This is a genomic window from Rothia sp. LK2588, assembly GCF_040946465.1.
In the GTDB taxonomy this organism is placed as follows: Bacteria; Actinomycetota; Actinomycetes; order Actinomycetales; family Micrococcaceae; genus Rothia.
This window is the reverse complement of record NZ_JAYWLS010000001.1, coordinates 805,292-862,962: the sequence shown is the minus strand read 5'-3', so window position 1 is coordinate 862,962 and position 57,671 is coordinate 805,292. Positions and strand designations below refer to the sequence as shown.

The following is a 57,671-nucleotide window of genomic DNA, read 5'->3' as shown; positions in this document are numbered from 1 at the left end:
TGGGGGCGCAGGTCATCCAGGCCCACCGTTCGGATGTTCTGCTACGCAAGTCAGACCCGGAGGTGTCGGCCCGATTCGCTGAAGAGGCCGCTCGACAGTGGGACCTGCGGATGAATCACAGCGTCACCGGTATTTCGGAGAACAGCGACGGCTCACTACGCGTGGCCATGGATCACGAGGGTACGGCAGTCACCGCGGACGTCGACGTCGTGTTGCTGGCCATCGGGCGGCGTCCTAATACCGACACCGTCAACGCCGCGCCGTTCTTCGACGTGGACGACTCCTCGCAGCTGTTGGCCGTTGACGAGTTCCAACGCGTGCTGCATCAGCGACAGCCTGTCACGGGCATCTATGCCCTGGGCGACGTCAGCTCGCCGCATCAGCTCAAGCACGTGGCCAACGCCGAGATGCGCACCGTGGCACACAACCTGGTACACGCAGAAGACCTGCACACCACCGACCACCGGTATGTGCCGTCGGCGGTCTTCACCCACCCGCAGATCGCCCAGGTGGGGCTTACCGAACCGCAGGCTCGTGAGCGCGCGGCGCAGGAGGGCTTCGAGCTGGCCGTCAAGGTGCAGAACGTGGGGGACGTCGCCTACGGATGGGCGATGGAAGATCAGGTCGGCTTCCTCAAGGTTCTGGCGAACCGGGAAACCGGTGAACTGTTGGGGGCCCACATGATCGGCGAAGAGGCCTCGAACATCATTCAGCCGCTGATCCAGGCGATGAGCTTTGGTCAGACGGCCCTGGAGGTCGCGCGGGGTCAATACTGGATCCACCCCGCCCTCAGCGAGGTCGTCGAGAACGCGCTGTTAGGGCTTCAGACCGAGAAGTAAACCTATTCGTCGTGGGCCTTCTTGGCGTGGCGGTCGCTGAGCTGGTGTAGCTTCTCGACCTTCTCCGCCTTGAAGGCCTGATACTGCTGGTTCTTTTCCGCCTTAAACGCCTGGAACTTCTCGCTGGATTCGTTGACCGAATCCTTGGTGCGGTTATACATCTCCTCGATATAGGAGCTGAAGTCCTTCATCACCTGAGAGCGTCGAATCTTCTGTGAGGGGGTTAGGTGACCGGCCTCCTCGGTGAAGTCCTTGGGAGCGATACGGAATTCCCGGATCGCTTCGGCGCGGGAGACTAAAGCGTTCGCTTCGTCAACGAGTTTCTGAATGGCTTCGCGAACCTTCGGGTTCACGGAGGCATCGGAGATGCTCATGTCGCGGGGCAGACCGAGGTGCTCCAGCTCGTCGGGGAGGGTATCGGGGTCCAGGGTCACCAGGGCCGCGATGAAGGGTTTCTCGTCGCCGACGAGCATGGCGTTGGAGACCATGGGCGAGGTGCGCAGACGGTCTTCTGCCGCGCCCGGCACCACGTTCTTGCCGCCGGCGGTGACGATGATTTCTTTCTTGCGGCCCACGATGTGGATGAAGCCGCGTTCGTCGATGCGGGCGAGATCGCCGGTGCGTAGCCAGCCGTCCTCGGTGAACGCCACCGCGTTCTCTTCAGGGTTGTTGTAGTAGCTCTTCATGACGCCGACGCCGGTCACTTCCAGCTCGCCGTCCTCGGCGATGCGCGCCGAAGCCCCGGGAAGCAGGGGGCCGACGTTGCCGATGTCGAAGCGTTTGACGCGACCCACCGAGATAGAACCGGTGGTCTCGGTCATGCCGTAACCCTCGATGACTTTCACACCGACCGCGTGGAAGAAATGACCCAGCCGCGGGGCCAACGAGCCACCGCCAGAGACGGCGTAACGCAGGCGTCCACCCAGGGCTTCCCGCAACTTCGCGTACACCATCTTGTCATAGAACTTGTACTGTAACTGCAAGGTGCGCGGCACATTGCCGTCGATGGACGCCTTGGACCAGGCATTGGCCACCTTCACCGAGCGCTTGAACAGGCCGGCGTTGAGCTTGCCACCCTTTTCCGCCTTGCGGATGGACGCCTCGTAGACCTTCTCGAAGACTCGCGGCACAACCAGCAACACGCTGGGTTTGAATGAGCTCAAATCGGCGGTCAAATTCTTGATGTCGGGGGAGTGGCCGACCACCAGACCGGAATTGATGGCCAAGATCTGCACCTCTCGCGCCAGGACGTGGGCGAGGGGGAGGAAGATGATGGTGGAGTTACTCGGGGAGGCGACGTCCGGCTCGCCGACGCTGACCTGGTTGGCCAAACCGAGGAAGTTACCGTGGGTGAGCATGCACCCCTTCGGGCGGCCCGTGGTGCCCGAGGTATAGACGATGGTCGCGGTGCTCTCGCCGGTGGCGATGTTCCGGCGGGCCTCAAGCTCCTCGTCGGTGACGTGTTCACCCGCCCGTTTGAGGTCTGCCAGCGCGTTGTTGTCGAAGACGTAGACCTCGTCGAGTTTCAGAGGCTCAATGTCACCCGCCTGCTCGATGACTTGAGCCAATCGGTCGTTTTCAACGAACGCTGCCTTGGCCTCGGAATGCGACAGAGCCCAAGCGGCCTGGGCCGGTGAAGAGGTCTCGTAGACCGGCACCGAGATCGCTCCGGCATACCAGATCGCAAAATCGACCAGCGTCCATTCATACCGGGTGCGGCTCATGATGCCCACGACGTCCCCAGCTTCGATCCCCGAAGCCATGAGGCCCTTGGCGATGGCCGCAACCTCGGCTTTGAACTGGCTTGCGCGAACGGGAACCCAGTTACCGGGGGTTTTCTGTACCCGATACAGCACCGGGTCGGAGCTGTCACGAAGACGGCGTTCGAGAATATCGGTGAGATTTTGACTCGGGTCTGAAACTACAGCTTCTGGCACAGAGACGAATTTCATGCTGAACCTTCCAGGCGTGATTCGAGAGATTGGACGAAGTCCAGAGTGCGCTGACAGATGAGGGGCGCGTCGTAATCGAGGGTGGCCACATGGTAACTGTGCGGAAGCGGCACAAACTCAACCGGGCACGACGCTATCTTTTGAAAGTATAGATGAGAAGCGTCGGAAACCACGTGATCGGTGGCGGAGCGGAAGTACAGCACCGGAGTCTGCAACGCCGGCAACATCGGGCGTGTTTCTTTACCCAACAGGTAGAGCTGAGCGGCGGCCGCCAGGGGCACACGATGGTAACCGCCCTCATCCACATCGGGCATCGCGATATCCGAGGTGATGCCGGTGGTCGTGAAAGCCACCTTCGACAACAAACGCGAGAACCGCAACGCCGGAGTCGGGTCGACCACAAAGGGATTGATCACCGCGGTACCGAGCACGGGCCGGCGCACCGATTCCCGCAACGCCAGCATGCCTCCCATCGACAATCCGATCACCACTACTTCGTGCCCCGCGGTACGCAACCGCCAATAGGCGTCGTCCACGGCCGCCAACCAATCGTGGCGGCTGATCGGAACCATGTCTTTCCAATGGGTGCCGTGGCCGGGCAGGAGCGGCATCTCCACCGCATAACCGCGGTCAGCAAAGAACTCAGTCACCGGTCGCATACTCCACGTAGAACCTGTAAAACCGTGCAACACCAAGACCCCGATGCGTCGCGAACCGGGTTGAGAAATCGGATCGTGAATGATCTCTTTCATGGGTGAGCTGACTCCTTAGCGCAGGGTGACGAAGGGGATTCCATTGTGTCATTTTTGAAGCACTTCGGGGGCAATCAACGCTCTCATCTCCTGGGCAAGAATTGCGTATCGTCATGAAAAACCGATTCAATAGGAGCCAACGCGGCCTCAGAGTAGACTTGATGGCTGAAGACCAGAGTCCGAGGTTGTCGGCCACCACCAGGAGATCCACATGCTGTATATGACCCTCAAGAAGACCGTTGTCGGTCCGCTCATGCGCGCCCTGTACGACCACGAAGTGATTGGAGTCGACAACCTGCCGACCGGTGGCGCCATCATCGCCAGCAATCACCTGGCCTTCTGCGACTCGGTGTTTATCCCGCTGGCAGTGCCGCGTCAGGTATTCTTCCTCGCCAAGTCCGACTACTTTACGGGCAAGGGCCCTTACGGTGCGGCGGTGCGATGGTTTTTCAATGCGGTCGGACAGTTGCCGATGGACCGCTCCGGCGGCCGCAAGTCCCAGGCCTCGTTGGACGCCGGAACCGAGAAGTTGCGCGAGGGCGGTTTGATCGGCATCTACCCGGAGGGCACCCGTAGCCCTGACGGCAAGGCTTACCGAGTAAAGGTGGGCGTGGCTCGTCTCGCGCTCAGCGCTCGCGTGCCGGTGGTTCCCGTGGGCCAGATCGGCACGGACGACGCCCAGCCCTCCGGTTCCAACGCGGTGAAGCTGCGTAAGGACGGGAAGAAGATCAAGGTCACCACGATCATCGGTGAGCCCCTGGATTTCTCCGAATACTATGACCGCGCCCACGATCGTCAGGTGCAGCGCGAGGTGGCCGACCGCATTGGCGCCGCCATTCGCGAGCTCTCTCAGCAGGAATACGTGCCGGTGTATGCCTCGGCCGTGAAAGACCTGATGAAAGAACGCAATATCTCAGCCGAGGAGGCTCAGGCCATCCTCCTGTCACAACAGCCCTCTAAGGAAGTGTGAATCTTATGAGCAATATGAACGTAGATCAGCTGCAGACCAACCCGTCTGACCATGGGCTCGATGAATGGCGTGAGCTGAAAGCAGACCAGCAACCCAACTGGTCCGAACACCCGGATTTCCAGAGCGTCATTTCGGATCTGAACTCATTACCTCCCTTGGTTTTCGCCGGCGAGGTAGATCGGATGCGGTCCCGTCTGGCGGAGGTGGCAGAGGGCCGCGCGTTCCTCTTGCAGGGTGGGGACTGCGCCGAAACCTTCGCAGACGCAACCGCCGATAAGATCTCCGGACGCATCAAGACCCTGTTGCAAATGGCTGTGGTGCTCACCTACGGCGCCTCGATGCCCGTGGTGAAAATGGGACGTATGGCCGGCCAGTTCTCCAAACCTCGTTCCTCGAATATGGAGAAACGCGACGGCGTGGAATTGCCGTCCTTCCGTGGCGAGATGGTCAACGGCTTCGAGTTCACCGAAGCTTCCCGCGCCCACGACCCCAACCGCATGGTCAAGGGCTACCACACCTCAGCCTCCACTTTGAACTTGGCCCGCTCTTTCACCACCGGTGGTTTCGCCGATCTGCGTTCGGTCAATCAATGGAATCGCGGTTTCACTCAGAACCCGGCGCATAGCCGCTACGAGTCGCTGGCCAACGATATCGACCGCGCCCTGAAGTTCATGGAGGCTTGCGGAGCTGATTTCGATGCACTCAAGACCACTGAACTCTACGTTGGTCACGAAGGCCTGCTCCTGGACTACGAGCGCGCGCTGACCCGCATCGACTCGCGCACCAACCTGCCCTACGACACCTCCGGACACTTCATCTGGATCGGCGAGCGTACGCGCGGACTTGAGGATGCCCACGTGAACTTCCTTTCCAAGGTGCGTAACCCGATTGGCGTGAAGCTGGGGCCGACCACCACGGTGGACGAAGCTCTGACGCTGATCGACAAGCTGGACCCGCAACGCGAACCGGGACGTCTGACGTTCATCACCCGCATGGGCGCAGAAAAGATCCGCGATAATCTGCCGGCCCTGGTGGAGGGCGTACAGTCCTCGGGCGCGAAGGTGGTGTGGGTGACCGATCCGATGCACGGAAATACGATCTCGGTGCCCTCGGGCTTCAAGACCCGCCGATTCAACGACGTGATCGATGAGGTGCGCGGATTCTTCGAGGTGCACGAGTCGCTGGGATCTTTCCCCGGTGGCCTGCACGTGGAGATGACCGGTGACGACGTGGCCGAGTGCCTGGGCGGATCAGATCCGATCAACGAAGAGGCCTTCGCCGATCACTACGAATCGCTGTGCGACCCGCGCCTGAACCACCGTCAATCGCTGGAGATCGCGTTCATGGTGGCCGAATACCTGCAACGGCGGTAGACAGTCGCCGTTGAGGCCCAAGACGAGGAAGCAGACTCTAGGGGCCAAAGAATTGTTGCCAGCTGGCGAACCATCCGGAATTGATCACTGAGTTCGCCAGCTGCCAGCCCACAAACCCGGCAGCCACGAAGCCGAGTAGCAAAAGTAGCACGGTCAACAGCACGGAGACGAGGGTGGGCGGCTCCTGCCAGCGGATGCTGGGGTGATGCGCCGGGACATCCTCGAGATCTGCGGCGTACTGATCGGAATCGTCACGGTAGCCGAGTTCTGCCGATAACTCATCGTCGGCGTCCACTTCGTCGGCTGGCCGATAGTGTGCGGTGATCGAGCGGGTCTCCGGAGCCGGAGGCTCTCTCTCGGCATCCGCGGGCTTGGGTTGTGGACCAACCCCGGAGATAGCGGTGGGGTAGTACACATCGGCAGCCGATGCGTCCGCGGCCTCGCCAACCGTCGCCGGATCGTGGTCGATCCCGCCGTCCTCGGGGTCTGCCAGTATCTCGGGCGCTTCCCCGTATCCGGAGATCGAACGACGCTGCACCGCCGTGTCGCAACCCGTCCGCTCGGCTACTGCGGCCACGGCGGCCCAGAGCTCATCAGACTCGGAAGTGCGTGGGGCGCTCTCTTCATCCGGCAGCGAGGCCGCGATATCTTTGAGCACCAGAAAAGCTTCGGCGCCGTCCGCCGGGCGATCCTTAGCGTGCTTGCGCGTGCACCACTTGATGAAACCGGCGATGTCGGCACCGGCGTCCGGTGCAAACTGGGTGACCGAGGGGAACTCGGTATTGACGTTGTGATAGATCACTTGCTGGTCGTCCCCGGCACCGCGGAATGGCAGGCGGCCAGCGATCATGCGGAATGCCATGACGCCGAGTGCAAAAATATCGACGCCGGGGCCCACGGTGCTGCCGGGGGTCACGATCTCGGGGGCCACGTAGGAGGGAGTGCCCATGAGCTCGCCGGTCCAGTTCTGATCGGTGCGGCGCGTCAGACCGAAATCGGTGAGTTTGACCGAGCGCTCGGTGGCCGAGAGCAACACGTTCGAGGGCTTGATATCCCGGTGGATCAGTTGGTGTGCGTGTACCTCCGCGAGGCCTTCGGTGACCGGCAAAAGCACCTGAAGCGCCTGCCCCACACTCATCACGGGCATCTCGGCGAAAAGCTGTTGAAGGGTACACCCGTGCACATAATCCAAGACGATGTACATCAGCTGATAGGGGCCAACCTTTTGGGTGCCCGAACCCACCACGCCCACTACGTGGTCGTGGTTGATCTGCCTCAGCGAGCGTTCCTCGCGGAAGAACTTCTGCTGTTGGGAGGGGTCAGCTGAGAGCTGTGGGAAGAGTACTTTGATGGCGACCGGGTTGTTCGACCAGAGATCCACGCCGTGGTAGACCTCGGCCATACCGCCGCGGGCGATGAGCTCGCCCACCTCGAAATGACCGTCAAAAATTTCACCCGTGAGCCAGGGCTGGTTCGGTGGTAGGGGTGTAGTGCGCATACAGCTTTAGATCTTAGGGGAGTAGCCTGGAAAAACGGTGAAAAAATCCCCGAGACCCGAAGAGATGTAGAGCAAGCAAAGTCGCGCGGTTTCTGGCACACTCGTAGTGTGAATGCACAAAATTCTGTTTCGAACGATCCACATACCGTCGAAGCCTTTCAGCTTGTTGATGAATGGCTGACGATCCCCGATGTCGCCGAGTCCTTTGACCTGAAGGTGACTCGCGTCCATAACTTGATCTCTGAGCGGGCGCTGTTGGCCCTGCGTCACCCCGAGACCCAGGTACGTATGATCCCCGCGCTTTTCGTACGTGAGGATCACCCGCTGGAACCCTTGAAGGGAACCCTCAACGTCTTGGCTGACGCCGGCTTTTCCGATGCCGAGGCCATCGTCTGGCTGTATACCGATGATGAGACTCTGCCCGGCTGCCCGATCGACGCTCTGATCGACGGGCGGAAAACCGAGATCCGTCGGCGCGCTCAGGCGCTGGCCTGGTAGCAGCACTTCCGCTCTTACCGTCTCACGAAAAAGGGGCATCCCACGCGGTGGGGTGCCCCTTGCTCTTTTCGCTCGCCCGTAGGGAGGAGCTGTCAAAAGGTATCAGGAGGTGCGGTGCAGGGCTTTGCCGACGATGCGTTCGAGGGCTAGGCGCACCGTGTCGTCCACGGGGAGTTGCTCCAGTCGCTGGGAGACGGTGTTTTCTTTCTCAGCAATGGACGCCTCGACCTGCTCGCGCGCGCCGGAGTCGGTAATGATCTGTTGCAGTTCGGCGATATCTACGGGTGAAATCCCTTGATCGCCGAGCCCCTCGTCGATCCGCTGCCACTGCTCGGCTGAGGCCAGCTGGTGGGTGAGGGCGATGAGGACGGTGCGCTTACCTTCCTTGAGGTCGTCGCCGGCGGGTTTACCGGTTTCTTGCGGGGAACCGAAGACACCGAGTAGGTCGTCGCGCAACTGGAAACCCTCGCCGAGGGGAAGCGCGAACTCCCGATAGGCGTGCAAGAGCGAATGATCATGCGAGGCCTGCGTGCCCAAGGCTAGGGCACCCCCGAGAGCCAGGGGGTGTTCGCAGGAATACTTCGCCGACTTATACCGAATAACGTGCTGTGCGCGTTGAAGTGCGACGCTGTCACCGGCATCGGTGACTTCTCCCAGTACATCGAGGTATTGACCGGACATCACCTCGGTGCGCATGAGATCGAAGATGCGGCGCGCTTCGGTGCCCAGCGCCACCTTTTCTCCGATGGAGGCGAAGACCTGTTCAGACCACGACAGGCAAAGGTCGCCAACGATGATCGCAGCAGAGACTCCAAAGGAGGCGGCATCGGCACGCCAGCTCTGCGTGCGATGCATGGACTCGAATTGTTTGTGTACCGCCGGGGCACCTCGGCGAGTATCGGAATTGTCGATGATGTCGTCGTGGATCAGCGCCGATGATTGGAAAAGCTCTAGCGCGGCACCCGCGGTCACTACCTCGGGGGCATGCACCGCCCCGCCCGCGCCGCGCCAACCCCAATAGCAGAGGAGGGCGCGTAGGCGCTTGCCGCCGGTCGATAATGAGCGAATTGACTCTAGAAGCGGCAGGGACTCCTCGGAGATATCGGCCAATAACCGCTCTTGGGCTTCGAAGAAACGGGCCAACTCGCTTTCGAGGAGTTCAAGGTAGGTGCGCTCTTCGGCCTCGATAAGCTGGGTCAGTTCTGACCGTGCGGCGTGCTGCTGCGGCATGTGCGTTCCTTGCAGTCTGGGGATGGTCATTTCCTCCTAGCTTAAGCCTTGGCCTGCGTCCACCGCCAACGGTGGGGAGATGACCTTGAGCCAAGCAGGTAGCTACCCTAGACTAATATCGAATATGTATTCGATCGCGGTCTGGTGGTTGCGGTCGATCAAAACCGCGCAGGGGAGGGGGCGTATGGGAGACACGCAGCCATGTGGTTCGCGCCCAGCCGACCGCCCCACCCGCGTCATCATGCATTTGGACATGGACGCCTTCTACGTCAATGTTGAGCTACTGACCCGCCCCGAACTCCGAGGGCAGAAAATTATCGTCGCCAGGGAGTCCGAACGGTCTGTAGTTCTCTCGGCCTCCTACGAGGCGCGCGTCTTTGGGGTGCGTTCGGCGATGCCACTGGCTCGCGCCAAACAGCTCTGCCCAGACGCAATTATTGTGGAACCCCACGCGCGCTACCGTGACTATTCACAACGGGTAATGGAAATTCTGCGGGATCTTACCGATCGGGTTGAACAGGTCAGCGTTGATGAGGCGTTTGTGGACCTGACCCCCACCCTGAGGCGGCTGGGGAATCCGGTGACGACAGCCGAGGCCGTGCGGTGGCGAATACGCGAGGAACTGAACCTGCCTGCCTCGGCGGGGATATCCTCCACGAAGTTTGTTGCCAAAATGGCTTCTGCCGGAAGTAAACCGGACGGCCTGTGGGTGGTGCCTCCCGACCGCGTACAGGAATTTTTGGACCCCCTTCCGGTGGGTAAACTGTGGGGCGTGGGGCCGAAAAGCGTGAAGGCGCTGAATAACTGGGGAATCCATACCGTGGCCCAGCTGAGGGAATACGATCTTGATTTTCTCACCCACCACTGGGGGCAGGCGTCCGGCACTCACCTGTACAGGCTTGCTCGCGGCATCGATCCCCGTGAGGTCGTCAGTGAACGGGTCGAGAAATCTATCGGTGCAGAACATACTTTCGCCCACGACTCCCTCGATGCTCAAGAGATCCGACGCGAGTTATTCCGGATGAGTCTGACCCTCGGCCAGAGACTGCGAGCCGGAGGAAAAATGGCCCGCACCCTCAGCCTCAAAATCCGGTATGAGAACTTCGAGACCCTCACTCGTTCGTGCCCACTCTCGGAGCCGATGGATTCGGGGCAGGCTATCTTCCGGGCGGTACTGTCCCGGTTGGATCAGCTGCAGGTGCTGACCCTTGATCAGCAAGTGCCCCGGGCCGTCCGGTTGATCGGCGTTCGGGCCGAAAAATTTGAACACCGCAGTGATGGGGTGCAGGTCGCCTTGCTGGGTCAAGATCTCGTATCCGGTGGTGTGCACGATCCTGAACAGTGGCACGAGGCTGAATCGGTGATGGATCAAATACAAGGGCGTTTTGGAACGTCTGGCATCACCCCGGCCAACCTCTTGCCGCCCACCGCCACAAACCCCCAGCGTCCCCACGGCCCCGGTCGGGGCGGCTCCTAATACATCTTCGCCGTCACCCATCCGCCAAAAACGTGACCGGCGCCCCAGTAGATCTGTATGATTGAGGCATCGTGGACCGTCTTGCCCTCGGTGCACCTGTGCACTCACTACCCCGGGAGTCTTAATGCCGTTATCAGAGCATGAACAGAGACTGCTAGATCAGCTCGAAAAACAGCTTAACGCCGATGATCCTCAGTTCGCGCAGAATGTGGGGTCGCACGCCAGCACCCCCACCTCGTCGGTGACCGTGCGCAACCTGGTGCTTGGGGTGTTGCTGGGGCTTGTCGGCCTGGGCGTAGTGGTGGCCGGAGTTGCCACCAAGATCATCCTGCTGGGAGTGCTCGGGTTCCTGATTGCCGCGGCCGGAGCGTATTTGGCTACAAAGAAGACGGTGGGCGCTCCACAACGCACCACCCCTCACCCCCGCACAAACAATCAGAAGAAGACGAGCGGGTTTATGCAGAACCTCGAACAACGCTGGGATGAACGTCGCGACCGAGGTTATTAGAACCCCATGACTTGATATCTCAGACTTGAGATCAGAATTGGCGAAAAGGCACCCTCCATCGGGAGGGTGCCTTTTTTGAGGGTGGTAGCCATGAAGCATTCACCGATCACGACCTGTACTTCCATGATCAATCCACGTGTGAAAAGCCTGAAAATGGGTGAAATGGGGGTGCCGCGCGTTGACGGTGGGGTGTTGTGGAGTAAAGTGGAGGAAAGAAGAACCACATGGTTGTAGTTAGCGTCCGACCGCGACAATTAGATGAGGTGAGGCCTGATGTTCTTGGGCACCTATTCACCTCGTCTCGATGACAAAGGACGGATCATCCTTCCCGCCAAGTTCCGCGAGGAGCTGGCGGAAGGGCTGGTAATTACCCGAGGCCAAGAACGGTGCCTTTACGTCTTTAGCATGGCTGAGTTTCAACGCATTCATGAGCAGCTACGGAGCGCGCCCATCTCATCCAAACAGTCACGCGACTACATCCGTGTGTTCCTCTCGGGGGCTTCAGATGAAACCCCCGACAAACAAGGCAGAATTACGATTCCCCCTATGTTGCGTAAGTATGCCGGGTTAGATAAAGAACTTGCCGTCATCGGCGCCGGTTCTCGTGCTGAGATCTGGGATATGGCTACCTGGGAGTCGTATCTGCAGGAGAAAGAGACCGAGTTTTCGGAGACGGATGAAGACGAGCTTCAAGGATTCATGCTCTAGGTAGAGCCCCCCTAAAGACCAAGACCGCTACCACCGCACCGCAGGAGCTACAGTGACCGAGAGAGTAGATCTCGAGGCCAAGCAGGCCCAAGACAGGCACGTGCCTGTCATGCTCGACCGTTGCCTCGAACTGCTGGCCCCGGGTATCGCACGCCCCGGTGCCATTGCTATCGACGGTACTCTGGGCATGGGCGGCCACACCGAAGCCATGCTCACCCGATTCCCCGACCTCACCGTGATCGGCATCGATCGAGACCAGATGGCACATCGCCTGGCAGGGGAGCGCCTCGCCCGTTTTGAGGATCGCTTCGTTCCGGTGCACGCGGTCTACGACGAGATCCCGCAGATCCTCGCCGATCGCAACATCGAGTCGGTCGACGGCGTCCTCTTCGACCTCGGTGTCTCCTCGATGCAACTCGACGAGCGCCAACGCGGATTCGCCTACTCCTACGACGCCCCCTTGGACATGCGTATGGACGACACCGACGAGCTCACCGCCGCGGTCGTCGTCAACGAATACGATGAGGCAGACCTGCGTCGCATTATCCGCACCTGGGGTGAAGAGAAATTCGCCGGTCGCATTGCCGCCGGTATTATCGCAGCCCGAAAAACCGCGCCCCTGACCACCACCGGCGAGTTGGTGAAGATCATTCAGCAGACCGTGCCGGTCGGCGCCCAACGCAAGGGCGGACACCCCGCCAAGCGCACTTTCCAGGCTCTCCGCATTGAGGTGAACCACGAACTGGACGCGCTCGAACGCGCAGTTCCCGCCGCCATTGACGCTTTGAACGTCGGCGGTCGCCTGGTCGCCATGAGCTACCACAGCCTCGAAGACAAACTGGTCAAGCGAGCCATCACCGAGCGCTCGCGCTCCAGCGCGCCCAAAGGATTTCCCGTTGAATTGGAAGAACACCAACCCGAGTTGAAGGTCATTACTCGGGGAGCGGAACCTCCCACTGAATCTGAGATTGACGAGAATCCCCGGGCCGCCAGCGCGAAATTGCGTGCGGCCGAGAAGATCAAGAAGACGAAGGTGGCAGCATGAGCGCAGAACCCCGATTCCCGGCGCCCGAACCGGCCGCACCGCAACGTCACTTGCGTCTGATTGACGGGGGCGGTCGCTCGACGCCGTCCCGTGAACCCCGCCGTGACACCGCCGCTCAGCGGGCGCTCGTTCCCGAAGCGGCCCCGCGGGGCTCCCGCCATCTGTTCATCGCGCTAGCGCTGAGCGTTTTGGTCATCCTGGGTTTGGTGCTGTGGACCAACATCCTCACCGCGCAACGCCAGTACGAACTGGTCGACCTGCGTGCCCAGGAGCAGAGTCTTTCACAGCAGAACGAGTCGCTGAACCAGGAAATTGAATACCATCAGGCGCCGCAGGATCTGGCGGAGCGGGCTTCTCAGCTCGGTATGGTGCCGGCTACGGTATCGGGGTCTTTAGATATGCAATCGGGCAAGATTGAAGGCACCCCCACCGCCGTCACCAAGAACGAAAAGGATCCTAAGAATCTGATTCCGGCGCCGTCGCTGAACGACACCACGGCTTCGGCCGAGGCAAGCAAACGGGCTGCCGACTTTAAGAAGCAAGAAGAGGAACGCAAGAAGAAAGAAGAAGAGTCCAAGAAGCAAGAGGAAGACAAGGCGAAGAAGCAGGAGGAGAACAAGCCTGCGACCGATAGCTCGGCGTCGGCGGCTCCCACCGGTCAGCCCTCGCCTTCGGCTTCTGCCGGTCAGTAACCTACTTGTTCTCCCACGGTGCCCGGGTGTTCCCCGGGCACTTGTCCGTCGCTAACCCTCGATCTCCTTACGAAAGGTCGGTCCGTGAAGAAAAACTCCTCAGAGTCCACGATCCCGTTGCGTCAGCGTGAGCTGGGCCGGCGTGGCTTCTTGGTGAGCGCGGCCGCCACCGTGGGAATGGGCGTTCTAGGGTCCCGACTGTTGTATTTGCAGGGGTTCGACCCCAACGGTTTGGCCGAACAGGCCCTGGCGAAGCGAACTCGTAAGCAGGTCATGCCGGCTCTACGGGGGCAAATTCGAGATATTAATGGTCACGTTCTGGCGCGATCGGTGCAACGGTATAACATCACGGTCGATCAGACAGCCGTGCAGGAATTCCAGCGGTACACAGGTAAGGGTAATGAGACCGAGACGGTGACCCCTACCCGGTTGGTCTACGAGCTGGCGGACATCTTGAAGATGAAGGATACCGAGGTCAAGGCAGCGCTGGACGGGAAAAAGCGCTATTCGGTGATCAAGGAAAATGTCACCCCGGAGGTCTACCGCAAGATCAGCGACATCGGTGCGACCTTTATCTATGGTGATGTGGTCTCGGAGCGTCTGTACCCCAACGGATCCGTGGCCGGTTCCGTCGTGGGCAAATACAATGTGCAAACCGTGCCGATCGAAGGCACTGACCAGACCCAAGAGGCCAACAACTCGGTGGGTGTCGAGCGCGTGATGGGAGAGGCGCTGGCCGGTTCCGACGGCGAACGTAGCTTCGAGATCAGCGCTGACGGCGTGCGCATTCCCGTGGCCGATGAAGACACCAAGCCGGTAGTCAACGGTAAGACGGTACGGCTGACGATCCACCAAGATATCCAGTACTTTGCGCAACAGATCATCGCCGCCCGCGTGCAAGAAATGAAGGCCGAGTGGGGCACCGTCGTGGTGATGGACGTCCGTAACGGCAACATCTTAGCTTTAGCTGATTCTTCGACCATGGACCCGGGAGCGAAGAACATCAAGCCCGAGGACATGACCCCGCGCGCCATCTCTCAGGCGGTGCAACCGGGTTCGACCGAGAAGATGCTGACGGCCTGCGCGGTCATGGACGAAGGGCTCGTCGAGCCGACTACCGTCTTTACCGTTCCGCCGCAATTGGAGATCGATGGACAGACGATCGTCGACCCTTTCGAGCACCCCGAGGAGAAACGTACTTTCTCGGGCATTATCACGGACTCCATGAACACCGGGACCGTGCTGGCCGGCAAGAAACTGTCACCGGAACAGCGTTATCAGTGGATCAAGAAGTTCGGGATGGGGGAGTTCACAGGCATCAAGCTCACCGGTGAGTCTCAGGGGTTGTTGACTCATTACCAGGATTGGGACACCCGCCAGCAGTACACGGTGCTCTTCGGCCAGGGCGTCTCGCAGACTCCGTTGCAGACATCGCTCATCTTTCAGACGATTGCCAACAAGGGCATCAAGCATAAACCGCGCATCGTGGACGCCGTCATCGACCCCGACGGTCAAGAAGAGGTGCAACCGGCGTCCGAGGGAGAACGCATCATCTCGGAAAAAACCGCGCAGCAGGCTCTGTACCTGATGGAAAACGTGGTGGAGCAGAACGCGAAGGCCGCGAAAGTCGCCGGGTACCGCGTGGGTGGTAAGACCGGTACCGCCCAGGCTCCCAGCGAGAAGAAGGCCGGTTTCGACGGGTACACCACCTCGTTCGTGGGTGTTGCCCCGCTCGAAGATCCGCAGTATTTGGTGTCCGTGACCATGCAGCGCCCTGAGGCGACTGCGGCCACCGTAGGTACCGCCGGAACAACCGCAGAGTTCTCTAAGATCATGGAGAAGGTCTTACAGACATTCAATGTGCCATTTTCCACAACGGAACCGCACCTGATCGATAAGTTTGCCAAGGGCAACAACCCCTCTGACAAGCCGTAGCCCTCACCGACGAATAATCCCACGCAGTTACCGATCAGTACACTGAGTATTCGATACCCTATAAAATACTTTTGATGATGAAAGCAGAGGAAAGCATGAGCTCCGAAGAACAGACCGCGCAAACCATGCGGCCCTCGACTGTAACCGGATGTTCGGCTCAGGACGTCCACACCTGGATCCAGACGTGGGGGCACGCCGCGCGGCTGATTCGCTCCGGTTCACGGATCACCGGCATCACGATGGACTCCCGCGAGGTGCAGCCCGGCGACCTCTACGTTGCCCTCCCCGGTGCAAAGAGCCACGGTGCCCAGTTCGCTCATGCCGCAATTTCTGCGGGTGCGGCCGCGATTCTGACCGATGACGCCGGCGAAGGCTTGATCGGCGAGGCACCGCACGAGCTGGGTTTGGTTCTCACCGAGGACCTCCGCGCGGTCGTCGGACCGCTTTCTGCAAAAATTTACGATTCCCAGCGGCGCGACGGAACCGACCCCACGCTCTTCGCCGTGACCGGAACGAACGGCAAGACGACCACCACCTACATGCTCAACTCGATCATGGCTGCGCTGGGGCACCGCACGGGCCTCATCGGAACCATCGAGATTTTGGCGGGCAATGAGTCTATTCCCTCGAAGCTGACCACGCCAGAGTCACCCCATGTGCATTCCCTGATTTCCCTCATGCGGGAGCGGGGCATCACCTCCATGTCGATGGAGGTCTCCTCTCACGCACTGGATTACCGGCGCGTCGACGGCGTGCAATACAACGTCGCCGGGTTTACTAACCTCACCCAGGATCACCTGGATCTGCACGGCAGCATGGAGGCCTATTGCGCCTCAAAGGCCGCCTTGTTCACTACCGATCGTGCTCGTCGTGCTGTCATCACCACCGATGACGCTTGGGGTGAGCAGATGCTCGGAGCGGCCATCGGTGCCATGGGCATCGAAAACGTGGTGGCCCTGTTCACCAACCGCGGCGCAGGATTCGATCAGGTGCCGGCTGATCTGGCCGACCAAGACTGGGTGCTGACCGAGGTCGAACGCGAGGGAATCGGGCACCGCTTCGCGGTGGTACGCGGCGACGGCGTCCGCCTGGAATCATCGACCGCGCTGCCCGCGGACTTCAACGTCTCCAACGCCGCCTTGGCCGCGGTCATGGCATGCGAATCTGGAATCGAACCCGGGGAACTGAACGGTGTGTTGCGGAACTCGCAGACGCTAACCCCGGTGGTGCCCGGACGCATGCAGCTGATCGGGATGCACCCGACGGCCATCGTTGACTTCGCCCATAACCCCGACGCTCTCGAGCGTGCCCTGCAGGCTGTCGATCCGGCCGAGCAAGACGGAAAGGTCATCATCGTTTTCGGTGCGACCGGAGAACGAGATCAGCTTAAGCGCCCGCTGATGGGAGCTATCGCCGCGCAGCACGCCGATATCGTGATCATCACCGACGACGATCCCCACGATGAAGACCCCACACCCATCAGGGAAGCAGTCGAAGCCGGTGCGCAAGAAGCGCAAGCGCAGGGAGCCCGCGTGCAGACCCTGCTCAATGTCGCACCCCGCGCCACCGCCATCGACAAAGCCGTTGAACTGGCCGGTCCGATGGATTCAATTCTAGTTGCCGGACGCGGCCACGAAGTCGCTCAGGAAGTTGCCGGTGTGGACTTAGATCTCGATGATCGCGTTGAGGTCGCCCGCGCGCTGGCAGCCCATGGATTCGATGTACTACCCGCCTATCGCGACGATGCCGAGGAGGCCCGCTCATGATTACTTTGACTGCTGCTGAGGTTGCCGAAGCAACCGCTGGGCGGTTAGCCGTCCTCGACGCAGAGGCCGCCGCGTCCCTCACCGTCACCTTCGCCACCACCGACTCTCGCGAAGTCATCCCCGGCACGCTGTTCCTGGCGAAGCCGGGCGAGCAGACCGACGGACACAACTTCGTGCCTGCCGCCTTTGCCGCAGGCGCCCGATTGGCGCTAACCGAACGAGAGGTGCGCGATGACGACGGCCATAGCTTCGCCCAGGTCATCGTCCCCGATGTCGTGCTGGCCATGGGTGCGCTCGCCAAGTACTGCGTGCAGCGCATGCGGGAGCTCAACGACGTCACGGTCGTGGGAATCACCGGTTCGGCGGGAAAGACCACCACGAAAGACCTGTTGGCAGACATCTTCGCCACTGCAGGGCAGACCGTCGCGCCTGTGGGCTCCTACAACGGTGAAGTGGGCGTGCCACTGACCATCTTCCGCGCCGATGAATCGACCCGCTATCTTGTGGTCGAAATGGGCGCCGACCACGTGGGTAACATCGAGTATCTTGCCGATATCGTCCGCCCCGATCACGGGGTGATCCTCAAGGTTGGTACCGCGCACGCCGGTGAGTTCGGCGGCGTGGACAACATCGAAAAGACCAAGGGCGAGCTGGCCGAGGGATCGACGGTTTCGTTGAGTCTCAACGATGACGACTTCCGGGTGCGGCGCATGATCAGCCGCTCCTCGGTACCCACCCTGTACTTCGGCGTGGGGCCGGCGAATCACGACGGTGGTGATCAGCCCCGCATCTCAGCCATAGATCTGACGACCAACGAGAACGGTTGCCCCGAGTTTACCCTGGTGTTTTCCCAGGGTCAGAGCTTCGCGGTGTCCTCGAAGCTGATCGGCGAGCACCACGTCTACAATTTGCTGGCCGCCGCGGCGATTGCGTTCCAGGCGGGTATTTCTCCCGACGTTATCGCCGAACAGCTCAACCGCTCCGTGGCAGTTTCGCGGTGGCGCATGCAGCGCACCGATCGTACCGACGGCGTGACTGTCATCAACGACGCCTATAATGCCAACCCCGAGTCCATGGCGGCGGCGTTGCGTTCCATGGCTCAGCTGGGCCGTAATACCGGACGCCGCACGTGGGCCGTTCTCGGCGCCATGCTCGAGCTCGGGGATGCCTCGGTGGAGGAACACGACCGGATCGGTCGCCTCGCGGTACGGATGAACATCGAAAAGCTCGTGGTGGTGGGCGAGGAAGCTAAGCCCATCTACAACGCCGCCCACCTGGAAGGGTCCTGGGGTAACGAGGCCACCTGGGTGCCGACCACCGATGATGCCTTCGAGGTGCTGCGCCAAGAACTGCTCCCCGGTGATCTCGTGCTGTTCAAGTCGTCCAACGGTTCTAAATTGGGAGTGCTTGGCGAGAAGGTCGCCACGGTCGAACAGTTATTGAACCAGAGCGACGAGCACGGCTCGGCGCGGTGGCTCAGCGCCGGAGACCAGGCAAAAGATGTAAACTCTACAGCTGAAGTTGAACCGACAGCGGCGTCCACTCAGACACACGCAACCCCAGGGGAAGGTGCCTAATAACTCATGATTCCGATCCTGCTAGCCGCGGCGATTGCCTTGGTGATCTCCATCGTGGGCACCCCCATGTTCACCAAGTATCTGGTACGCCAGCACTACGGGCAGTTCATCCGTGAGGATGGACCGACCAGTCACCAAACCAAGCGAGGTACACCCACCATGGGTGGAGCCATGATGATGGCGGCCACCGTGAGCGGGTTTTTCCTCTCCCTCTGGGTTACAGCCCTCTTCTTCGGCACCTCGTGGACGCCCAGCGTTTCGGTTCTTTTGGCGCTGTTCTTGATGCTCGGCATGGCCGGGGTTGGGTTTATCGACGACTTCAAGAAGATCTCGAAGAAACAATCCGAGGGATTGACCCCTAAGGGCAAAATCGTTCTGCAGGGCGCTATTGGCGTCTTGTTTGGTGTTTTGGCACTCTTCTTCCCCAACGAACAGGGCCTCACCCCTGCCTCGACGCATATCTCCTTTACGCGCGATACGTTCCTCGACCTGGCTTTTTTGGGGCCGGTCGTGGGCGTGATCCTGTTTGTAATCTGGGCAAACCTGATTGCGACCGCGACCACCAACGCGGTGAACCTGACGGACGGTCTCGATGGCTTGGCCACGGGTGCGGCAATCATGGTGTTCTCCGGATACATGCTGATTTCGATGTGGCAGTCGCAGCACGTGTGCGGCATCGATACTACCGACCCGGTCTGCTACGAGGTACGCGACCCAGGGCAGATGGCGATGCTTGCCGCGGCCCTGATCGGTTCGCTCATCGGGTTCCTCTGGTGGAACACCTCACCGGCCACGATCTTCATGGGGGACACGGGATCCCTGGGGCTCGGCGGTGCGCTGGCGGCATTCGCCATCCTCACCCGCACCGAGCTCTTGCTCATCATCATCGCCGGATTGTTCGTGATCATCGCTATGTCGGTCATCCTGCAGGTGGGGTACTTCAAGCTCAGCGGAGGCAAACGTATTTTCCGCATGGCACCTTTGCAACACCACTTTGAGCTCAAGGGGTGGCAGGAGGTCACCGTGGTGGTTCGATTCTGGATCGTCGCCGGCCTCTTCGTGCTCGTGGCGCTCGGCCTGTTCTATGGCGACTGGCTCCTGAGCCACGGGGGAGTGATTGAATAACATGAAAGCAACCAACGAAAACCCGATCTACGATGATCCTCGGCTGGCCGGCTTGACGAGTTGGGACGCCGACTGGGCTGGGCTGCGTGTCGTCGTGGTGGGCCTGGGCGTCTCCGGTTTCGCCGCCGCAGATACTCTCCTGGAACTGGGGGCCACGGTCGTGGTCGTCGACGGCAAAGACAGCCCCGAAAACCGGGCCAAGGCAGATACCCTGAAGATCGTCGGCGCCACCGAGGTGATCCTGGGGGAGACTGCCATGCAGACGGTCCCGCAGGTCGCCGGGCAGGATGCCGAACTGGTGATCACCAGCCCGGGCGTGCGTCCTACCACCGGAATTTTGGCAGATGCTGTGTCGCGCAAGATCCAGATCTGGGGCGATGTGGAGCTGGCGTGGCGACTGAACACGCGAGAAGGACGCCGCACCCCGCAGTGGCTGTGCATCACCGGCACCAACGGCAAGACCACCACCGTCGGCATGACCGAGTCGATCCTGCAAACCGCCGGCCATCAGGCGATCGCCGTGGGCAATGTTGGAACGCCCATTCTGGATGCGTTGCGTGACCCCGTTGAGTACGAATTTTTTGCGGTTGAGCTCTCAAGTTTTCAGTTGCACTGGACTCACAGCATGTCTCCGCTGGCCTCGGTGGTTCTTAACGTCGCCGAAGACCACGTGGACTGGCACGAGGGTTATCAGAACTACCTGGCCGATAAGGCCCGCATCTATGAACACACCCAGGTGGCGTGCATCTTCAACGCAAACCAGCAGGAAATCATCACGATGGTCGAAGATGCCGACGTGGTGGAGGGTTGCCGCGCCATCGGATTCCGAGCCGACACCCCAGCGCTGTCCATGGTCGGTGTGGTCGACGGTCTCTTGGTCGACCGCGCCTTCACGGATAACCGTCGCACCGAAGCCCTGGAACTGGGCGAGGTAACCGACGCCGGGGCCCTGCCGACCAGACACACGATCGAAAATGCCTTGGTCGCCGCCGCACTGTCGCGGGCGGCAGGAATCTCACCTGCCGACGTCCGGAGCGGCCTGCAGAACTTCGAACCGGGTGCACACCGCATCCAGTTGGTAGCTAACACCCACGGTGTGCTGTGGGTCAACGATTCGAAGGCCACCAACCCGCACGCGGCCAACGCCTCGCTGGCTTCCTTCAACCCGGTGATCTGGATCGCCGGAGGTCTGTCCAAAGGAGTCGAATACGATGAGCTCGTCTCAGAGCACCGTGATCGTCTCAAGGCGGTGGTGGTGATCGGCACGGACACCGCAGGTCTACTCAAAGCACTCGAGGAGCACGCCCCGGACGTCCCCGTGCACCACATCACCGAGCAGGTCACCGATCCGCAGGACGGCCACGCGGTGATGCGCGAGGCAATTGCTACGGCTCATCGACTCTCGGCTCAGGACGACACCGTCTTGATGGCACCCGCAGCGGCCTCGATGGATCAATTCGTCTCCTACGCCGATCGCGGGGATAGTTTCATTCACGGAGTCGCAGATCTCGTGGAGAGCATCAACTCGGAAGCAGAGTGATTCTACTCGGCACCACAACAGCGAAAGGCCTTTAGAACGTGACGACTGAAACCACTCAACCTGGCGCTTCGAAGCCACGGAAGTCGGCACCGGGCCTGTTGCACAGCATCGGGCAGGGCATGAAGAACCTGGTGATCAAGCAGTATCGCCGCACCTCGACCTCTTCACTGCACGGGGTGGCGGCGATGCTGGTATCCATCGCCTTAGGGCTGACAGTTTTTGGTTTGACCATGGTGCTCTCGGCATCGTCGGTGGAGCAGATCGCGCTGGCGATCTCACCGTTTCAGCAGGTCATCCGTCAGGCGATCTTCGCGATCATCGGGTTCGTGGCGATGGGAATTCTCGCGTTCTTACCGGTGACCGTATATCGCAACCGCATGGTTATGCACGGACTACTCGCTGTAGCTTTGCTGATGCAGATTCTCGTGGTCTTTGTAGGAACCACAGTCAACGGCAACCAAAACTGGATTCAGTTCGGTGGCATTTCGCTGCAGCCCTCCGAGATATCTAAGCTCATCATGGCCTTGTGGATGGCCTGGGTGCTGACCCAGCAGGGCAACATCACCCGCCAGACCCGTAAGGCGATCTTCCCCCTCGCCTTCGGGTTCGTACCTCTCGTGGGTCTCATCCTCTACGGTGGCGACCTCGGCACCGTGCTGGTGTACGTCTTCATGTTGGTCGGAACACTGTTCATCGCCGGGCTGAGCCCCAAGGCATTCCTCATCGGTATAGGGATTGCCGTGGTTCTGGGACTCGGCGCGGTGCTCACGAGCCCTTATCGCTTAGCGCGCGTCTTCGGCGTCTTTGGCCACTGCCAGGGCTCCACCTGTGACCAATCGAATTCGGGCCTGGCCGCACTCGCCACCGGCGGGTTCTGGGGTGTGGGCCTGGGGCGCTCGCGCCAGAAGTACAACTACCTTCCCGAGGCCCACAACGACTACATCTTCGCCGTGATCGGTGAGGAGTTGGGGCTACTGGGTACCCTCATCATCATCGCCCTCTACGCCGGTTTGATCTATTGTGTGGTTCGCATTCTGCTGCGTTCGGCTGATCGCTTCGTCAGCCTGGCATCGGGGGCGATCCTGATCTGGCTCACCTCCCAGGCGATCGTCAATATCTCGATGGTCACGGGCATGTTGCCGGTCATCGGTATCCCGCTACCGTTCATTTCTTACGGTGGATCCTCCTTGGTCTCATCGTTGATGGCTATCGGGGTGCTCATCGCTTTCGCGCGCCAGGCTCCCTTGATGATGCTGACCGAGGACGGTACACAAGTCTTCTCTGTCAGCCCCACCGCGCGGGAGAGCAAGCGTCGCGCCCGATTAGGGCGCGTGGTGGAGGCCGAGAACCGCCGCCTCGCCCGCGAGGGCGATAATGCCGGTTACGACGTCAACAACCTCATCGATGCGATTCGAGGACGCGTCCCCAGAAGCCACGACGCGAGACAGCGGAACACACGGCCCGCCTCTGCTCGACCCGCCGGCGCGGGGCGTCCAGCCAACTGGAGAAATGCGCCACAGTCCGGTACACGGCAGCGAACCACCAGTACGGAGCGCCCACGGGATAGCCGAGGTGCCTCGCGTACCGCGTCGGAGCGTCGGCCGCAGCGCGCCGCGGAACTTCGCTCAGAGAATCGTCCGGAGCGTCGCCCCAGGGAGGACGCTCAGCGGCATGGTAACAGGCCCCAGGAAGGACGCGCGCCGCGCCCGAAGAAGACCGACGGATCCACCTCAGCCCCGCGTCAGCGTTCCGTCGCGCACCCAGCTGATCAGGATCACGTGCCCCAGGGGTTGGTCTCGCTCAAGAAGTTGCGGCAACGCGACAAAAAATAGTGGGGCCGGGGTCGCACAGGCCCAAAGTAGAGTCAAGCCCCTGTGAGCCAGTAATATCGAAGGCACGATAACAAGTCTGGAGAGAAACGTATGAGCGAGGGACCTTCCATTGTCTTAGCCGGTGGTGGAACCGCCGGCCACATTAACCCCATGCTGGCTATTGCGCGCGAGATCCAGGACCTCTCGCCGGATGCGCGCATCATGATGGTGGGCACGGAGAATTCGATGGAGGCCAGGCTCGTTCCCGCAGCCGGTTACGACATACGTTTCATCCCTCGGGTGCCGATGCCGCGGCGTCCCCACCCGTCGGCGTTGAAGTTCCCTGCCAAGTTTGCCTCGTCGCTGAAGGAAGCCAAGCGTATCCTGACCGACGTGAAAGCCGACGTTGTCGTGGGCGTGGGCGGGTACGTCTGTACTCCCATGTATTTGGCCGCGCAGGCGCTGGGTATCCCGGTGGTCATTCACGAGGCCAACGCTAAACCCGGGCTGGCCAATAGGGTCGGCGCCTTGCGTGCGAAGTTCGTGGGAACCGCGTTCGCCAACACCCCGATTCGTCACGGCCAGCACGTGGGTATGCCCATGCGTGAGGCCATCGAGAACCTGGATCGCGACGCGCGGCGCGAGGCGGCACGGGAAAACCTTGGGCTGGATGCTCACCTGCCGACCCTCGTCGTCACCGGTGGATCGCTGGGTGCGCAGAGCATGAACGAGACCGTCAGCAAGATCTACCCTCGTTTGGGCGAGTGGGGCTTTCAGATGCTCCACATCACCGGGCGAGACAAGGTGGTGCGCGACGAACAGGGCAACGAAGTCACGGCTGAGAATTACCATCAGGTAGAGTTCATCACTTCGATGGAAGACGTCTACGCCGCGGCTGACTTGATGGTGGTTCGCTCCGGGGCAGCCACGGTCTCCGAGGTGGCGGCGGTCGGATTGCCCGCCATTTTCGTGCCCCTGCCGATCGGCAATGGGGAACAAGCGCTCAACGCACGCTCGTTGGTCGACGCCACGGCGGGCATCATGATCAACGATAGCGAGTTCACTCCCGAGTGGTTCCTCGCCAACGTTCCGGTATTGATGAACGACCGTCAGCGCTTGCGCGATATGGCCCAGAAATCATATGCACAGGGCATTCGTAACGCGGCGCATACCATGGCCCAGCAAGTTTTGAAGGTGGCTGAATAATGCACAATCAACTCATGAATCTCGATCTGACCTTGCCCGGCCCGTTGAACCCTCCCTTTGCAGACCGACCTCAACTCGCGGAGCTGGGCCGGGTTCACTTTGTGGGAATCGGGGGAGCGGGCATGTCCGCCATCGCCCGCTTGATGCTTCAGGCCGGTATGATGGTCAGCGGTTCGGACGCCCGCGAGTCGGCGGGCGTGGAACAATTGCGTCAGTTGGGTGCCCGCGTCAGCGTTCCGCAGGACGCCGCCAACATCGAGGGCGTCGATACCGTGGTGATCTCCACTGCAATCAAGGAAGATAACCCCGAGCTGGCGCGGGCCCGCGAACTCGGTCTGCGCGTGATCCACCGCTCCGAGGCGCTGGCCGCGACGATGCACGATGCGCAGGTGGTCGCGGTGGCAGGAACGCACGGCAAGACCACCACCAGCTCCATGATTGCCGTGGTGATCGACGCGTTGGGATATCAGCCGTCGTTCGCCGTGGGCTCGCAGATTGCCGGGTTCGATACCAATGCTCGGTTGAGCGAGCAGGGTCAGAACGCATGGTTTGTGGCCGAGGCTGACGAGTCCGACGGATCGTTTGTGCGGTATCGCCCGGATGTCGCCGTGGTGACCAACGTTGAGCCCGACCACCTGGATTTCTATGGTTCCGCCGAGAACGTGTTTGAAGCCTTCAACCGCTTCTTAGGTTCCATGCGCGAAGACGGGGTCGTGGTGACCTGCGTTGACGATCCCGGTGCCGCCCAGCTCAGTGAGCGTGCCCGCGCTGCCGGGTTGAACGTGGTGACCTACGGTGAAGCCGAGTCCGCCGACGTGAGGATCTTCGGTACCACGAGCGAGGACGTAGATTGCAGGTCCTCGCTGGCGTGGGATTTCGCGGTGCGCGGCCAGCGGTTCTCCGGCGAAGGCTCGATGCTGTTACACGTTCCGGGCCTGCATAACCAGCTCAACGCCGCTGCCGCTTTTATCTGTGGCTTATTGACCGGGTCTTCTGCAGACGAGGTTATTGCCGCGTTGACCCACTTCCGCGGCACAGACCGACGTTTCACCCTGCGTGGTGAGGTCAACGGCATCAAGGTATTTGACGATTATGCCCACCACCCCACCGAAGTGGAGCGTGCGTTGGAGGCCGGTCGCACCGTTGCCGCCGGCCACAATCTCTACGTTCTCTTCCAGCCGCACCTGTTCTCCCGCACGCGGGAATTCTTCCAGGAGTTCGCGGCAGCCCTTTCGCAGGCCGATCGTTCCTACGTGATGGACATCTACCCTGCGCGCGAGCTACCCATTCCGGGAGTCACCAGCGAATTGATCACCGAGGCCGGTTATTCGGAAGTGCACTATGCACCGGACGCCCCGGCCGCAGTGGCTGCCATAGCGCAACAGGCGATGCCCGGCGATGTCGTGATGACGGTGGGCGCGGGCAACGTCACCGAGTACGGTGCAGAGATTGTCACCGCGTTGAACGATAAGGCACAGGCTTAATCGATGGCCTCCATCAAAAAAGGAGGTCGGCGTTCACCGTCTTCGGCTGAGGCCGGCCGCCCTGAGATCCGGGTGAATTCGGAGAAGGTTCGCGAACTTTCAGCCGAATCGATGGATCATGCGGTGCCGCAGAGCAAATTCTCGCAGTGGCGCGCTGAGCGTCGGCAATCGATGGAGGACGCCCGCCGTCAACCTGAGCGCGCGACCGAAGAACCCCAGGTGCAGAGTTCACCACGGCGTTCGGGCGTGCATTGGAAACGATGGCTGTACACCCTGTTGTCCCTGCTCGCCTTGGCGGCGATCTTCGTGGGAGTGGTATTCTTCTCGCCCCTGCTGGCGGTGCGTAGCATCTCAGTGGAGGGTACGTCGCTCCTGGATAAGTCGGATGTTTCCCAGAAACTTGAGCCGTTGCAGGGAGTCCCGCTGACTCGCGTGACCGACGATAAGGTGCACGAGCTGATCGGTGATTCCGCCGTGTTGCGAGGCGTGACCGTTGAGGCGCGTCCTCCCCATGACTTGTTGGTCAAGGTGCAGGAGCGCGTTCCGGTGGCCGTGGTCAAAGACGGGGATCAACAGATGCTAGTGGACGCCGAGGGGACGAAGCTTCGTGCTGTGGACTCCGCTGAACAAGCGGGTGTGCCCGAGGTGACTGGTAACGGTAAGGTGCTGGGTTCCCCCGAATTGAAGACGATTTCACAGGTACTGGTGGCGATGCCGGCGGACATGTTGTCGAATGTCCAGAAGGCCAAGGCTGATTCTCCGTCGACGATTTCTTTGACGATGAAGGACGGCTCCACGGTGGTGTGGGGCACCGCGGAAGACAGTGAACTTAAAGCTAAGGTTTTAGCTCAATTAAGAAACGCTTTGGGGGACAAGGGCGCTGTCTCCACCTATGACGTTTCCAGCCCCATGGTGCCCACGACAAAATAGTTAAACTTCAAGTTGAGGTTGTGTAGATAATTCCCTGAAATCTGGAAATTTCGTGGAATTTTGCAACCTGAGTGCGACAGGAGCACGACGGTATTGGTACGCTTTGACTTGAAAACAACTAACTTCACCCAAGAACTTAAACCTTCAGCCTGAAGTTGAGCTCTTGAACTGACGTTTCTAACCCAGTAATTGAGGCAATTTATGGATACTGCAACTCCCCAGAACTACCTGGCAGTTATCAAGGTCGTCGGCATCGGCGGCGGTGGCGTCAACGCAGTCAACCGCATGATCGAGGTAGGTCTGCGCGGCGTTGAGTTCATCGCTATCAACACCGATGCCCAGGCTCTGCTGATGTCGGACGCCGACGTGAAGCTCGACGTCGGCCGCGAGCTCACCCGTGGTCTCGGTGCAGGTGCTAACCCTGAGGTTGGTCGTCAGGCCGCCGAAGATCACGAGCAGGACATCGAAGAGGTCCTCAAGGGTGCCGATATGGTCTTCGTGACCGCTGGTGAAGGCGGTGGCACCGGTACCGGTGGCGCACCGGTCGTCGCCCGCATCGCTCGTTCACTGGGTGCCCTGACCATCGGTGTGGTGACCCGCCCCTTCACCTTCGAGGGTCGTCGTCGCTCGAACCAGGCTGAAACCGGTATCGCCGCCCTTCGCGACGAGGTTGACACCCTGATCGTCATCCCCAACGACCGCCTGCTGTCCATTTCGGACCGCAACGTCTCGATGCTGGACGCCTTCAAGTCGGCAGACCAGGTTCTGCTCTCGGGTGTGCAGGGCATCACCGACCTGATCACCACCCCGGGCCTGATCAACCTCGACTTCGCCGACGTTAAGTCGGTCATGCAGGGTGCCGGTTCCGCTTTGATGGGTATCGGCTCCGCATCCGGCGAGGATCGCGCGGTCAAGGCTGCCGAGCTCGCCATCGCTTCGCCGTTGCTGGAAGCGTCCATCGACGGCGCACACGGCGTTCTGCTCTCCATCCAGGGCGGATCCGACCTCGGCCTGTTCGAGATCAACGAGGCTGCCCGCCTGGTACAAGAAGTTGCTCACCCCGACGCCAACATCATCTTCGGTGCTGTCATTGACGACGCCCTGGGTGATGAGGCTCGCGTGACCGTGATCGCCGCTGGTTTCGATTCGCTCAGCCCCGAAACCAACGCGAACAACACCAACAACGCGGCACAGCAGTCGCAGCGTAACCAGCAGTCCTTCGGTAGCAACAAGTCTGCTCCTTCGCAGCAGCAGTCCTCTTCGAACGACGTACCCAACAACGCCGGTTTCGATGTGGATCTTCCCCCGATCGTTGAAGAGCCCACCCAGAACCAGCGTAAGGACACCCTGGACGTTCCCGACTTCCTGAAGTAGAACCTAGTTCTATAGGTCTCAACGCCCTGAGAGAGTTTTAGCTCGGCCCCCGAGGCCAGATGGCAGACTTTCTCAGGGCGTTGTGACGTTAAGACACCTGAAGCGTCGAGGAGAGACTGTACGATGCCGAAACTTTACTCACGATCCTTTCATCGCGCCGGAGACCATCGAGTGGGAATCGGATTCACCTCCACGAATGCGGGCAACCTCGGTCTGCACGTGGGGGAGGATCAACACGCGGTGCTGGCCCATCGCGAAGCGTTGGAACAAGATCTTCTGCCATCCGGTCAGCGCTTCACCTATCTCAACCAGGTGCACGGAACCACCGTTTTCGATGCAGATATCACCCAGCCGGTACACGATCTTGCCCACACGCCCGAGGCAGACGCCGCGGTCAGCCATCGGGGCGCGCCCTTGGCAGTGATGGTCGCAGACTGCATCCCCGTGGTTTTCGTGGGTTCTGGCCCGGACGGTTTCCCCGTCACCGCGGTAGCCCATGCCGGACGCCGGGGCCTACTCGACGGCGTCCTGCAGGAGACGGTGCAGGCGATGGTGCAGCGTGGCGCCGAAGACATCCATGCATGGCTGGGTCCGTCGATCTGCGGGACATGTTATGAGGTCCCGCAGCACATGCTGGAAGAATCCGTCCGACTGTGGCCCGAGCTGGCCTCGACCACCTCGTGGGGAACCCCGGCTCTCGACCTGCCCGCCACGGCGATGAGCATCCTGCGTCAGTCACCGGAGGTAACCGCCGTCAGCGATGAGTTGGGCGGCTGCACCTTTGAAGACACAGCGCTATTCTCTCACCGCCGCGAACCGGGCGCGGGACGGATCGCCGGACTCGTATGGATTGATCAGGAGGACTAATGCAGTACAACCAACAGCGCGCCGAGGAACTCACCCGGCGGTGGCGGGCAGTCCAGGAGACGATCGCCGAGGCCGCGACCGATCACAGCGGCGCTCGCACCGAAACATCAGCCGTGCCCGAACTCATGGTCGTCACCAAATTCTTCCCCGCCTCCGACGTTGCCGCACTCTACGACGCGGGAGTGCGACGTGTGGGCGAAAACAGGGATCAAGAGGCTTCGGTGAAGGCCTCTCAGTTGCGCGAAGAGCACCTCGATACCGAGGCTGATCCGCTGTGCTGGTCGTTTATCGGCCAGCTGCAATCGAACAAGGCTAAATCGGTCGTCAAGTACGCCACCGAGGTGCACTCGGTCGACCGGGCGTCTCTCGTGAAATCCCTGGCCAAGGCCTACGCCAACCAGCTGTCGCGATACGAGGCCGAGGAGGCGCCGGCTCCTGCCGCCCACGCAAGGGGTGCCCTGGACTGTTTGATACAGGTCAATCTCGACCAAAACACCACCCCCAGCGCCGGTCACGCGGCAGAAGGCCAGCGGGGTGGCACCTCGATGGACGAGGTGATGCAGCTGGCCGAGCTGATTGAGGGGGCTGACGGGTTACGCTGTGCGGGAGTCATGGCCGTGGCACCCCTGGGGCAAGACCCCGATCCCGCCTTTGAGCGTCTCTTTGACATCAGTCAGCATTTGCGCCAAGAGCATCCTGAGGCCGACCAGATTTCCGCGGGTATGAGTGGAGACCTGGAATCAGCTATTCGCTGGGGTTCGACCGTTGTGCGCGTGGGATCGCAGATCATGGGCTCGCGACCGCAGAATGTTTAGCTCCACTGCTAAACTGATGTCCAGCTAGAGATGTTTCTCCTGTTCCGCGCACAGTATCGCAACAAGTTGGCGTACAGGGCATGGATAGGGTGAAATAGTAGACAGCAGATATTTACCTATACGAAAAACCCCGATGCCGATACCAGGGGTTTTACCACGGGAGAGATGATGGCAGGACGCACCCTTCACCAGGCGATGGCTTATTTGGGGCTCGCGGAGGAAGAACCGCAGCGCTCGCCGGAACGTACTGACCGCGCCGCCGCCTCCTATCGAGAAGACCGCTACGAAAACTACGACGACACCCGTGACGTTTTCGAGTACTACGAGCGCGAGGACGATCGACACGAGGACGAGGTAACTCCAGACGCCGGGTACCGGGAGTTGTCGTCTTTCTTTGACGAACGCGATCGTGAGCGGGAGAGCGAGCCGCTGGCTCCGATTATCGAGACCGAACGAGCACGCCCCTCACGTGGATCCTCGGTCTCCGTTCGGGACGATGAACCCGCCTCCTCTTTGACTCTCATTCATTCAGACTCCGACGACGAAAGCGAAGAAGTTTTGCGCCGCATTACCACCATCCACCCCCGCTCCTATAACGACGCCAAGATCATCGGTGAGTCGTTCCGTGAGAACATCCCGGTCATCATGAACGTCACCGATATGGGTGAGTCTGAAGCCAAGCGTCTCGTGGACTTCTCTGCCGGCTTGGCCTTCGCGCTACACGGTTCTATTGAGCGCGTGACCGATAAGGTCTTCCTGCTCACCCCGGCTAATCTCGAGGTGCTCGGTGCCGAGGGTGCCGAGGTCCCGGTGGCGCTGGACAGCGATAGCTCCGATCTGTTCAACCAGGGTTAAGCGCCGCCTATGGGATACGCTGTCGCGTTGCTGGCCATCGCCTGCTACCTGTTTTATTTTGCGCTGATCCTGCGGTTGGTTTTCGACTGGGTGCAGTCCTTCGCCCCCTACTGGCGCCCCCGTGGCACGGTCTTGGTGTTGGGCTCCGCAGTGAACGCCGTGACCGACCCGCCCTTGCGGGCTTTGCGAAGGGTTTTGCCGTCGCTGAATCTGGGCGGATTGTCGCTAGATGTCGGTTATATTCTGTTGTTCATTGTGGTGTCGTTTATCAATGCCGCCCTGACACAGTGGACTTACAGCCTCTCCTAGCGAACGTTGTGCCTATTGAGAGCCACCTTGTCGACGCTTGAGAAAATTTGTAACCCTTTTTTACGATTTTTTAGCGTCGAAAAACATATTCGCTGACTGCTATCGTTGTGAAGTCATTATGTACAATTTCTTGTGTTGGTGATGTTTAGGGTTGACAGAGCATCACCTCGCGGGGGAATCCAGCGAACAGCATCAATCTAGAGGTGAAAATTTAGTGGCCCTTACACCAGAAGAAGTCATTAATAAGCGTTTTCAGGCGACCAAGTTCAAAGAGGGGTACAACCCTGAAGAGGTCGACGATTTTCTTGACGAAATCGTCATCGAGTTGCGCCGTCTGAACGCTGAGAATTCCAGCCTCAAGCGTCAGCTCGAGGATGCTGAGAACCGCGCCTCCGAGACCCCACAGCAGCAGAACGCTGCCGGTTCGCTGTCGCCCGTTAACGAGGCACCTGCCCCCGTGGTTGAACAGCCCGCTGCAGGCTCGGCCGGCTCCGCTAACGCTGCATCGCTGTTGGCCATGGCCCAGAAGGTGCACGACGACTACGTTGCCGAAGGTCAGCGCGAGAAGGATCGTCTGATGTCGGAAGCACGCGAAGAAGCCGCCACCATGCTCTCCACTGCCGAAGAGGAGCGCACCAAGCTATTGGGCGATTTGGAGACCTCCCGCGAGCAGCTCGAGGCTTCGGTTTCGCAACTGCGCGGCTTCGAGGAGCAGTACCGCGCCGGTCTGCGTTCTTACCTGGAACAGCAGCTGACCGAACTCCAATCGGAGACTCCGGTGGCAGACTCGTTGCAGGCGCAGCAGCATGATGGCGACATCGTTGAGCAGCACGACACCTACTCTGACCCTGCTCCGCAGAACACCAAGAACTTCTTCAATCGCTAATCTCCACGGTGCGGTGATGCGATAGCAAGCGCGGCGGTGAATACGTGCCCTTCGTGGCCGTATTCACCGCTTTTCTTTTCGCCCACCGTCGGGATGTTCGATAGAGTTAAGCATCTAACCATCGACGCCCCGAGGAGCCGTTTTAGCCATGAAAGTGACACCGCGATTCAACCGCAGGACCGGCGCGGTGTGGGCTTCGCTGATGGTCGCGGCCCTTTGGGGGATCGACCAGGGCATCAAGCACTATGTTGAGGCCACCATGCACTTAGGCCAGCGCATCACCGTCATTGACGGGGTGCTGTGGTGGCACTACATTCTGAACCCGGGGGCTGCCTTTTCCATGGGGTCTTCGGTCACCTGGGTTTTCACTCTGGCGATGGTTGTGGCCGTGGCGGTCTGCATCTATTGCCTCTATCGAGCTAGGGCGATCTGGTGGGTGCTCAGCCTGAGCCTGCTGATGGGCGGTGTGCTCGGCAACCTCACCGACCGCTTGTTTCGCCCACCGGGGTTTGCAGTGGGGCACGTGGTGGATTACATCTCCGTGCAACACTTCGCTATTTTCAACTTCGCCGATATGTGCATTTGCGTTTCCATGGGGTGCATCGTGGTATTGGTGATGCTGGGCGTTCATCTGGATGGCACGGTAGAGACCTCGACTCGAGAGAAAGTTGACCATGACTGATCGAATCACCGATACCTGGAGCGTCGACGGTTCCATGTCGGGCACTCGTCTAGACGCCGCCCTGGCGCGGTCGCTGGACGTCGGCCGAGCCCAGGCTGCCGACTGGATAGCTGCAGGCCACGTGACCGTGACATCCCCTCAGGGGAAGCCGCCGAAGGTGAGCAAGTCCCTCAAAGTGGCGGAGGGGGACACGATCAGCATCGACGCCCCCGCACCCCGGGACATCACCGATGTATCCCCGCAACAGGTGGCGGGATTCTCCATCGTTTATCAAGACGACAACATCGTGGTGGTCGATAAACCCGCCGGCGTGGCCGCGCACCCCTCGCAAGGTTGGCATGGGCCCACCGTCGTCGGCGCCCTTTTGGGCGAGGGAGTCTCTGTGGCGACGTCCGGCGCGGCAGAGCGGCAGGGGATCGTGCACCGTCTGGACGTCGGTACCTCGGGGCTGATGGTCGTCGCCAAGAACGAGAACTCCTATTCGGCCTTGAAGCGGGCCTTCAAAGAGCGGACCGTTACCAAGGTGTATCACACGGTGATCCAGGGCATCCCGGATCCGCTGAATGGCACGATCGACGCGCCGATCGGCAGACACCCCGGCCACGAGTGGCGGTTTGCGGTTATCGACGACGGCCGCCACGCCGTCACTCACTACGAGACGTTGGAGGCCTTCGGCCCGGCGTCACTGGTCGAGGTGCACCTAGAAACCGGACGCACCCACCAGATTCGCGTGCATTTCTCGGCCTTGTGTCATCCCTGCGCCGGGGACCTCACCTACGGGGCGGACCCCACGCTCAGCGCCCATCTGGGTCTCACCCGCCAGTGGCTACACGCCCACCGGCTGGGGTTCGAACACCCCGCCACCGGAAAACACGTGGAGTTCACCAGCGACTACCCGCAGGATCTCGACTTCGCGTTGAATTCCCTGCGCGAAGGGGATTTTCCCTCTCGCTAACGCACACCCCTGCACCCACAGCTTCATCCCTTCGGTCAGAAAAGGCACAATCGTGAGTAAAAAAGGCTTCGCCCACCTGCACGTTCACACCGAGTACTCGATGCTTGACGGCGCCGCCCGCATCACCGACCTCTTCGAACACGCCAAAGAACTGGGGATGGACTCGGTGGCGACCACCGACCACGGTTTCCTTTTCGGTGCCTTCGACTTCTGGAACAAGGCGAAGCAGTACGACATCAAGCCAATCATCGGCGTTGAGGCGTACGTGACCCCCGGTACCGCGCGCCAAGACCGCACGCGCGTCCGATGGGGTGAGAACGCCGGCCGCGACGACGTCTCCGGCGGTGGGGCCTACACCCACATGACCCTGTGGGCGGAGAACACCGAGGGCATGCACAACCTGTTCCGCGCGTCCTCGCTTGCCTCCCTGGAAGGGCACTTCTACAAGCCGCGCATGGACCGCGAACTGCTGCAGACCTACTCCAAGGGCCTCATCGCGACCACCGGCTGCCCGTCCTCCGAGGTGCAGACCCGCCTGCGCCTGGGCCAGTACGACGAGGCGATTCAGGCGGCCAGCGACTACCGAGACATCTTCGGCAAAGACAACTACTACTGCGAGATCATGGACCACGGCCTGGGTATCGAGAAAAAGGTCATGACCGATCTGCACCGCCTGGCCAAGCAGCTGAACCTTCCGCTGGTCGCCACGAACGATCTGCACTACACCAAATACGAAGACCACAAGGCACACGCCGCGTTGCTCTGCGTGCAGTCCGGGTCTACCATGCAAGACCCCAAGCGCTTCAAGTTCGACGCCGACGAGTTCTACCTCAAGTCTCCCGAGGAGATGCGCAACCTCTTCCGGGATTTCCCCGAGGCCTGTGACAACACGCTCGAAATCGCCGAGCGCTGCAACGTCGAGTTCAACCTCAAAGCGAACTATATGCCGGATTTCCCCACGCCCGAGGGGGAGAACGAGGAATCCTGGTTCGTCAAAGAGGTCGAGCGCGGCCTGCACTACCGCTTCCCCAAGGGCATTCCGGACGAGGTGCGCAAGCAGGCCGACTACGAGGTTGGAATCATCACGCAGATGGGCTTCCCCGGGTACTTCCTGGTGGTGGCCGACTTCATCAACTGGGCCAAGAACAACGGTATCCGTGTGGGCCCCGGCCGTGGTTCCGGTGCCGGTTCGATGGTGGCCTACGCAATGCGTATCACCGAGCTCAACCCGCTGGAACACGACCTCATCTTCGAGCGCTTCCTCAACCCTGACCGCGTCTCCATGCCCGACTTCGACGTCGACTTCGACGATCGTCGCCGCTCCGAGGTCATTCACTATGTGACCGAGAAGTACGGCGAAGACAAGGTGGCGATGATCGTCACCTACGGCACCATCAAGGCCAAGCAGGCGCTGAAGGACTCCTCGCGTGTGCTCGGCTACCCGTTCTCCACCGGCGAGCGCCTGACCAAGGCGATGCCCGAGGATATCATGGGCAAGAACATCGCGCTGGCCAACGTCTACAACGAAGAAGATAAGCGGTATCAGGACGCCGGGGATCTGCGCGAGTTGATCGAGACCGACCAAGACGCGGCGAAGGTCTTCGAGACCGCCAAGGGCATCGAGGGCCTGAAGCGTCAGTGGGGCGTGCACGCGGCGGGCGTGATCATGTCCAGCCACGATCTGATCGACGTCATCCCGATTATGCGCCGTGAGCAGGACGGGCAGGTCATCACGCAGTTCGACTACCCGACCTGTGAGGGCCTGGGTCTGATCAAGATGGACTTCCTGGGTCTGCGCAACCTGACGATCATTTCCGATGCGCTGGAGAACATTAAGCTCAACCGCGACTTCGAGCTGAACCTGGAAGAGCTGCAGCTGGACGACGTCGAGTCGTACAAGTTGCTCGCCCGCGGTGACACCCTGGGCGTGTTCCAGCTTGACGGTGGTCCGATGCGCTCGCTGTTGAAGCTAATGCAGCCGGATCACTTCGAGCACATTTCCGCGGTGCTGGCGCTGTACCGTCCGGGCCCGATGGGTGCGAACTCTCACACCAACTACGCGCTGCGTAAAAACGGCCTGCAGGAGGTGACTCCGATCCACCCGGAGCTCGAGGAGCCGCTGGCGGAGATCCTCGATACCACCTACGGTCTAATCGTGTATCAGGAGCAGGTGATGGCGATCGCCCAGAAGGTGGCCGGGTACTCGCTGGGCGAGGCAGATATTCTGCGGCGTGCGATGGGTAAGAAGAAGAAGGCGGAGCTGGATAAGCAGTACGCGACCTTCCACCAGGGCATGTTGGACAACGGGTATTCCGAGGGGGCCATCAAGGCGCTGTGGGATATTCTGCTCCCGTTCTCGGACTACGCGTTCAACAAGGCGCACACCGCCGCCTACGGTCTGGTGTCGTACTGGACGGCCTACCTGAAGGCTCACTACCCGGCCGAGTACATGGCCGCGTTGTTGACCTCGGTGGGCGACGATAAAGACAAGCTGGCGCTGTACCTCAACGAGTGCCGCCACATGAAGATCACGGTGCTACCGCCGGACGTCAACGAGTCCGAGCTGAACTTCACCCCTGTCGGCGACGACATCCGTTTCGGTATGGGCGCGATCCGCAATGTGGGCTCGAACGTGGTGGCCGCGCTGGTCAACGCCCGCAACGAGCAGGGCAAGTTCGAGTCGTTCCACGACTTCCTGAAGAAGGTCCCGGCGGTGGTATGTAACAAGCGCACGATCGATTCGTTGATCAAGGCCGGTGCCTTCGACGACCTGGGGCATGTGCGTCGTGCGCTGTCGATGATCCACGAGGAGGCCGTCGATTCGAACGTCTCGGTCAAGCGCCAAGAAGCCGCCGGTCAGTTCGACCTCTTCGGCGGTTTGGGGGCGGAGGAGGACGACCCGTCCAACGATTTGATGGTCGCCATCCCGGACGTGCCCGAGTGGGAGAAGCGCGACAAGCTCAACTTCGAGCGTGAGATGCTGGGGCTCTACGTCTCGGATCACCCGCTACGTGGTTTAGAAGAGCAGCTGGACGCGCTCTCGGATTCTTCGGTGCAGTCGTTGCTCTCGGAGGATTCGCACAAGCCCGACGGTTCGACGGTGACGGTGGCGGGCATGATCACCTCGGTCTCGCGCCGCGTGGCCAAGAACTCCGGCAACCCCTATGCGCGTGTGGAGTTGGAGGACCGCACCGGTTCGATCGAGGTCATGTTCTTCGGCCGCGCCTACGAGCCCATCGCCCCGGTGCTCACTGACGACCTGATTTGCACGATCAAAGGACGCCTGCAGCGCCGCGACGACGGGTCGGTGACGATCAGCGCGCAGGAGCTCAACGTGCCGGAGATCAGCGCGGACGGCGTCAGTGGCCCGGTGACGATCTCGATCGCCGAATTCAAGGCCACTGAGCAGACCTTGCAGGAGCTGCGGACGATCCTGCGGAATCACCGCGGCGAATCCGAGGTGCGCATCGCGATGAATACACGGTCGAAACGGGTCTTAATGCGTCTGGGGGCGGACCTAAGGGTGCAACCTAATCCGGCGCTCTACGGCGATTTGAAGGTGCTCTTGGGCCCGGCGTGCCTGGACGTGTCTTAGGGTAGATTTACTTTTAACGTAATATAAAATTATTTTACGCGTGAAATTATCACGAGGCGGCCTAGGGTGCTCCCAGGGCCGCCTTTCATTCCCTGGTGACAAGGGGAAATGCAGGTTATTCAATAGGTTGAAATGACCTTATTGGGGTTCATCAATATTTTATTAATTCGTGATTCGGAAAATAATTTCTTAGGCTGAAAGTGACAGTTGATCACCACCCCAAGACATCATCACAGGAGAGATTCATATGTCTACCGCAGCCCACGAGAACGCCACCAGACTCAGCGATGACCGCCCCGGCGTCCGCTCTAAGGAAGAACCCCACGGCCTGCTTCGTCTGCTGACCCTGGACTACCTCAACGGCGAGTCCATGCGGGATCTCGGTCTTTTGCTGTTGCGCCTGGCAACCCTGCCGCTTTTCCTCCATGGCTGGCACAAGTTGCACGGATTCGATGGCTTCGTGAAGTTTTTGGGCACCGTGCCGCTGGGGGAGCTAGCCCCCGGTCTCTTCGGGGTGCTGGTCGTCGCCGGTCAGTTGCTGTTGGGCATTGCCATCACCCTGGGGCTGTTCACGCGCCTCTCCGGTGTGTTCCTGGCCTGCATGTTCGGCTTCATCATCCTGGCGGTGAACATCCCCACCAACGGGCTGATTAACGCGAAGATGGGCGGCCTCTCCTTTGAACCTGCGCTGTACTACTTCGTTCTCGGTCTGGTGCTGTTCCTGACCGGCCCCGGTCGTTACTCTCTGGATGCTGCGCTGCTGGGCCGTGCGGGTCGTCGTACCGCCTAAGCTTTCCGTCATCCGTTAATCCATAGTTCGAGGACGCCGGCCGGCCGCACTATCACGGTGCGGCCGGCCGGCGTTAGTCTCGCATCGTAGAAAAACCCGGGCCCGGAAATCGCTGAGTGACTACACTTGGAATATGACTAACGCCGAGATCACACCGCCGGTTCTGAACACCATCGACCTGCGCGGGCAGCGCCTCAGCTACGCCGAGCTGCGCCAGGTGGTGCCCCGGCAACAGGGGGAGTACACCGAGCAGGCGCGCAAGACCGTCGACGAGATCATCGTTGCGGTGCGCGAGCGCGGTGCCGATTATTTGCGTGAGCTCGCCGCACGCTTCGACGGCGTGCAGCAGACGCGCCTCCGCGTACCGGAGGAAGATATCGCCGCCGCATTGGAGACCCTCGACCCGAGCGTCCGGGCCGGACTGGAGACCGCCATCGAGCGGACGCGCGCCTTCGCCGCCGCTCAACGTCCGGCAGACGCCCACATCGAGGTGGCGCCGGGAGCGAAGCTGGTTCACCGCTGGACCCCGGTCCGCCGAGCCGGTGTGTACGTGCCCGGCGGCCTGGCCGTCTACCCCTCCTCGGTGATCATGAACGTGGTGCCCGCCCAGGCCGCCGGCGTCGAGTCGCTGGTACTGTGCACCCCTCCGCAAAAGGAGCACGGCGGGTTGCCGCACCCCACGATCCTGGCGGTCGCGCACCTGCTGGGCGTGAAAGAAATCTGGGCGATCGGCGGCGCGCAGGCGCTGGCCGCGATGGCCTATGGTGTGCACGACGGCACCGACGAACTGGAACCGGTGGACACCATCACCGGCCCCGGCAACATCTTCGTCGCTATGGCCAAGCGCGCCCTGCAGGGCGTGGTGGGTGTCGATGGGGAAGCAGGTACCACCGAGATCGCCATCGTCGCCGATGATAGCGCGAACCCCGAGTATGTAGCGGCCGACCTGATCTCTCAGGCCGAGCACGACCCGCACGCCGGGTCCATCCTCATCACAGACTCCACCGAGCTGGCCGACGCCGTCCAAGACGCCCTAGCCCGCCGAGCCGTGGCAACCAAACACGCCGAACGCATCAAGCAGGCGCTCGAGGGCCCGCAGTCCGGCGTCCTTCTCACCGACGACCTCGATGCCTCGATCGCGGTGGCTAACGCCTACGCCGCCGAACACCTCGAGATCCACACCCGCAACGCTGCGGACTTTGCCGCCAAGATCCGTAACGCCGGGGCGATCTTCATCGGCCCCCACTCGCCGGTGCCGCTGGGGGACTACGCGGCCGGATCCAACCACGTGCTGCCCACCGGCGGTTCCGCGGCCTTCGCCTCGGGGCTGTGTACCACCGCGTTCATGAAGGCGGTACAGTTGATTGAATACTCGGCAGAAGCGTTAGCCGAGATCGGCGACTCCATCGTTGCCGTCGCCCACAACGAAGACTTGCCCGCGCACGGTGAGGCCATCACCGCACGTACCAAAGGTGACTCAGCATGATCTGCCCCTATTGCCGCCACCCCGACTCACGAGTGGTCGACTCCCGCACCACCGACGACGGCGCCGCCATCCGCCGCCGCCGGCAATGCACCGAATGCGGAAAACGCTTCTCCACCGTAGAGACAACCTCGGTGGCCGTCATCAAACGCTCCGGGGTGACCGAGCCCTTCAACCGGCAGAAAATTATCTCGGGTGTGCGCAAGGCATGCCAGGGCCGCCCCGTGACTCAGGACGACCTCGCCAAGCTCGCCCAAGAGGTCGAAGAGCAGATCCGCGCCCGCGGCCTGGCCGAAATCGACGCCCACGAGGTGGGGCTGACCATCCTCGAACCGCTCTCTCGCCTAGACGCCGTGGCCTACTTGCGCTTCGCCTCCGTCTACCAGGCCTTCGAGGGCCCGGAAGACTTCGAAAACGCGATCCGCAACCTGCGCGCCGGCAAGGATTAGCGTTCGTCGATGAGCGTGGCCTGGGCGAAGAAGTCTGCCTCCAGCACGCATGCCCGCCAGAAGGCCCGCTCCGCCGCCGCACGCTGGGAGTCGCTGGCGGCGTCCAGCAGTTTCTCGGCCACCCCCACTACCTCAGCGCAGGCCCACTGAAACTCCTCATCGCGGTAGGTCTCTAACCACGGGCGGTATGGGTGATCTTCTGCGATCTTCTCGGGGACGAACGCGGCCAGCTGGGCGTACAGCCAGAAGCAGGGGAGCACAGCGGCGACCGCCACCACGTAGTCGCTCCCCATTTCCGCGCGCAGAAAGTCGGTGTAGGCGAGTGTCACCGGGGACGGTTCAGTCGGCTCATCCCCGTTCCACAGCGCGTGCATCCCTTCCTCCACCTCAATCGCGGTCAACGCCGAAGAGACCCACAGGCGCCGCTCATCCGGGTTCTCCGCCAGCGACGCCAGCCGTGCCAGCACCGACCCGTAGACGGAGAGGTAATAGTCGTCTTGCCCGATATAGAACCGGAACTGCTCCTCATCGAGGGTCGCGTTGACGAGAGCGGGAATGAACCCTTCCGTTCCAAATCGGTGGAGGGAATGCCCGGTGAGTGACCACAGCCTTTCGGTGTGCGGCCCGGCGGGGGCTACCACGGCCTGCGGCGCCGGGACATCGCGGAACACGCGCGGGCGCTGATCCGAGAACTCCGCCTGACGCCGCAGGCGGTGAAAATGATCGATGGGTCCGTTGCCCGAACCCACCTGCAACGCCTCGCCGTTCTCTAGGGCCTCGCGCACCCAGGCGGTCGCCCAGGCCACCGCGTCTTGGGCGGAGTAACCCGCACCCAGACGCGTCGCAATGGCGGAGGAGAGCGAGCATCCGGTGCCGTGCGCTGCGGTCGTGTGTACCACTGGTGAAGGGGCCTGTGCTCGAATACCCGTGGCATCGACCAACAGGTTGTCGCGGTCGTCCTCGCCACTGAGGTGCCCGCCCTTGGCCACCACCTGCACCCCGGTGAACGCCGCCAAGCGCTGAGCCTGCGCCACCATCTCATCACGGGTCCCCGCCTGCTCCTCTTGCACCAGCTGGGCCAGCTCGATCAGGTTCGGCGTGATGATGGTGGCGCGGCGCAACAGCTCGCCTGAGATAGACTCGGCCAGCGCGTGGCCCGAGGAGGCGACCATCACCGGGTCGACGACCACCGGGATCTGTTCGGGGAGTTCGTCGAGCCAGTCGATGACGGCCTGCGTCGAGGGTGCGTCTGCGATCATGCCGATCTTGACCGCGTCGATGACCACGTCGTTGCTGACAGCGCGCAACTGGGCGGTGAGAAACTCGGGGTCGGGGGTGTGAATCTCTTGCACCCCGCGCGTGTTTTGAACCACCAGCGAGGTCACCACCCCCATGCCGTACCCGCCGGCGGCCGCAATCGATTTGAGGTCTGCGTGCAAACCTGCACCGCCGGTAGGGTCTGTGCCCGCGATCGATAAAACGCGAGCGACCGCGGGCCGAGAACCCTCGGCGTGCGCGGTCGTTGAAGAAGTATGCAGATATGACTGAGCCATGTCACAATCCCTTCGCTAGTTCTAACTAGATCAGGTTCGACGGGTGTTATCTCAGCTCCCCACGGTAGGGAGCACCCCGTGTGTCACAGCTCATGATAGCAGAGAGCTATCGCCCTAGTCGTTGGTGTGATCCCAACCGGCAGCCCAGAGGGCGGCGCCGACGATGCCGGCATTGTTACGCAGGGTCGCCATTACGATCGGGGTGCGAACGTCATCTTCGAAGTAGGGCAGGAACTTCTGCGGGTTTTTCGAGATACCCCCGCCGATCACGAAGAGATCGGGGGAGAAGAGCATCTCCACGTGGGTGAAGTAGCGCTGCAGGCGCTTGCCGTACTTCTTCCACGAGAGGTCCTCGCGCTCGCGGGCGCGGGCGGAGGCGCGCGACTCGGCGTCGTGACCGTCGATCTCCAGGTGACCGAGTTCGGTGTTGGGGATCAGATTTCCCTCGTTGATCAGTGCGGAACCGATGCCGGTGCCCAAGGTGATGACCGCGATGAGGCCGCCGTGGTCGCGTCCTACACCGTAGTGAGCCTCGGCCAAACCGGCGGCGTCGGCGTCGTTGAGGGCATGCACGCGGCGGCCGCCCAGCGCGGCAGACATGATGCCTTCCAGGTCAGCGCCCACCCACGATTCGTCCACGTTGGCCGCCGAGAGGGTGATGCCGTTCTTCACCACGGCGGGAAAGTCGATGCCGATCGATGAATCCGGTGCCGGGGCGAGCTCGCGCGATTGCAGCTCTTCGACGATCTGGACGACCACCTCGGCGCAGGCCTCGGGAGTAGCCGGCGAGGGGGTGGGGATGCGGAAGCGTTCGGAGACCAGGTTGCCGGTGCGGATGTCGACGACACCGCCCTTCATGCCGGTGCCGCCTATATCGATGCCGATCGCCAGGTCCTCGGGGTTCGGCTTGAAAACTTCGGTCTGACCTTCAACGGTTTCTACAATGGTGTTGCTCATAGCTTCTTTCTGAGGGCGGCCGCCAGCAGGCGGCGAGTGAATGATAATGGTTAGGAGATCGTGGGCAGGGTCAAGATGTCGGCCCCGTCCTCGGTGACCACGAGGGTGTGTTCGAACTGGGCGGTGCGCTTACGATCGCGGGTGACCACGGTCCAGTCGTCCTCCCACATGTCCCACTCGATTGTTCCGAGGGTGAGCATGGGTTCGATCGTGAAGATCATTCCCACCTTCATCTCGGTGGAGTACGCGGGCGCGGTGTCGTAGTGCGGAATGATCAGGCCGGAGTGGAATTCACGTCCCACGCCGTGGCCGGTGAAGTCGCGTACCACCCCGTAACCAAAACGGGCGGCGTACTTTTCGATGACGCGGCCGATCACGTTGATCTCGCGCCCAGGCTTGACGGCCTTAATGGCACGCGCCAGGGACTCCTCGGTGCGCTCGACCAGTAGACGGGATTCTTCATCGACCTCGCCGATCAACAGCGTCTTATTGGTGTCGCCGTGCACGTTGTTCTTAAAGGCGGTGACGTCGAGGTTGAGGATGTCGCCGTCTTCGAGCACGGTAGAGTCGGGGATGCCGTGGCAGATGACCTCGTTCAGGGAGGTGCAGACGCTCTTGGTGTACCCGCGGTAGTCCACGGTCGAGGGGTAGGCCCCATGGTCGCAGATGTACTCGTGGATGAGCACATCAATCTCGTCGGTCGTGGTGCCGGGGACGGCGATCTTGGAGGCTTCGACGATGGCGTTTGCCGCGATCTCACCGGAGGCTCGGACTAGCTCGATTTCCTCGGGCGTGTACATGTTGGAGTCGTTGCCCTCGTTGGCCTCGGCCTTGCCCACGTACTCGGGGCGGACGATGCCGGCAGGTACCGGGCGCTGCGCCGAGACGGTTCCCGGGGTGAGGCAACCAACGGGTGCGCGGTTCGGTTCTGCGGGCAAATTATGAGATTTATTGCTGATGGCCATGGTTCCTATGGTAATTCAGACCCGCCGAACATTTCGCGCCGGTTCCATACCTGGGGGCGATACTTTTTGCCCCACGTCCACCCCGCTGTACTAAGATCGAACCACGACAGTGCCTTGCGCCACAGCGGTCAGGGCGCTCAAAGCTTCAACGTCAAAGGAGGAACCATGAGCATCAACGACATCACCCCCGGACCGAAGGAACCCCAGTTCTGGTACAACCTGCAGACCGGCCAGGTCGAGGAAGGCGAGGGCCAATCGGTCTCATCGCACCTGTGGGGACCGTTCCCGACCCGCGGTGAGGCCGAGGCCGCCATGGAAAAGGCCCAGGCGCGCAATGAGGCCTGGGAGAACGACGGCTGGAATAACTAACAGCCCCGGGGCTTACCCCCAGGTTTACGACTCAAATGTGTGCTCCGGCGCGGGATAGGTGCCGGAGCACACGTCTGTTCGGAAGGCGACGGCAGCCTCGTGTAAGGTGCCGTAGAGGTCGGCGTATTGTTTGACGAACCGAGGGAGTTTGCCCCGCCGCAGACCGAAGGCGTCTTGCCAGACCAGCACCTGACCGGTGGTGGAGCCACCGGCGCCGATGCCGACGGTGGGAATGGAAACCGCCGACTCCACCGCGGCGGCCGACTCGGCGGTGGTCATCTCCAGCAGCAGGCAAAAGGCTCCGGCGGCTTCCATAGCGAGCGCAACGTCCAGCAGATCTGCGGCGGCCGAACCTCGCCCCTGCACCCGAAACCCGCCGAGGGCGTGCTCGGATTGCGGGGTGAAACCGATGTGGGCCACCACGGGTATGCCCGCGTTGACGACCGCGCGCACGTGGTCGGTGAGGCCCGCGTGGACCTCCATCTTCACCGCGTGGGCGTTACCCTCTTTCATGAATCGCACCGCGGTAGCTACCGCCTGCTCGGGGGAGAGTTGGTACGAACCGAAGGGCAGGTCTGCCAACACGAGCGAGCGTTGCGCCCCGGCGGCCACTGCCGCCGTGAGGGGGATCAGCTGGTCCACGGTGATGTTCAGGGTTGAGGTGTGCCCGAGGACGTTGTTGCCCGCCGAGTCGCCCACGAGCAGCACCTCGATCCCTGCCGCGTCAAAGACCTGGGCGGTGAGGAAGTCATAACAGGTGAGCATCGCGAACTTCTCGCCGGTCGCTTTAGCCTGCGCCAGGTGCCGGGTGCGTACTTTCCGCACCGCATCCCACATCGAGGCCTGCGGCGAGAAGCTGCTCACGTCGGCGCGTTGGTCGGTGGCTTGACCGGTTGCACCGGTGCCATAGGGGCCCGGTTCCTCGCCGAGTGGATGTGCGCCGGTGGGATGATGCTCGCTCTGTGTCATACACCATACTGTAACCGGTCGTCGGCCCCGTCCGATGAGCGACCTCCGGCTGCGCGGGCGAAACACGTGCCGATCAAAAGGTGGATTCGGGGTCAGGGGGCGCGTTGAAAGCTTATAGAGTAGAGATAGCTGACCCGCCAGACACCGAGCAGTTTCGAGGGAGAAACATGGATCGTCAACAGGAATTCGTACTGCGCACCATCGAGGAACGCGATGTACGTTTCGTTCGCATGTGGTTCACCGACGTGGTGGGCACTCTGAAATCTGTGGCACTGGCTCCCGCGGAGGTCGAGGCGGCCTTCGCCGAGGGCCTGGGATTCGACGGGTCATCCATCGAGGGACTCTCCCGCGTCTATGAGTCCGACATGCTCTTGCAGCCCGACCCCTCCACCTTCCAGATTCTGCCCTGGCGTAGCGGGGAGACCCCGACCTCACGCATGTTCTGCGACATCCTCACCCCCGACGGTCACCCCAGCGCCGCAGACACCCGAGGCGTGTTGAAGAGGACGCTGGAGAAGGCCGGGAACATGGGCTTCACCTGCTACACCTCCCCGGAGATCGAGTTCTACCTGCTGAAATCGAAGGAACTCGACGCTAACGGGCTCCCAGTGCCGGTCGACCACGAATCCTACTTCGACCACACCCCCGGCGGCATCGTGCAGGACTTCCGCCGACAGGCGGTCACGATGCTGGAAGAGGTCGGCATCTCGGTCGAGTTCTCCCACCATGAGGCTGGGCCGGGACAGAACGAGATCGACCTCCGCCACGCCGACGCCCTGCAGACCGCAGACAACGTGATGACCTTCCGAACGATCATCAAGGAAGTCGCGCTGACCCAGGGTATCTACGCCACCTTCATGCCCAAGCCCATGACCAAGCAACCCGGCTCGGGCATGCACACCCACTTCTCCCTCTTCGAAGGGGACACCAACACCTTCTTCGACGCCGGGGGAGAGTACCAGCTCTCCCGCACCGCACGTCACTTCATCGCCGGCGTCCTCAAGCACGCCCCGGAATTCGCGTTGGTCACGAACCAATTCATCAATTCCTACAAACGCCTGTGGGGCGGCGGTGAAGCACCCGCCTACGTCTCGTGGGGCCACAACAACCGCTCGGCGCTGGTCCGCGTGCCGCTGTACAAGCCGAACAAGGTGCAATCGGCGCGCATCGAATACCGCGGTATCGACTCCGCCACCAACCCCTACCTCTCCTACGCCGTGGTGCTCGGGGCCGGTTTGAAGGGCATCGAGAACGAGTACGAACTGGGCCCGGAGGTCTACGAAGACCTCAATCTCATGAGCAAGGCAGAACGCCGAGCCATGGGATATCGGGCGTTGCCCTCCTCCTTGCACGACGCGATTCTGCGCGCCGAAGACTCCGAGTTTATGGCCGAGATCTTGGGCGAGCAGGTCTTCGAACAGCTGCTGCGCAACAAGCGAGCCGACTGGGAGGCCTACCGCGCCGAAGTCACCCCCTACGAATTGCAGATGAACCTAGGAATTCTCTAACATGAACGCCGCCGATCAGAAACCCTCAGCGGAACAGGCAGCCGCCGAACGCAAGGCGGCCCTGAAGCTCAACGCCGAGATGGTCAGCGTGGGCTTCTTCGACGCCAAAAAATCGCAGCGCTGGCTCAACGCCCCCGAGCTACAACCCATCGAACGCGCCAAACTCTTCGAAGGGTTACGCATCAGCGCCTCGCCCGACACCGCGCTGCCGGCCATCGTCCGCATCCTGGAGAAGAACCCGCACCTGGCCGAGAAGGTCAACGCCGGCGCCGCATCCCCGGCCCTCTACCGACTGCTGGGCGCCTCGGAAGCCTTAGGCGACTTCCTGGTGCGGCGGCCAGAACACCTCGATATCTTCGATATCGACGTTGACGCACCGATCGAGGACGAATTCCCGCGATCCCTCTTGCCCGAGGTGGACCACCAACACCTCACCCCGTTCGCCCCGCTGAATACCGAATACCGTAGGCAGTTGCTCGAAGCGGTGGGGGCAGACCCCGAGGCAACCGACCCCGTTGCCACCACCACGGGCAAAGACGCCTACACCGCCCTGCGCAGCGCCTACCGGCGTCATCAGGCGATCCTGGCCATCTACGACCTGACCGCCGTCGCGCCCCACGAGTTCATGCCCACCGTCGGCCGTAAACTAGCCGACCTCGCCGGGGCTGCCCTGGACGCTGCCCTGGCCATCGCGCGCGCCGAAGTCGGCCAGAACCGCACCCCCGAAGAGGTCGCCCAGGTGCAGTTGACCATCATCGGCATGGGCAAGTGCGGCGCTCGCGAATTGAACTACATCTCCGATGTCGACGTGGTCTACGCGCTCGAGCGGGTGCCGCTCTCCGAGATCCCCGAAGGCGTCGAGCCGCTCGACGAGAACGCGGCCTCGACCATCGGCGCGGAGCTGGTTCAGGCGCTCCAGAAGGCGATTATGGGGCCGGCGCCGGAACCGATGCTGTGGGAGGTCGATTCCAACCTTCGCCCCGAGGGCAAGGACGGCGCCTTGGTGCGAACCGTCGAGTCGTTCTCCACCTATTACAAGCGGTGGGCCGAAAACTGGGAATTCCAGGCACTGCTCAAGGCCCGACCCGTCGCCGGTAACCCCTCGCTGGGTTACAAGTGGATGAAAGCGATGAACCCCCTGGTCTGGGAATCCTCCTCCCGCGAGGGCTTCGTCGAATCCGTGCAACGCATGCGCAACCGCGTCACCGAGAACATTCCAGCCAAAGAGGTCGAGCGTCAGATCAAACTCGGCCCCGGCGGGCTGCGTGATGTCGAGTTCACCGTGCAACTTTTGCAGCTGGTGCACGGCCGCACCGACGAATCGGTGCGTACCCAGACCACCACCGATTCCCTGGTGGCCTTGGCGAACGCCAGCTTCATCGGCAGATCAGACGCCGCCGATTTCGAACGCGACTACAAGTACCTGCGGTTGCTCGAGCACCGCATCCAACTCCAGTACCTGCGCCGCACCCACCTTATGCCCGAGAAGGTCGCCGACCAACGCGTGTTGGCCCGCTCGGTCACCAGCATCGAACGCGTGGGCACCCTGCCCGTCGAAGAACTCTTCAAGAGCTGGAACAAGATCAAGCGTGACGTGCGGGGACTGCACCAACGCATCTTCTTCCGTCCCCTGCTGGCCGCGGTGGCGCACCTCTCAAAAGACGAAATCGCCCTCACGGACGCCGCAGCGCAGGACCGTCTCGCGGCGTTGGGCTACAAGGATCCCAAGGGAGCCCTGCGCCACATCCAGGCACTGACCAAGGGCATCCAACGTTCCTCCGAGATTCAACGCACCATCATGCCCGTGCTCTTGGGATGGTTCACCCGCGGCGTGGACCCAGACACCGGTCTGCTGGCCTTCCGCCGCATCTCCGAATCCCTGGGCACCACCCCGTGGTACCTGCGGATGCTCCGCGACTCCCCGGCGGCCGCCGAGAGACTGTGCCACATCCTGGCCTCCTCACGCTTCATCGGCGACATCCTCGAAGATGCCCCCGAATCGATCTCCTGGCTGGATAAAGATTCCGAGCTCACCCCGCGCAACCTCGAGGAACTGACCTCCCTGGTCTCCAATCAGATCGCCCGCCATAGCTCCAGCGAGAAGGCCATCCGCAACCTGCGCATGATCCGCCGCCGCGAGATCTTGCGCGTGGCGATGGGGGAGGCCTCGAATCTGCTGTCGCTGGAACAGATCTGCCGCGGACTCTCCGACATCGATCAGGCCACGATCTCCGGCGCTCTAAAAATCGCGCAACGGGAACAATACGAAGATGGCTCCGAACCGCTGACCGACCTCGCCGTGATCGCCATGGGACGACAGGGCGGCCGGGAAATTGGATACGGTTCGGACGCCGACCTCATGTACGTACATCGCCCCCGAGCCGGTGCGGACGAAGCCGCCGCGACCTCCGAGGCGGCTGCCATCATCGCCCGTATGGTTGCACTGCTCAAGCAACCGACTAAACCGGCGATCCGCGCCGAAAAAGTACTCGAGATCGACGCCGATCTGCGCCCCGAGGGCAAATCGGGGCCGATGGTGCGCTCGCTGGAATCCTTCCGCGAATACTACGAGCGTTGGGCGGATACCTGGGAGTTCCAGGCCCTGCTCCGTGCCCGCCCCATGGCCGGCGACGACCAGCTCTGCGAAGACTTCGTGGATCTCATCGACACCTATCGCTACCCGGTGCGCATGAGCCAGCATCAGGTCGTGGAGATCCGACGGATGAAGGCACGCGTCGAGAACGAGCGTATGCCCCGCGGTGCCGATCGCACCCGGCAGGTCAAACTCGGACGAGGCGGTTTGTCAGACGTTGAATGGATCGCCCAGCTGATCCAGCTGTGTTTCGCCCACCGTTGCGAGAACCTGCGGCAGACATCCACGTTGGGCGCTCTCAACGCCGCCGCTGAGCTGGGCCTGCTCGCCGAACAGGACGCGCACACGCTCATCGACGCGTGGAAGCTGGCCACCAAGATCCGCGGCTGCAATATGTTGCGTACCGGCCGCGCCTCGGACGTGCTCACCGCCCACCGCGCCGACCTGGAGGCTATCGCGCGCTGGTGCGGTTACGAACCCGGTCACGCCGCCGACCTCGAGGAGGATTACCTGCGGATCACCCGCCAGGCACGCTCCGTCTTCGAGCGGCTCTTCTTCGACACGGATCTGCTGAACCTGACCCCGTCGAACGCCTAGGAGTGCTTCTCGGCCTGTGAGATTTGCTCGGCGAGATCCTCCGGGGAGAGGTTCGCCCCGGAGAACGCCTCGTTGATGGGCAAGTGCAGGCGGAGGTCGGTGCCAATGCAGATCTCGACGTAGGCGTTATCTAGCTTGAAGTCGATGACGTGCCCGCCCCGTTCGTGCTCGTCGTCGATGAAGTGCGCGTGGCAGCCGGGTACGCCGATTCCCTGCTCGTAGATCGGTGTGCGGAATCCAACGATGGTGCCCCGGACGTTATCGAACTGCACCACCTCGTCGTCGGCGGTGGCCTCGACCATCTTCGGATAGGGTTTGGTTTGCTTCTGAACCGTTCGGGTGCGAATCCACTCGAAATCGCCCACGATCTTGATGGCGTACATGTAGTTCTGAGAGACCGTGAAGTCGTCGAGTACCTGGGAGGCCGATTTGCGAATGATGTTGTTGGGCAGGCCCTTGCGGATGGTCGGCACAAAGTTCATGACCACGGCGAAGGGCGTCTGCTGATCCAGCGAGACCTGCTGAATAGAGCCGTCGTGGCGCATCTGGTAACAATTGCCGTCGAGGATGATCATCTCGCCATCGAGACCGTTGAAGGTGCCGACTCCAAAGTTGCCGTGGCCCAACAGCTCACCAATTGTCATCTCACCGTCATAGACCCCGTCGAGCAACTGCGACATGAGACCTGTCTGAAAGACCTCGTTGCGGTAAACGTGCTCGCCGTTGAGTTTTTGCAGGGGATAAGCCATGGTTGATCGTCCTCGGTTTAGGGTGTTCCACCCCGGCTCATGGTGCCCTGCACGGGCCTGCGGGGTCAGCTGATCTTCTCTACAAGAATAGGCCTGACCGGCATTTGCGTGCGCGTGTCAGGCCTATCCGGGTTTCTTACCTCACGAGGTGAAGGTTAGACGCCGTAGTACATCTGGTATTCCAGCGGGTGGGGAACCAGCAACAGCGGTGCAAGCTCGTTGGCTCGCTTGTAGTCAATCCAGGCCTGAATGAGGTCTTCGGTGAAGACGTCACCCTGCAACAGGAAGTCGTGATCTTCTTCCAGGGCAGCCAGGGCTTCGGCGAGGTTTTCCGGGGCCTTCTTGATGTCGGCGGCCTCTTCGGCGGGCAGCTCGTAGAGGTCCTTATCGATCGGGGCCGGGGGCTCGATGCGGTTGCGGATGCCGTCCAGACCTGCCATGAGCTGGGCCGCGAAGGCGAAGTAGGGGTTGGACGACGGGTCCGGCGCGCGGAATTCCAGGCGCTTGGCCTTGGGGTTGGTTCCGGTGATCGGGATGCGGATGCCAGCCGAACGGTTACCCTGCGAGTACACCATGTTGATCGGGGCCTCGTAACCGGGGACCAGGCGCTTGTAGGAGTTCACGGTCGGGTTGGTGAAGGCCAGCACCGACGAGGAGTGCTCGATGAGGCCACCGATGTACCAGCGAGCGGTGTCGGAGAGGTTGGCGTATCCGCGCTCGTCGTAGAAGAGGGGCTCCCCGTCCTGCCACAGCGACTGGTGGCAGTGCATGCCCGAGCCGTTGTCGCCGAAGACCGGCTTGGGCATGAAGGTCACCGACTTACCCCAGGCGTCGGCCGTGTTCTTGATGACGTACTTGAACTTCAGCAGGTCGTCGGCGGCCTTGGTCAGGGTGTCGAACTTGTAGTTGATCTCGGCCTGACCGGGGGCACCCACCTCGTGGTGAGAGCGCTCTACCTCGAGGCCGACCTTGTCCATGGCTACGCACATAGCGTCGCGCAGGTCTGCCTGCTTGTCCACGGGAGCCACGGGGAAGTAACCGCCCTTAACAGGGGTCTTGTTACCCAGGTTGCCGCCCTCTTCTTCGCGACCGGTGTTCCAGTTCGCTTCGTCCGAGTCGATCTTGAAGAAGGTGTGCTGCGGGGAGACCTCGTAGCGGACGTCCTCGAAGACGAAGAACTCGGCCTCAGAGGCGAAAAATGCGGTGTCGGCGATGCCGGTGGACTTGAGGTATTCCTCTGCGCGCTCTGCAACACCGCGGGGGTCGCGACCGTAGGGGTCGCCGGTGCGCGGGTTGACGATCGAGCACACGAAGACGAGGGTCTTCTCGAGGCGGAACTCGTCAAGGTAGGCAGACTCGACATCGGGGATGAGCTGCATGTCCGACTCAGCAATGCCCTGGAAGCCGCGGATCGACGAACCGTCGAAGAGCTGGCCGTTGACGAAGAAGTCTTCATCGATCGCCTTTGCCGGTAGGTTGAAGTGCTGCTGCACACCGGGCATATCGACGAAGCGGACGTCCACGAAGACGACCTCTTCTTCCTTGATGTACGCGAGGGCTTCTTCTGCTGACTTAAACATGGTCGGGTTTTCTCCTTGAATCAAGTGGGTTACGACCTGAGCAACCTCAAGTGGCTACTAAGCTCAATTAAACCTTAGTTGCATGTTTTTGCGTGAACGTATCCCGATTGTTTCAGAGATGTAACAGACTCGTGTCGCCACTCTGCCCCCTCAACCGCCCCTGGCGAGGCATCCTCGCGGTGAGAACAAGTACGCTAGAGGCATGATCGAACGTAACGACCTCCCCGGTTGGCTCTCCGGGGCGCCGACCGACCAAGAATACCCGGGACAGCACCTGGGCCGACCCCGCACCGGGCCAGGTTCTTTGGCCCGTCCGATGCGCCGCATCGTCGCTTTCGTTTTCGACTGGTATCTGTGGTGGGCCGTGCTGTCTCTAGTGGGCCTCGGCGGGAGTTCCTTGGCCGCCAACGTCTTGCTCTTGGTGGTGGTCTGGGCGTATCAGGTGTTGTGCGTCGGCTTCATGGGACATACCCTAGGGCATCTGGTCTGCGGTATGCAGGTGCAGAGCATGGACGGCCGCCCCGCGGGATGGGTCTCGGCGCTGGTGCGTTCCACGCTGATCATGTTGGTCTTGCCGGTGATCATCATGGACGCCGATCAGCGGGGATTGCACGATCGGGCTCGCCAGACCCTGTTGGTACGGTTCCGCTAAACCTACCTGTGACGATGCCCTGGGGCTATGAGCCCCAGGGCATGTTTGTTAGAACTGATCGATGCGAATTTTGGTCATCTGCATCAGCTTCTCGAACGCCCCCTCGCGGCGCATCAGATCCTCGAAATTCTGGGGCATGATCTGCCAACAGACCCCGAACTCGTCTTTACACCAACCGCAGGGTTGCTCTTCATGGGCCAGCGCCTGCCATAACCGATCAATCATCTGCTGGTCAGAACAGAACACCTGAAAAGAAACACCCTCGCTGAATGTAAAGGCGTGATCGAACGTGGAATCGTTGATCACCATCCACTCGCCGGCTAGCTGGGCGTCTGAGAACAGAATCACGCCGGGGGAGTCGGGGTAATCCACACGGTTGCCCGCGGCGGATTCTGCTACCTCGCACAAGACTTGCAGGTATTTTTCGCGGGCGGTCGCGGCTTTGCCCCGAGCCTCACGGGTGAACAGGAGCGCGGGCATGATGAAGGGGCGTGGTTCTCCCTCCTCACGGGTGAGCATGAGCTGCCAGTTCACCCCGTATCGATCGACGCACCATCCGAAGTACTCGCTGAAATCGTAGGAGTCCAGCGGCATGAGGATCTGACCGCCCTCGTTGAGCTTCTCCCACACCTCGCGCAGGGCCTCGCGGGGCTCGTCCATCGCGGTGGGGTCGAAATTGAGCATGAAGCTGATGCTGGGGTTCGGCGCGAATGTGTCGTCCGCATTGGTCAAGGAGAGTTTGAACCCCGCCACCTCAAGCTCCACCGTGATTGGTTGCCCAGCGAACTCACGATGAGACTCGGGTAGACCAGCCTCAGGGTAGTACTGGACGGTGCCCACCGAGGTGTTCGGCAGGGCGGAGGTATAGAAATCTGCGGCTTCACGGGCGTTGCGGTTGAACCAGATCGAGGGGACAAGTCGTTGCACAACATCACCTTTCTTGTTGCTTTGCGAACAGCATATAAAAATTCCCCCTGGCTGCAGTGCAATCAGGGGGAACAATTAATCGCTGAGTTTAGCGGCCGCGCATGCCCTTACGGTCGGGGCGCATACGGTTCGGGTCGATGCCCTTGGGAATGCCTAACATGTTGTTACCCAGGGTCGACAGGCGGTTGTTGACCTGGTGCATCTCGGCATCGGTCAACTTCTTGGGGAGCTTATTCATCTCCTTGGTGATCTGCTTGACCGGGGTCTGACCTTCATCATTGCCCGAGTTGATGACGTGCACCGGCACGGAGGGCGCCACGCGCTTGAGACGCTTCTTCTCCTGCGCAATGAGCGGGCCAACCTGCCCCCGGCTTCCCTCGGTGACCAGAACGATACCGGGGCGTCCGACCGCGCGGAACACGAGTGCCTGCGAACGGGGGTTCATCTGCACCGGCTGCTCATTGACGATCCAACCGCGACGCAGGGAATTGATCGCAGCACCGGAGGCTCCGGGCTGGCCATCGATCTGCGAAAAGGCAGCCCGCTCCGCACGGCGGGAGAGAATCAAAACCGCGACCAACACGGCGAACGGGATACCGATGAGTAACCAGGTGATCCAGTTGCCGGTCAGCAGACCGATCACCAAGAACACGAGGAGGGTCGCCAGCGCACCCAGAGCCATGTACCAGACAATATTGGGGTCAGACTTCTTCGTCATCTCCAGCACCTGGGACAGCTGGGTGATAAAACCAGGCTTCTTGGACTTCTTGGCTTTGTCTTCCTTCGTTGCCTTGGAATTGGAACGAGCCTTGCCTGCAGACTGAGTCTGGGCGGCGCGTTTAGTTTTCTGAGGCGTTTCTTGAGCGGAGCGCTTCTCTTCGCGGACAGAGGCCACAATGGATCCTTTTCAAGTGGTGGTGAAGGTTTCGACGCGGTACCCAGGGAATCGGGGCGTGCACGCCGTACATCAAATCTTAATTGTATAGGAGCGCGGGGCGTAGTCAGCACTACGCCCCGCACCACCTCGTTCAGGCAAGCTGAGGTTTAGTAACCTGCGGCAACGAGCGAGGACGCTTCCTGCAGCGCCGCGCCGTCATCGTCGATGTGTGCCAGCTCGGCGGGGATCTCGTACCCGTTGTGCTTCATGGCACGCGCCCACAGGCGTCCGGCGCGGTAGGAGGAACGCACCATCGGACCAGCCATGACACCGGCGAAACCGATCTCCTCGGCCATCTCCGAGTACTTCAAGAACTCCTGGGGCTTCACCCAACGGTCGATGGGGTGGAACAGCGGGCCGGGGCGCAGGTACTGGGTGAGCGTGATGGTGTCGCAACCATAATCGTGCAGGTCGCACAGCGCCTCGTAAATCTCGTCGTCCGTCTCACCCATGCCCAGAATCAAGTTGGACTTGGTGATCAGACCGGCTTCCTTGCCCTGCTGCAGAACCTCCAGGGAACGCTCGTAGCGGAAGGCGGGGCGGATCTTCTTAAAGATGCGCGGCACGGTCTCGAGATTGTGCGCGAAAACCTCGGGCTTGGCATCGATGACCTGCTGTACGTCATCCCGCTTGCCACGGAAATCGGGGATCAAAATCTCAACGCCGGTACCGGGGGACACCTTGTGAATCTGACGGATGGTCTCCGCGTACAACCACGCGGCACCATCGGGAAGATCATCGCGAGCCACGCCGGTCACGGTGGTGTAGCGCAGGTTCATCTTCTTGACCGACAGCGCAACCTTCACGGGTTCGGTCTTATCCAAACCGGTGGGCTTGCCGGTATCAATGGCGCAGAAGTCGCAACGGCGCGTGCACTCTGAACCGCCGATGAGGTAGGTGGCCTCACGGTCTTCCCAACACTCATAGATGTTCGGGCAACCCGCCTCTTCACACACGGTGTGCAGGCCGGAACCGGTCGAGAGATCGATCATCTCTTTGTAATTGGGGCCGACCTTAGCCTTGGTCTTGATCCAGTGCGGTTTCTTCTCGATCGGCACCTCGGCATTGCGGGCCTCTACGCGCAATAGCTTGCGGCCTTCTACCTCTACGCTCACTGTGTTACTCCTTTTCGCGGGCGTTGCTCCGCTGACGATTGATGTGGGTGTCTCCATCAGTCACTCGTGTGCTGTGACTGTAACGAGAGTGGACCGAGATTTATTTCGGTTCGAACTGCGCGGCCAGCTGATCAGCGTGGGCCAGCAATTCCTGCTCCACTAAGTCGACGATGTCCCCGGGGGTGACCGTTCTTCCCAGCTGCTCGGAGATAGAGGTGACTCCGGCGTCCGTGATCCCGCAGGGGATAAACGCGCTGAAGGGATCGAGATCGTTGTTGCAGTTGATGGCAAAGCCGTGCATCGTGGTGTTGCGGGAGACGCGAATGCCGATCTGGGCGATTTTGCGGTCTTGCTCGCCCTCCTTGATGATCCACACTCCGCTTCGACCGTCCACACGCTGACCGTTGATACCCAACTTGGCCAAAACCTTGATCATGACGTCTTCACAGACCCGCACGTAGCGCACCACGTCAATCGGCTCGGGCAGACGCACAATGGGGTAACCCACCAGCTGGCCGGGCCCGTGCCAGGTCAGCTTACCGCCGCGGTCGATCTTGACCACGGGAACGTCGTCGTTCGCGGGGTATTCGTGATCTTCGGTGCGCTTACCGGCTGTGATGACCTCTTGGTGCTCGAGGAGCAGGACGGTGTTCTGTTGCTTACCTTCGGCTACTTGGGTGTGGACTCGTTGCTGCAATTCCAGGGCTTCAACGTAGTCAACGTAATCGGGCGCAAACCCGACTCTCTCGATATTCACGGTCATGGTATCTACACTATCTCTCTGTCGCATTCAGGAGAAAAAATCCAGTGTGATGTTCCTTGCCGGTGAACAGCTCGCTCACGCTTCGGCGATACTAGACATCACCGGGGTGCGGACGCTCGCACATCCGATGTCGACGAATATGACGGAAATGTTGCGGCCCGAAAAACGGGGCGTATGCGCCTTGACGTGGGAGAACATCAACCTGTGGATAACCGGGTGGGAAAATTTGACTCCGCCGCAGATTCTAGAGGCATGCACGACGATAACTTCACCCCGCCCGAGATCGAGGGGATCGACAGCTGGCAACCGCTCACGGTCAACGACGACATGGTTCACCTCGGACGTCGCGAAAGTACTTTTCAGCCGCGTCAATCATCGACCACCCCGCCCCAGCCCTTCTCGGAGCCGTCTTCGACGATGACCCCGACGATCTCGCTCGGCAGCCTGCACGGTAGCGCTCGCTGGGTCATCGAATACCACCCCGGCGAGAACGACGACCCGCTCCGCCTAGCGGCGGGGGAGTACAACCTCTGCGACGTCACCGGCGAGACCCCTGTTAAGAGCCAGAGCCTGGCCTGCGCCGAACGGCTCTGCGCCCTGCCGACCCACGATCAAATCGCCACGGTTCAGGCGGTATTGTCTACCGCAGACACCGAAAGCATCATCACTGAGGCAACCGCCGGTGGTAGCCTCCTCCAGGTCTTGAACGCACGCGGTCACCTGCACCCCGCCGAGGTCACGACCATCGCCGAGAACACCTGGGCGGGGTTGCAGTGGTTACATCGCCACCAGCTCGGCTTCCATGAATTATCAGCGGGCCACATCGCCTTCGACATCACTGCTGAGGTTAAGCTCCTGCCCGCGGACCTCGAGTTGCGCGGGGCCACCGAAGCGGTCAGTGGTCGCGCTCACACTCGGGACCATTCTCGGTTGGCGCAGATCTGGTGGAGGTGCATCACCGGTGACGACCCCCTGCCGGAGAACCGCCTGCCGCTTTCCCTGCAACGTCCTGAATACCCCGAACGGCTGGGGCCGCTCTTGGAGGGCATCATGGACGAGTGTGCCGAGGAAGGCGCGGTGGACGAAGTAGTCTCGCTCCTGCGGCACAGCTTTACACCGGTGCCGGTGGATTTGCATCTCAGCGCCGCCCCCAGCGTTCGCGGACGGTTGCCAGCCCGCGCCGATGATAGTTCCGAGCAACGCGCAACAACACCTCAGGCGCTCCGCCGTTCCCAACGGACGCAAGCTACGGCGCATCCCCGTCGGCGCGCAGGGAATCGTCGGCTGAGCAGAAATAGCTCAACTGCACGCCTGCCGCGTTGGGTGCGGCCTCATACGCCCACCGTGGTGACACTCGGCCTCTGTGCGGTCGTCGGAGGTGCGGTGTTCCTGACCGAGCAACACCGCGAAGACACCTCGACGTCGCAATCGGCCACCGACACCACCCACCAAGTTCATCCA

General features: G+C 61.3%; 49 protein-coding genes and 1 riboswitch (2 of these 50 running past the window's edge). Of the genes, 35 read left to right on the top strand and 14 right to left on the bottom strand.

The window, feature by feature from the left end; translation table 11 throughout:
- A protein-coding gene (locus VVR12_RS04045; protein ID WP_368549868.1) for a mycothione reductase crosses the window boundary here: on the top strand, positions 1–839 show its 3' portion. It extends 568 nt beyond the left edge of the window; 839 of the gene's 1,407 nt are visible here — the last part of the coding sequence; the start codon falls outside the window, past its left edge; the stop codon is at positions 837–839.
- A gap of 2 nt (positions 840–841) precedes the next feature.
- Here the strand turns inward: VVR12_RS04045 and VVR12_RS04040 are convergent, their stop codons facing one another.
- Together VVR12_RS04040 and VVR12_RS04035 are read right to left on the bottom strand one after the other, a co-directional pair.
- Positions 842–2,791, bottom strand: coding sequence for a long-chain fatty acid--CoA ligase (locus VVR12_RS04040; RefSeq protein ID WP_368549867.1), 1,950 nt, complete (start codon positions 2,789–2,791; stop codon positions 842–844).
- A complete protein-coding gene (locus tag VVR12_RS04035) occupies positions 2,788–3,543 on the bottom strand; it encodes an alpha/beta hydrolase (protein ID WP_368549866.1) in 756 nt (251 codons plus the stop codon). Before VVR12_RS04035 ends, VVR12_RS04040 begins: the two co-directional genes overlap by 4 nt.
- A 211-nt stretch (positions 3,544–3,754) precedes the next feature.
- Here VVR12_RS04035 and VVR12_RS04030 point away from each other — a divergent pair, with 211 nt between their 5' ends.
- Positions 3,755–4,513, top strand: a complete 759-nt coding sequence (locus tag VVR12_RS04030) for a lysophospholipid acyltransferase family protein (RefSeq protein ID WP_368549865.1) — start codon at positions 3,755–3,757, stop codon at positions 4,511–4,513.
- Between the two features lie 5 nt (positions 4,514–4,518).
- Positions 4,519–5,886 carry a class II 3-deoxy-7-phosphoheptulonate synthase gene (locus VVR12_RS04025; protein ID WP_368549864.1) on the top strand — a complete coding sequence of 456 codons (1,368 nt, stop codon included), beginning with the start codon at positions 4,519–4,521 and terminating at the stop codon, positions 5,884–5,886.
- Between the two features lie 37 nt (positions 5,887–5,923).
- Here the strand turns inward: VVR12_RS04025 and VVR12_RS04020 are convergent, their stop codons facing one another.
- Positions 5,924–7,384 carry a serine/threonine protein kinase gene (locus tag VVR12_RS04020; RefSeq protein ID WP_368549863.1) on the bottom strand — a complete coding sequence of 487 codons (1,461 nt, stop codon included), beginning with the start codon at positions 7,382–7,384 and terminating at the stop codon, positions 5,924–5,926.
- 108 nt (positions 7,385–7,492) lie between these two features.
- On the opposite strand from VVR12_RS04020, the gene VVR12_RS04015 reads away from it, so the two are divergent.
- Positions 7,493–7,882 (top strand): Rv2175c family DNA-binding protein, encoded by a 390-nt coding sequence (locus VVR12_RS04015; RefSeq protein WP_368549862.1) that lies wholly within the window; start codon positions 7,493–7,495, stop codon positions 7,880–7,882.
- Between the two features lie 102 nt (positions 7,883–7,984).
- Here VVR12_RS04015 and VVR12_RS04010 read toward each other — a convergent pair whose 3' ends face one another.
- On the bottom strand, positions 7,985–9,112 hold the full coding sequence (locus tag VVR12_RS04010) for a polyprenyl synthetase family protein (protein ID WP_368549861.1): 1,128 nt from the start codon (positions 9,110–9,112) through the stop codon (positions 7,985–7,987).
- 184 nt (positions 9,113–9,296) lie between these two features.
- Between VVR12_RS04010 and dinB the strand changes: the two genes are divergently transcribed.
- From dinB to nrdR, 26 genes are all read left to right on the top strand, one after another.
- Positions 9,297–10,589 (top strand): DNA polymerase IV, encoded by a 1,293-nt coding sequence (dinB, locus tag VVR12_RS04005; protein WP_368549860.1) that lies wholly within the window; start codon positions 9,297–9,299, stop codon positions 10,587–10,589.
- Positions 10,590–10,713: 124 nt separating this feature from the next.
- Entirely contained in the window at positions 10,714–11,097 is a 384-nt protein-coding gene (locus VVR12_RS04000) for a DUF3040 domain-containing protein (RefSeq protein WP_368549859.1), read from the top strand.
- Between the two features lie 273 nt (positions 11,098–11,370).
- Positions 11,371–11,805: a division/cell wall cluster transcriptional repressor MraZ gene (gene mraZ, locus VVR12_RS03995; RefSeq protein WP_368549858.1), complete on the top strand. Its 435-nt coding sequence runs from the start codon at positions 11,371–11,373 to the stop codon at positions 11,803–11,805.
- Positions 11,806–11,857: 52 nt separating this feature from the next.
- Complete coding sequence (gene rsmH, locus VVR12_RS03990; protein WP_368549857.1) at positions 11,858–12,850, top strand: 16S rRNA (cytosine(1402)-N(4))-methyltransferase RsmH; 993 nt, start codon at positions 11,858–11,860, stop codon at positions 12,848–12,850.
- Positions 12,847–13,542: a hypothetical protein gene (locus tag VVR12_RS03985; protein WP_368549856.1), complete on the top strand. Its 696-nt coding sequence runs from the start codon at positions 12,847–12,849 to the stop codon at positions 13,540–13,542. The genes rsmH and VVR12_RS03985 overlap by 4 nt, the downstream gene beginning before the upstream one ends.
- Before the next feature lie 84 nt (positions 13,543–13,626).
- Positions 13,627–15,477 carry a peptidoglycan D,D-transpeptidase FtsI family protein gene (locus tag VVR12_RS03980; RefSeq protein ID WP_368549855.1) on the top strand — a complete coding sequence of 617 codons (1,851 nt, stop codon included), beginning with the start codon at positions 13,627–13,629 and terminating at the stop codon, positions 15,475–15,477.
- Between the two features lie 95 nt (positions 15,478–15,572).
- Entirely contained in the window at positions 15,573–17,243 is a 1,671-nt protein-coding gene (locus tag VVR12_RS03975) for a UDP-N-acetylmuramoyl-L-alanyl-D-glutamate--2,6-diaminopimelate ligase (protein ID WP_368549854.1), read from the top strand.
- On the top strand, positions 17,240–18,820 hold the full coding sequence (gene murF, locus VVR12_RS03970) for a UDP-N-acetylmuramoyl-tripeptide--D-alanyl-D-alanine ligase (protein WP_368549853.1): 1,581 nt from the start codon (positions 17,240–17,242) through the stop codon (positions 18,818–18,820). The genes VVR12_RS03975 and murF overlap by 4 nt, the downstream gene beginning before the upstream one ends.
- Before the next feature lie 6 nt (positions 18,821–18,826).
- Entirely contained in the window at positions 18,827–19,945 is a 1,119-nt protein-coding gene (gene mraY, locus VVR12_RS03965) for a phospho-N-acetylmuramoyl-pentapeptide-transferase (protein WP_368549852.1), read from the top strand.
- 1 nt (position 19,946) lies between these two features.
- Positions 19,947–21,485 (top strand): UDP-N-acetylmuramoyl-L-alanine--D-glutamate ligase, encoded by a 1,539-nt coding sequence (murD, locus tag VVR12_RS03960; RefSeq protein WP_368549851.1) that lies wholly within the window; start codon positions 19,947–19,949, stop codon positions 21,483–21,485.
- Positions 21,486–21,523: 38 nt separating this feature from the next.
- The gene (locus VVR12_RS03955) at positions 21,524–23,317 is read left to right on the top strand and encodes an FtsW/RodA/SpoVE family cell cycle protein (protein ID WP_368549850.1); all 1,794 of its coding nucleotides are present in this window, start codon (positions 21,524–21,526) and stop codon (positions 23,315–23,317) included.
- A gap of 90 nt (positions 23,318–23,407) precedes the next feature.
- The gene (gene murG, locus VVR12_RS03950; protein ID WP_368549849.1) at positions 23,408–24,502 is read left to right on the top strand and encodes an undecaprenyldiphospho-muramoylpentapeptide beta-N-acetylglucosaminyltransferase; all 1,095 of its coding nucleotides are present in this window, start codon (positions 23,408–23,410) and stop codon (positions 24,500–24,502) included.
- On the top strand, positions 24,502–25,986 hold the full coding sequence (gene murC / locus VVR12_RS03945; RefSeq protein WP_368549848.1) for a UDP-N-acetylmuramate--L-alanine ligase: 1,485 nt from the start codon (positions 24,502–24,504) through the stop codon (positions 25,984–25,986). Before murG ends, murC begins: the two co-directional genes overlap by 1 nt.
- Before the next feature lie 3 nt (positions 25,987–25,989).
- A complete protein-coding gene (locus VVR12_RS03940) occupies positions 25,990–26,916 on the top strand; it encodes a cell division protein FtsQ/DivIB (RefSeq protein WP_368549847.1) in 927 nt (308 codons plus the stop codon).
- A gap of 201 nt (positions 26,917–27,117) precedes the next feature.
- Positions 27,118–28,290, top strand: a complete 1,173-nt coding sequence (gene ftsZ, locus VVR12_RS03935; RefSeq protein ID WP_368549846.1) for a cell division protein FtsZ — start codon at positions 27,118–27,120, stop codon at positions 28,288–28,290.
- Positions 28,291–28,461: 171 nt separating this feature from the next.
- Complete coding sequence (locus tag VVR12_RS03930; protein ID WP_368549845.1) at positions 28,462–29,157, top strand: polyphenol oxidase family protein; 696 nt, start codon at positions 28,462–28,464, stop codon at positions 29,155–29,157.
- Positions 29,157–29,972, top strand: coding sequence for a YggS family pyridoxal phosphate-dependent enzyme (locus VVR12_RS03925; RefSeq protein ID WP_368549844.1), 816 nt, complete (start codon positions 29,157–29,159; stop codon positions 29,970–29,972). Before VVR12_RS03930 ends, VVR12_RS03925 begins: the two co-directional genes overlap by 1 nt.
- Positions 29,973–30,140: 168 nt before the next feature.
- Positions 30,141–30,827: a cell division protein SepF gene (locus VVR12_RS03920; RefSeq protein ID WP_368549843.1), complete on the top strand. Its 687-nt coding sequence runs from the start codon at positions 30,141–30,143 to the stop codon at positions 30,825–30,827.
- A 9-nt stretch (positions 30,828–30,836) separates the two neighbouring features.
- Positions 30,837–31,136 carry a YggT family protein gene (locus tag VVR12_RS03915; protein ID WP_368549842.1) on the top strand — a complete coding sequence of 100 codons (300 nt, stop codon included), beginning with the start codon at positions 30,837–30,839 and terminating at the stop codon, positions 31,134–31,136.
- Positions 31,137–31,350: 214 nt separating this feature from the next.
- A complete protein-coding gene (locus tag VVR12_RS03910; RefSeq protein WP_368549841.1) occupies positions 31,351–32,022 on the top strand; it encodes a DivIVA domain-containing protein in 672 nt (223 codons plus the stop codon).
- Positions 32,023–32,170: 148 nt separating this feature from the next.
- On the top strand, positions 32,171–32,704 hold the full coding sequence (lspA, locus tag VVR12_RS03905; protein WP_368549840.1) for a signal peptidase II: 534 nt from the start codon (positions 32,171–32,173) through the stop codon (positions 32,702–32,704).
- Complete coding sequence (locus VVR12_RS03900) at positions 32,697–33,659, top strand: RluA family pseudouridine synthase (RefSeq protein WP_368549839.1); 963 nt, start codon at positions 32,697–32,699, stop codon at positions 33,657–33,659. Before lspA ends, VVR12_RS03900 begins: the two co-directional genes overlap by 8 nt.
- Before the next feature lie 100 nt (positions 33,660–33,759).
- Entirely contained in the window at positions 33,760–37,254 is a 3,495-nt protein-coding gene (gene dnaE / locus VVR12_RS03895) for a DNA polymerase III subunit alpha (protein ID WP_409349878.1), read from the top strand.
- Between the two features lie 247 nt (positions 37,255–37,501).
- Complete coding sequence (locus VVR12_RS03890) at positions 37,502–38,044, top strand: DoxX family protein (protein WP_368549837.1); 543 nt, start codon at positions 37,502–37,504, stop codon at positions 38,042–38,044.
- A 133-nt stretch (positions 38,045–38,177) separates the two neighbouring features.
- A complete protein-coding gene (hisD, locus tag VVR12_RS03885; protein WP_368549836.1) occupies positions 38,178–39,530 on the top strand; it encodes a histidinol dehydrogenase in 1,353 nt (450 codons plus the stop codon).
- Positions 39,527–39,976 carry a transcriptional regulator NrdR gene (gene nrdR / locus VVR12_RS03880; protein WP_368549835.1) on the top strand — a complete coding sequence of 150 codons (450 nt, stop codon included), beginning with the start codon at positions 39,527–39,529 and terminating at the stop codon, positions 39,974–39,976. The genes hisD and nrdR overlap by 4 nt, the downstream gene beginning before the upstream one ends.
- Here nrdR and VVR12_RS03875 read toward each other — a convergent pair.
- The 3 genes from VVR12_RS03875 to map form a co-directional block, all read right to left on the bottom strand.
- The gene (locus tag VVR12_RS03875) at positions 39,973–41,529 is read right to left on the bottom strand and encodes a bifunctional hydroxymethylpyrimidine kinase/phosphomethylpyrimidine kinase (protein ID WP_368549834.1); all 1,557 of its coding nucleotides are present in this window, start codon (positions 41,527–41,529) and stop codon (positions 39,973–39,975) included. The two genes, nrdR and VVR12_RS03875, sit on opposite strands and share 4 nt — an antisense overlap.
- Positions 41,519–41,618: riboswitch (TPP riboswitch) on the bottom strand. Its footprint overlaps the gene before it by 11 nt.
- Positions 41,619–41,643: 25 nt before the next feature.
- The gene (gene ppgK, locus VVR12_RS03870; protein WP_368549833.1) at positions 41,644–42,486 is read right to left on the bottom strand and encodes a polyphosphate--glucose phosphotransferase; all 843 of its coding nucleotides are present in this window, start codon (positions 42,484–42,486) and stop codon (positions 41,644–41,646) included.
- Between the two features lie 50 nt (positions 42,487–42,536).
- Positions 42,537–43,451, bottom strand: coding sequence for a type I methionyl aminopeptidase (map, locus tag VVR12_RS03865; RefSeq protein WP_368549832.1), 915 nt, complete (start codon positions 43,449–43,451; stop codon positions 42,537–42,539).
- A 165-nt stretch (positions 43,452–43,616) separates the two neighbouring features.
- Here map and VVR12_RS03860 point away from each other — a divergent pair, with 165 nt between their 5' ends.
- A complete protein-coding gene (locus VVR12_RS03860) occupies positions 43,617–43,820 on the top strand; it encodes an SPOR domain-containing protein (RefSeq protein WP_368549831.1) in 204 nt (67 codons plus the stop codon).
- 24 nt (positions 43,821–43,844) lie between these two features.
- On the opposite strand, the gene panB is transcribed toward VVR12_RS03860, so the two are convergent.
- Entirely contained in the window at positions 43,845–44,789 is a 945-nt protein-coding gene (panB, locus tag VVR12_RS03855) for a 3-methyl-2-oxobutanoate hydroxymethyltransferase (RefSeq protein WP_409349874.1), read from the bottom strand.
- Positions 44,790–44,956: 167 nt separating this feature from the next.
- On the opposite strand from panB, the gene glnA (VVR12_RS03850) reads away from it, so the two are divergent.
- Together glnA (VVR12_RS03850) and VVR12_RS03845 are read left to right on the top strand one after the other, a co-directional pair.
- Positions 44,957–46,297 carry a type I glutamate--ammonia ligase gene (glnA, locus tag VVR12_RS03850; protein WP_368549830.1) on the top strand — a complete coding sequence of 447 codons (1,341 nt, stop codon included), beginning with the start codon at positions 44,957–44,959 and terminating at the stop codon, positions 46,295–46,297.
- Position 46,298: 1 nt separating this feature from the next.
- Positions 46,299–49,487, top strand: a complete 3,189-nt coding sequence (locus VVR12_RS03845; protein WP_368549829.1) for a bifunctional [glutamine synthetase] adenylyltransferase/[glutamine synthetase]-adenylyl-L-tyrosine phosphorylase — start codon at positions 46,299–46,301, stop codon at positions 49,485–49,487.
- On the opposite strand, the gene budA is transcribed toward VVR12_RS03845, so the two are convergent.
- A complete protein-coding gene (budA, locus tag VVR12_RS03840; protein ID WP_368549828.1) occupies positions 49,484–50,236 on the bottom strand; it encodes an acetolactate decarboxylase in 753 nt (250 codons plus the stop codon). The genes VVR12_RS03845 and budA overlap by 4 nt on opposite strands.
- A gap of 155 nt (positions 50,237–50,391) precedes the next feature.
- Positions 50,392–51,816 (bottom strand): type I glutamate--ammonia ligase, encoded by a 1,425-nt coding sequence (gene glnA / locus VVR12_RS03835; RefSeq protein ID WP_368549827.1) that lies wholly within the window; start codon positions 51,814–51,816, stop codon positions 50,392–50,394.
- A gap of 202 nt (positions 51,817–52,018) precedes the next feature.
- Here glnA (VVR12_RS03835) and VVR12_RS03830 point away from each other — a divergent pair, with 202 nt between their 5' ends.
- Positions 52,019–52,468 carry an RDD family protein gene (locus VVR12_RS03830; protein WP_368549826.1) on the top strand — a complete coding sequence of 150 codons (450 nt, stop codon included), beginning with the start codon at positions 52,019–52,021 and terminating at the stop codon, positions 52,466–52,468.
- A gap of 48 nt (positions 52,469–52,516) precedes the next feature.
- Here the strand turns inward: VVR12_RS03830 and VVR12_RS03825 are convergent, their stop codons facing one another.
- The 4 genes from VVR12_RS03825 to lipB all read right to left on the bottom strand — a co-directional run bounded on the left by VVR12_RS03825 (position 52,517) and on the right by lipB (position 56,210).
- A complete protein-coding gene (locus tag VVR12_RS03825; RefSeq protein WP_368549825.1) occupies positions 52,517–53,395 on the bottom strand; it encodes a VOC family protein in 879 nt (292 codons plus the stop codon).
- 88 nt (positions 53,396–53,483) lie between these two features.
- Positions 53,484–54,290, bottom strand: coding sequence for a DUF4191 domain-containing protein (locus tag VVR12_RS03820; RefSeq protein ID WP_368549824.1), 807 nt, complete (start codon positions 54,288–54,290; stop codon positions 53,484–53,486).
- 149 nt (positions 54,291–54,439) lie between these two features.
- Positions 54,440–55,447, bottom strand: coding sequence for a lipoyl synthase (gene lipA, locus VVR12_RS03815; protein WP_368549823.1), 1,008 nt, complete (start codon positions 55,445–55,447; stop codon positions 54,440–54,442).
- Positions 55,448–55,547: 100 nt separating this feature from the next.
- On the bottom strand, positions 55,548–56,210 hold the full coding sequence (lipB, locus tag VVR12_RS03810) for a lipoyl(octanoyl) transferase LipB (RefSeq protein WP_368549822.1): 663 nt from the start codon (positions 56,208–56,210) through the stop codon (positions 55,548–55,550).
- Positions 56,211–56,462: 252 nt separating this feature from the next.
- On the opposite strand from lipB, the gene VVR12_RS03805 reads away from it, so the two are divergent.
- Positions 56,463–57,671, top strand: the 5' portion of a protein-coding gene (locus VVR12_RS03805; RefSeq protein ID WP_368549821.1) for a hypothetical protein. 474 nt of this gene lie beyond the right edge of the window; the window shows 1,209 of its 1,683 coding nt (coding positions 1–1,209); its start codon is at positions 56,463–56,465; its stop codon lies beyond the right edge, outside the window.

What these genes read in the sequence shown, in the direction of transcription:
- VVR12_RS04040 (WP_368549867.1), bottom strand. Translation starts at nt 2,791, where the DNA reads ATGAAATTCGTCTCTGTGCCAGAAGCTGTAGTTTCAGACCCGAGTCAA.
- VVR12_RS04035 (WP_368549866.1), bottom strand. Translation starts at nt 3,543, where the DNA reads ATGAAAGAGATCATTCACGATCCGATTTCTCAACCCGGTTCGCGACGC.
- VVR12_RS04030 (WP_368549865.1), top strand. Translation starts at nt 3,755, where the DNA reads ATGCTGTATATGACCCTCAAGAAGACCGTTGTCGGTCCGCTCATGCGC.
- VVR12_RS04025 (WP_368549864.1), top strand. Translation starts at nt 4,519, where the DNA reads ATGAGCAATATGAACGTAGATCAGCTGCAGACCAACCCGTCTGACCAT.
- VVR12_RS04020 (WP_368549863.1), bottom strand. Translation starts at nt 7,384, where the DNA reads ATGCGCACTACACCCCTACCACCGAACCAGCCCTGGCTCACGGGTGAA.
- VVR12_RS04010 (WP_368549861.1), bottom strand. Translation starts at nt 9,112, where the DNA reads ATGCCGCAGCAGCACGCCGCACGGTCAGAACTGACCCAGCTTATCGAG.
- dinB (WP_368549860.1), top strand. Translation starts at nt 9,297, where the DNA reads ATGGGAGACACGCAGCCATGTGGTTCGCGCCCAGCCGACCGCCCCACC.
- VVR12_RS04000 (WP_368549859.1), top strand. Translation starts at nt 10,714, where the DNA reads ATGCCGTTATCAGAGCATGAACAGAGACTGCTAGATCAGCTCGAAAAA.
- mraZ (WP_368549858.1), top strand. Translation starts at nt 11,371, where the DNA reads ATGTTCTTGGGCACCTATTCACCTCGTCTCGATGACAAAGGACGGATC.
- VVR12_RS03985 (WP_368549856.1), top strand. Translation starts at nt 12,847, where the DNA reads ATGAGCGCAGAACCCCGATTCCCGGCGCCCGAACCGGCCGCACCGCAA.
- VVR12_RS03975 (WP_368549854.1), top strand. Translation starts at nt 15,573, where the DNA reads ATGAGCTCCGAAGAACAGACCGCGCAAACCATGCGGCCCTCGACTGTA.
- murF (WP_368549853.1), top strand. Translation starts at nt 17,240, where the DNA reads ATGATTACTTTGACTGCTGCTGAGGTTGCCGAAGCAACCGCTGGGCGG.
- mraY (WP_368549852.1), top strand. Translation starts at nt 18,827, where the DNA reads ATGATTCCGATCCTGCTAGCCGCGGCGATTGCCTTGGTGATCTCCATC.
- murD (WP_368549851.1), top strand. Translation starts at nt 19,947, where the DNA reads ATGAAAGCAACCAACGAAAACCCGATCTACGATGATCCTCGGCTGGCC.
- murG (WP_368549849.1), top strand. Translation starts at nt 23,408, where the DNA reads ATGAGCGAGGGACCTTCCATTGTCTTAGCCGGTGGTGGAACCGCCGGC.
- murC (WP_368549848.1), top strand. Translation starts at nt 24,502, where the DNA reads ATGCACAATCAACTCATGAATCTCGATCTGACCTTGCCCGGCCCGTTG.
- VVR12_RS03940 (WP_368549847.1), top strand. Translation starts at nt 25,990, where the DNA reads ATGGCCTCCATCAAAAAAGGAGGTCGGCGTTCACCGTCTTCGGCTGAG.
- ftsZ (WP_368549846.1), top strand. Translation starts at nt 27,118, where the DNA reads ATGGATACTGCAACTCCCCAGAACTACCTGGCAGTTATCAAGGTCGTC.
- VVR12_RS03925 (WP_368549844.1), top strand. Translation starts at nt 29,157, where the DNA reads ATGCAGTACAACCAACAGCGCGCCGAGGAACTCACCCGGCGGTGGCGG.
- VVR12_RS03920 (WP_368549843.1), top strand. Translation starts at nt 30,141, where the DNA reads ATGGCAGGACGCACCCTTCACCAGGCGATGGCTTATTTGGGGCTCGCG.
- VVR12_RS03915 (WP_368549842.1), top strand. Translation starts at nt 30,837, where the DNA reads ATGGGATACGCTGTCGCGTTGCTGGCCATCGCCTGCTACCTGTTTTAT.
- lspA (WP_368549840.1), top strand. Translation starts at nt 32,171, where the DNA reads ATGAAAGTGACACCGCGATTCAACCGCAGGACCGGCGCGGTGTGGGCT.
- VVR12_RS03900 (WP_368549839.1), top strand. Translation starts at nt 32,697, where the DNA reads ATGACTGATCGAATCACCGATACCTGGAGCGTCGACGGTTCCATGTCG.
- dnaE (WP_409349878.1), top strand. Translation starts at nt 33,760, where the DNA reads ATGCTTGACGGCGCCGCCCGCATCACCGACCTCTTCGAACACGCCAAA.
- VVR12_RS03890 (WP_368549837.1), top strand. Translation starts at nt 37,502, where the DNA reads ATGTCTACCGCAGCCCACGAGAACGCCACCAGACTCAGCGATGACCGC.
- hisD (WP_368549836.1), top strand. Translation starts at nt 38,178, where the DNA reads ATGACTAACGCCGAGATCACACCGCCGGTTCTGAACACCATCGACCTG.
- nrdR (WP_368549835.1), top strand. Translation starts at nt 39,527, where the DNA reads ATGATCTGCCCCTATTGCCGCCACCCCGACTCACGAGTGGTCGACTCC.
- VVR12_RS03875 (WP_368549834.1), bottom strand. Translation starts at nt 41,529, where the DNA reads ATGGCTCAGTCATATCTGCATACTTCTTCAACGACCGCGCACGCCGAG.
- ppgK (WP_368549833.1), bottom strand. Translation starts at nt 42,486, where the DNA reads ATGAGCAACACCATTGTAGAAACCGTTGAAGGTCAGACCGAAGTTTTC.
- map (WP_368549832.1), bottom strand. Translation starts at nt 43,451, where the DNA reads ATGGCCATCAGCAATAAATCTCATAATTTGCCCGCAGAACCGAACCGC.
- VVR12_RS03860 (WP_368549831.1), top strand. Translation starts at nt 43,617, where the DNA reads ATGAGCATCAACGACATCACCCCCGGACCGAAGGAACCCCAGTTCTGG.
- panB (WP_409349874.1), bottom strand. Translation starts at nt 44,789, where the DNA reads ATGACACAGAGCGAGCATCATCCCACCGGCGCACATCCACTCGGCGAG.
- glnA (WP_368549830.1), top strand. Translation starts at nt 44,957, where the DNA reads ATGGATCGTCAACAGGAATTCGTACTGCGCACCATCGAGGAACGCGAT.
- VVR12_RS03845 (WP_368549829.1), top strand. Translation starts at nt 46,299, where the DNA reads ATGAACGCCGCCGATCAGAAACCCTCAGCGGAACAGGCAGCCGCCGAA.
- budA (WP_368549828.1), bottom strand. Translation starts at nt 50,236, where the DNA reads ATGGCTTATCCCCTGCAAAAACTCAACGGCGAGCACGTTTACCGCAAC.
- glnA (WP_368549827.1), bottom strand. Translation starts at nt 51,816, where the DNA reads ATGTTTAAGTCAGCAGAAGAAGCCCTCGCGTACATCAAGGAAGAAGAG.
- VVR12_RS03830 (WP_368549826.1), top strand. Translation starts at nt 52,019, where the DNA reads ATGATCGAACGTAACGACCTCCCCGGTTGGCTCTCCGGGGCGCCGACC.
- lipB (WP_368549822.1), bottom strand. Translation starts at nt 56,210, where the DNA reads ATGACCGTGAATATCGAGAGAGTCGGGTTTGCGCCCGATTACGTTGAC.